Below are 48,363 nucleotides of genomic sequence, written 5' to 3' on the forward strand. Positions count from 1 at the left end.
GCCCCTCACCGGCCCCGGCCCGCCCCACAGCCGGCGCCTTCCCGATCGACCCGGACGACAACGTGGTCGCGATCTTCAGCAGCGCCGTCCGCAAGGGCCGCTGGCGCACGGGCCGCCGTATCCACGCGTACGCGATCTTCGGCAGTGTCGAGATAGACCTCAGCGAGGCGCTCTTCGACCACCAGCAGGTCATGATCAAGGCGTTCTCGGTCTTCGGCAGCGTCGAGATCCGTGTCCCGGAGAACGTGTCGCTGCGCGGCATGGGCGGCGGCGTGCTCGGCAGCTTCGAGGTGGACACGCTCGACTCGGGCGACCCGGAGGCCCCCGTCGTCTACGTCGACGGCTGGGCCGTGCTGGGCAGCGTCGAGGCGCGGCCCCGGCGCGGCAAGGTCGTCGCGGACATCCTCGACCGGGTGCAGCGCAAGGTCGACAAGAGTTTGCGCAAGCATCTGAACCATTGACAGTCGCGAATCCGCCCGGGTCCGGGGCAAACCGGTCCACCGGTGACGCGGCTCGACGGAACCCGGAAACGGGGGCGAAACCAGCGCTTCGGAACTCAGTGCATAGGCGCGCGCACAGCGGGTAGGCCTTGCTGCATCGTCTCTCGCTCGCGAAGCCGTCGTCAGGAGTAGACCGTGCTGCAACCGCCGCATTCGTCCCTGGTAGCTGCCGTTCCGGCCCCGCGGGTGCCAGCGCGAGACAGGGACCAAGAGGCCCCATGGCACACCGAGGCGGTGTGCCGGCGTGACGAGGCGGGCCTGTTCTTCGCCCCCTCCAAGGAGCCGACCGCCGCCCGGCTCTCGCGGGAGGAGGCGGCGAAGCGGGTCTGCGCCCGCTGTCCGGTGATGGTCGAATGCCGCGAGCACGCCCTGCTCCAGCCCGAGCCCTACGGCGTCTGGGGCGGCCTCACCGCCGCCGAACGCCGCGTGGTCCTGGCCCGACGCCGCCGCCGCGACCTGGAGTTGAAGAAGGCGGCCCGCTCGGCGAGCACGATAGCCGCGGCAGGCTGAGCGACACGCACGACGAAAAGGCGCCCCCACCGCACCGGGGGCGCCTTTTCCTCGCGGGGTGAGCTGCCCGAGCCCCACCCCTGCGCGCGCTACTTCCCCTTGTCGAAGTCGATCGCGCTGTACGCCCGCAGCTTGCTCAGGCGGTGCTCGGAATCGATCCTGCGCACCGTCCCCGACCGCGACCGCATCACGATCGAGTCGGTCGTGGCGGTCTCCGCCCGGTACCGCACCCCGCGCAGCAGCTCCCCGTCGGTGATCCCGGTCGCCACGAAGAACACGTTCTCCCCGGTGACCAGGTCCTCCGTCATCAGCACCCGGTCGAGATCATGCCCCGCGTCGATCGCCCTCTGCCGCTCCTCGTCGTCCTTGGGCCACAGCTTGCCCTGGATGGTGCCGCCCAGGCACTTCACTGCGCAGGCCGAGATGATGCCCTCGGGCGTACCGCCGATGCCGAGCAGCAGGTCGACGCCCGTGCCCTCGCGCAGCGCCAGGATGGAGCCGGCCACGTCGCCGTCGGAGATCAGCTTGATGCGCGCGCCGGTGTCCCGGATCTCCTTGATGATGCCCTCGTGCCGCGGCCGGTCCAGGATCACCACCGTCACGTCCTCGGGCGCGGACCGCTTGGCCTTGGCGACCCGGCGGATGTTCACCGACACCGGCGCGTTGATGTCGACGAAGTCGGCCGCCTCGGGCCCGGTGACGAGCTTGTCCATGTAGAAGACGGCGGACGGGTCGAACATGGACCCGCGCTCGGCGGCGGCCAGCACCGCGATCGCATTCGTCATGCCCTTCGCGGTCAGCGTGGTGCCGTCGATCGGGTCGACGGCGATGTCGCACTCGGGGCCCGTCCCGTCGCCCACGCGCTCCCCGTTGAACAGCATCGGGGCTTCGTCCTTCTCGCCCTCGCCGATGACGACGACGCCGTTCATCGAGACGGTGGAGACGAGCGTCCGCATGGCACGCACCGCGGCACCGTCGGCGCCGTTCTTGTCACCCCGCCCGACCCAACGGCCCGCGGCCATCGCCGCTGCCTCGGTGACCCGGACCAGTTCCAGGGCGAGGTTGCGGTCGGGGGCCTCGGAGGGCACATCGAGTTCGGACGGCAAGTGATGATGCTCGGTCATCGGAGCGCACCTTTCTGTACGACGACGGCCGGATGAGGGTGTTGTTGACCGACTCTATCGCCGAGACCGCAAAATGAGCAGGGGCCCCCACGGATGAGCGCGCCGGAGACCTGCGACGATAGGGACGTGGCAGGCACGAACGGCAAGCAGAAGACGGCGCGGGACATGATCCTCTCCATGGGAGTCATCATCCTCGTGGCGGGCGTCATCTACCTCTTCATCCCGCACGACGACAGCCCGCCCGACCTCAAGCGCGTCGACTACCGGGTGGAACTGCTCACGGCACGCCGCGCGGCCTCGTACCCCATCGCCGCGCCCCAGGGCCTGCCCGACGCATGGAAGGCCACCTCCGTCCGCTTCCAGGGCGACGAGTTCGACGCCTGGCACCTCGGCTTCCACGACCCCGACGGGGAGTACGTGGCCGTCGAGCAGTCCACTCAGCGGCGCCCCGTCTTCCTCGACGAGGCGACCCAGGGGGCGCGGGAGACCGGGAAGACCGAGAAGATCGACGGCCGGACCTGGACCCGCTACGAGGGCGGCCGGTACGACGCCCTGGTCCTGGAGGGCACCAAGGGCTCGACGACGGTCGTGACAGGCACCGCGTCGTTCGCGCAGCTGACGAAGATGGCGGACGCGCTGAAGACGGAGTGAGGCTCTCCGTACGCACAGAGCGCACAGGAAGAAGGCCCCCGGCACGGTTGCCGGGGGCCTCTCTCGTGTCCGTCGGTCAGACGGTGGTGACGACCTGGTCGAACTCCAGGCGCGGGGAGCGCGGGTACCAGGCGTCCGGGCCCGGACGGCCGATGTTGACGACCATCAGCGGGGTGTGGTCGTCGTCCAGGAACTCCTTGCGCACGCCCTCGAAGTCGAAGCCGGTCATCGGGCCGGCGGCGAGACCGGCGGCGCGGACGCCGACGATGAAGTACGCGGCCTGGAGGGCGGCGTTCAGCGTGGCGGCGTTCTCGCGGACCGGGCGCTCGGCGAAGAAGAGGTCCTTCACCTGCGGCATGGCCGGGAAGAGGTGCGGCAGCTCCTCGTGGAACTCGTTGTCCGCGGAGAGGATCGCGACCAGCGGGGCGGCCGCCGTCTTGGGCCGGTTGCCCTCGGCCATGTGCCGCACCAGGCGCTCGCGGGCCTCGGGGGAGCGGACCAGGGTGATGCGCAGCGGGGTCTGGTTGAAGGCGGTCGGGCCGTACTTGACCAGGTCGTAGATCGCCTGCACCTGCTCGTCGGTCACCGGCTCGTCGGTGAAGGTGTTGGCGGTGCGGGCCTCGCGGAACAGCAGGTCCTGCGCGGCGGGGTCAAGGGCGAGAGACATGGAGGAACCTTTGGACCTTCTCGAGCGGGTGCGTCTGATGTCTCCGACCGTACCCAAGTGAAGTTCAACGTTCAACCAACTCTGGGGTGTCGTGTCTCACCTCACAGTGAACGGCCCGTGCTACTCCGCGTCCGCCTCGTCCGCGGTCTCCTCCGCCAGCGCCGCGTCCAGCCGCGCCCGTGCCCCGTCCAGCCAGCGCCGGCACACCTTGGCCAGCTCCTCGCCGCGCTCCCAGAGCGCGAGGGACTCCTCCAGCGTCGTACCGCCCGCCTCCAGGCGGCGGACGACCTCGATCAGCTCGTCCCGCGCCTGCTCGTACCCGAGCGCCTCGGTCATGCCCGGTGTCTCATCAACCTCGCTGGTCATCCACCCACCCTATGTGTCCACTCGTACGGAGAACTCACCCTCGGAGACCCGCGCGCGCAGGGCCTCGCCGGCCGCCACCTCGCCGGGGTCGCGGACCGCGTGCCCGTCCGCCTTCTGGAGGACGGCGTACCCGCGCTTCAGGGTCGCGGCGGGGGAGAGGGCCACCACGCGTGCGTGCGTGTGCGCCAGCTCCGAGTCGGCCCGGTCGAGCTGGTGCCGCAGACAGCGCCGGCCCCGGTCGAGCAGGTCCGCCACATGGTCGGCGCGCTCGTCGATCATCCGGTGCGGGTCCTCTATCGACGGCCGCGCCAGCGCGTGGGCCAGCCCGCGCTCCTCCCGCTCCACCAGCGCCGCCACGCACCGGCGCGCCCGGTCCCGCAGCAGCCGCACCCGCTCGTACTCCTCGCCGACGTCCGGCACGACCTTCTTCGCGGCGTCGGTCGGGGTGGAGGCGCGCAGGTCGGCGACGTGATCGAGGAGCGGGTTGTCGGGCTCGTGCCCGATCGCGGACACCACGGGCGTACGGCACTCGGCCACCGTCCGGATCAGCTGCTCGTCGGAGAACGGCAGCAGGTCCTCCACGCTGCCGCCGCCGCGCGCGACGATGATCACGTCGACGTCCTCGATCGCGTCGAGCTCCTTCACGGCCTGCACGACCTGCGGCACGGCGTGCACGCCCTGCACGGCGACGTTGCGCACCTCGAAGCGCACGGCGGGCCAGCGGTGCCGGGCGTTCTCCAGCACGTCCCGCTCCGCCGCCGAGGCCCGTCCGCAGACCAGCCCGACGAGCTGCGGCAGGAAGGGCAGCGGCTTCTTCCGCTCCGGCGCGAACAGGCCCTCGCGCGTGAGGGCCTTCTTCAGCTGCTCCAGGCGCGCGAGCAGTTCACCGACCCCGACGGGCCTTATCTCGGCCGCCCGCAGCGACAGCTGCCCCCGTGGGGCGTACCACTCGGGCTTCGCGAGGACGACGACCCGGGCGCCCTCGCTCACCACGTCCGCGACGGCGTCGAACACCTGCCGGTAGCAGGTGACGCTGACCGAGATGTCGTACGAGGGGTCCCGCAGCGTCAGGAACACCACACCGGCGCCCGGCCGCCGCGACAACTGCGTGATCTGCCCCTCGACCCACACCGCACCGAGCCGGTCGATCCAGCCCCCGATGAGCCGCGACACCTCGCCGACGGGGAGCGGGGATTCCGGAGACGTGTTCACAGCCATGCCGCGAGCGTAGTGGCCACCACCGACAACACACCTCAGCCCTGTCGGTCTCCCCGGGGACTCCACACGGATGCGATCTTCGACGCGCCGGACGCGGCCTTACGATGGGACGCATGTCTGCTTCGCCTGGCCGCCGTGTCCTGCTCGCCGCCCCCCGTGGCTACTGCGCGGGCGTGGACCGCGCCGTGATCGCCGTCGAGAAAGCGCTGGAGCAGTACGGCGCTCCGGTCTACGTCCGGCACGAGATCGTCCACAACAAGTACGTCGTGCAGACCCTGGAGAAGAAGGGCGCGATCTTCGTCGAGCAGACGGAGGAGGTGCCCCCGGGGAACATCGTGATGTTCTCCGCGCACGGCGTGGCCCCCGTCGTCCACGAGGAGGCCGAGCGCGGCCGTCTCGCCACCATCGACGCCACCTGCCCGCTGGTCACCAAGGTCCACAAGGAAGCCGTCCGTTTCGCGGACGAGGACTACGACATCCTCCTGATCGGGCACGAGGGGCACGAGGAGGTCATCGGCACCTCCGGCGAGGCCCCAGACCACATCCAGCTCGTCGACGGGCCGGGCGATGTGCAGAAGGTCGAGGTCCGCGACCCGTCCAAGGTCGTCTGGCTCTCCCAGACCACGCTGTCCGTCGACGAGACCATGGAGACCGTCGACGCCCTGAAGGAGAAGTTCCCGCAGCTCATCTCCCCGCCCAGCGACGACATCTGTTACGCCACGCAGAACCGCCAGCTGGCCGTGAAGCAGATGGGCGCCGAGTCGGACCTGGTGATCGTGGTCGGCTCCCGCAACTCCTCCAACTCCAAGCGGCTCGTGGAGGTCGCCAAGCTCGCGGGAGCGCGCGCGGCCTACCTCGTGGACTTCGCCGACGAGATCGACGAGGCCTGGCTGGAGGGCGTCTCCACGGTCGGCGTCACCTCGGGCGCCTCCGTCCCGGAGGTCCTGGTCGAGCAGGTCCTGGAGTGGCTCTCCCAGCGCGGCTTCGAGGACGTCGAGATCGTCAAGGCGGCCGAGGAGTCCATCACCTTCTCGCTGCCCAAGGAGCTGCGACGCGACCTGCGCGAGGAGGCGACGGCGCTGGTCGCCGAGCGCCGCGGTGCCGGAACCCGTGAGGATTCCGGGGAGTGATCGGGGAGTGATCGGGGAGTCGCCGGGCGGGGTTCGCCATCAGGCCGGTGACTGTCAGTCCCTCGTCGTAACGTAGGGCCATGCAGATCTTCGGCGTGGACATCGGCGGTTCCGGGATCAAGGGTGCCCCGGTGGACCTGGACAAGGGCGACCTGGCGCAGGAGCGTCACAAGGTCCTCACCCCGCAGCCGGCCACGCCCGACGGGGTGGCCGACGGCGTCAAGCAGGTCGTCGACCACTTCGGCTGGACGGGCCCGGTCGGGGTCACGTTCCCGGGCGTGGTCACCGACGGAGCGACGATCCGGACAGCGGCGAACGTCGACGACAGCTGGATCGACACCGACGCGCGCGTGCTGCTCGGCGAGCGGCTGGGCGGACTGCCGGTGACGGTGGTGAACGACGCGGACGCGGCGGGCGTCGCCGAGATGCACTTCGGCGCCGGCCGCGACCGCCGGGGCACGGTGATCGTGCTCACGTTCGGCACGGGCATCGGCAGCGCGGTCTTCGTCGACGGCGTTCTGGTCCCCAACACCGAGCTGGGCCATCTGGAGCTCGACGGGCACGACGCGGAGAAGCGGGCCTCCAGCAAGGCCCGCGAGGACCACGACATGACGTGGGAGCACTGGGCGGTGCACCGCGTGCGCAAGTACCTCGCCCACGTCGAGATGCTGTTCTCGCCGGAGCTGTTCATCATCGGCGGCGGCGTCAGCCGCAAGTCACAGAAGTTCCTGCCGCACATCGAGGGCATCAAGGCGGAGATCGTCCCGGCGCAGCTGCAGAACAACGCGGGGATCGTGGGGGCGGCGATGCGGGCGGCGGGGCACTAGAGCCGGCGCGTCACCCCGGCGGACGCGCCCCGGCCGCCGCCCGCATCGCCGCCCGTCGCCGTTGCATCAGCCGAACACGCCGGACGATCACGATCAGCCCGGCGACGAGCGTTCCGCCGTACAGCCACCCGGCCTGCGTGGCGAGCGCCGTCACCAGCCCCATCAGCTTGCCGCCGGTCCCGACGTCGCCGTCCGCCACCGGCAGCAGTCCCACGGCGAACGCGATCGGCACGACGACGGGTGCGGTCATCAGATCCCCGCGGCGCACCCAGACGGCGGTCAGCACGCACACCGGCAGGTACAGCACCCCGTACGCCGTCAGCGACGCCCCGAACAGCACGGCGCAGAGCCCGCCGAGCAGGAACATCACCAGGGCGCAGAACAACCCGCTGCCCAGCCCGGTCAGCCGGGGGTTCGGCAGCCTCGCCGCGGCGGGTACCGGAGCGGGGGCGGGCCGCCGTAACGCCTGAGGGCGCTGCGGTCCCGCCGGGGGGCGGCGCTGCGGTCCCGGCTGCCGGACCGCTCGCACCGCATCGCCGCCCGCTCCTCGTCCCGCCTGCGGCGGCAGGGACGATCTCGGCCGGTCACGTCGCGGTCCGTACTGGGCAGGTCGCGTCCTGTATTGCTCCACTGCACCAACTTAGGTCGTTCAATATGCCGAATAGGCCTTCAGACACGCCGTGGATCGAGGCTTGGCCAAGCGTTCGATACGCCGCCGGGGCGGTTCCGGGTACGCCGTAGACTGGTGGATCGGCCGGTCTCCCGGCCCCCTGCCCTCTCCACTCACGGGAAGTCGCAACGTGTCGCTCACGATCGGAATCGTCGGTCTGCCGAATGTCGGCAAGTCGACCCTGTTCAACGCCCTGACCAAGAACGACGTGCTGGCGGCCAACTACCCGTTCGCCACGATCGAGCCGAACGTCGGCGTCGTCGGCGTCCCCGACCCGCGGCTCGGCAAGCTGGCCGAGATCTTCAAGTCGGAGCGGATCCTCCCGGCCACGGTCGACTTCGTCGACATCGCGGGCATCGTGCGCGGCGCGTCCGAGGGTGAGGGCCTGGGCAACAAGTTCCTCGCGAACATCCGTGAGTCCGACGCGATCTGCCAGGTCATCCGTGCCTTCAAGGACGAGAACGTCGTGCACGTCGACGGCAAGGTCTCGCCCAAGGACGACATCGAGACGATCAACACCGAGCTGATCCTCGCCGACCTCCAGACCATCGAGAAGGTCCTGCCGCGCCTCCAGAAGGAGTCGCGGATCAAGAAGGACATCCAGCCCAAGGTCAAGGCGGTCGAGGAGGCCAAGGAGATCCTGGAGAAGGGCGACACGCTCTTCGCGCACGGCATCGTCCAGGGCAGCGAGCGAGCGGAGCTCCTGCACGACCTGCACCTGCTCACGACCAAGCCCTTCCTCTACGTCTTCAACGTCGACGAGGACGAGCTGACCGACGACGACTTCAAGAACGAGCAGCGCGCCCTGGTCGCCCCCGCGGAGGCCATCTTCCTCAACGCCAAGCTGGAGGCGGACCTCGCCGAGCTCGAAGATGACGAGGCTCTGGAACTCCTCCAGTCCGTCGGCCAGGAGGAGCCCGGCCTCGCGACCCTGGCCCACGTCGGCTTCCGCACGCTCGGTCTCCAGACCTACCTGACGGCAGGCCCCAAGGAATCCCGCGCCTGGACCATCAAGAAGGGCGCCACGGCCCCCGAGGCCGCCGGCGTCATCCACACCGACTTCCAGAAGGGCTTCATCAAGGCGGAGGTCATCTCCTTCGACGACCTGGTGGAGTCGGGCTCGGTGGCGGAGGCCCGCGCGAAGGGCAAGGCCCGCATGGAGGGCAAGGACTATGTGATGCAGGACGGGGATGTCGTGGAGTTCCGCTTCAACGTGTAGCGGGTGGCTTCGGGGGCGGGCCCCTGTCAGCCCAGGGTCTGGGCGGCGTACAGCATGCCGACGGCCGTGGCGAGGGTGCCGAGGAGGAGGCGCAGGGCCCGGTCGGGCAGGCGGGGCTGGAGGCGGGCGCCGAGGTAGCCGCCGATCAGGCCGCCCGTGCCGCAGGCGAGGCCGAGCCACCAGTCGGGGGCGACCTCTCCGGAACTCATCAGCGACAGCAGCGCGTAGGCCGTGGCACCGACGAGCGACGTGGCGAACGTGGCGGCGAGCGCGGCCGGGGCGACGCGGGCGACGGGCAGACCGCGTCCGACGAGGACCGGGCCGAGCAGGGAACCGCCGCCGATGCCGTAGATGCCGCCGACCGCGCCGACCGCCAGCGCGAGTCCGGTCAGCGTACGCGGGGACAACTCACCTGCGGGCGACGGCCGGTGGCGTGCCGGGGCGAGGGCACGCAGGAACAGCCACAGGCCGAGCGGCAGCAGCAGGGCGGCTGCCAGGAGCCGGAAGACGCCGGGGCCGGGGAGGGCGAAGACCCGGACGGTGGCGCCGAGGACGACGCCGGGCAGGGTGCCCAGCACCAGGCGCCGGGCGAGGTCGCCGCGTAGCGCGCCGTCGTGCCGGTAGCGCCACAGGGCCCCAGGTCCGGCGACGACGTTGTACAGCAGGTTGGTCGGGGTGACCGCCGGGTTGGGCACACTGAAGACGCTCAGCTGGACCGGAAGCAGGAACACCGCGCCGGACACTCCGACGGGGGCGGTCACGGTCGCGATCACCAGCCCGGCGGCCAGCCCTCCCCACACGGTCCCGTCCACTGTCGCCCCGCTTCCCCTGGCCCTTCGAACGTCCGGTCAGTATCAGCGCCCCGGAGGGCTACGGGGATGGTGTGCAACGAGATGTTCATGAGCGGTGTTCCGGGCAGGGCCGGAGTGGCTCGGGACACCGGACCCCCACCCCGCCCTACTCCCGGCCCGTGACCCGTCGGCAGGCCTCCGCGTACGCCCGGACCAGCGGACGTCGCCCGTCCTGGCGGCGCCAGGCCAGGACGTAGCGGCTGGGCGTGACACCGCGCACCGGGCGGGCGGTCACGCCGCCCAGGGTGAGCAGGGGGACGTTGCCCGCGGCCACGAGGCACACGCCGAGACCGGCGGTCAGGGCCTCGTACGTCTCCTCCGTGCTCGCGATCTCGGCGCCGATCCGGGGAGGGCGGCCGTCGCGGGCGTCCAGGGCCAGCCAGAAGTCGCGCAGCGGGCCCGAGCTCTCGGGCAGCGCCAGGAACGGCTCGTCCAGCAGGTCCGTGAAGTCGACCTCGGCGCGGCCGGTGAGAGGGTGGGTGTCCGGGAGGGCGACCATGAGCGGTTCCTCGGCGACGACCGTCCAGTCGTAGCGCTCCTGGCCGGGCAGCGGCAGCCAGACGAAGGCCACGTCGGCGGCGCCGTCGGCGAGGCCCGCGGTCGGGTCCTCCCAGTTGACCTGCCGCAGCCGGATGTGGGTCTCCGGGTGCGCGGCCGTGAAGCGGGAGCGGATCGCGGGCAGCAGGCCGCCGCGGACCGGGCTGGTGCTCATGCCCACGATCAGCGTGCTGCGCTGCGCCGCCCGGGCGGTGTCCAGCGCGGCCGCGCCCTCCTCCCACGCGTCCAGCACCCGGCGCGCGTGCGGCAGCAGTGCCGTACCGGCGTCGGTGAGGGCCACGCCGCGCCGGTCGCGCCGGAACAGTTCGATGCCCAACTGCCGCTCCAGGGCCCGGATCTGCTTGCTCAGCGCGGGCTGCGACACGTACAGGCGCTCGGCGGCGCGGGTGAAGTGCAGTTCCTCGGCCACCGCCACGAAGTAGCGCAGGTCGCGCACATGAACGTCCAGGGTCATAGCCATTGGTTATCACCAAATGTCTTGGACGGGGCAGCGGGCCGGGCGAGAGGGTGGTCGGCGTAACGACACGAGACGGGGAGCTGTCATGAACAAGGTGTGGCTGATCACGGGTGCGAGCAGCGGTTTCGGGCGGGCGATCGCCGAGGCGGCCCTTGCCGCAGGCGACGTGGTGGTCGGCGCGGCCCGGCGCCCCGAGGCGCTCGACGACCTGGTCGCCGCCCACCCCGACCGGGTGGAGGCACTGCGCCTGGACGTCGCCGACACCGGGGCCGCCGAGGCCGCCGTACGGGACGTCGTGGCGCGGCACGGACGGATCGACGTCCTGGTCAACAACGCGGGCCGGACCCATGTCGGTGCCTTCGAGGAGACCACCGAGGAGGAGCTGCGGGCGCTGTTCGAGGTCCACGTCTTCGGCCCGGCCGCCCTCACCCGGGCCGTGCTGCCTTACATGCGCGAGCGGCGGTCGGGCGCGGTCGTGCAGATGAGCAGCATGGGCGGGCAGCTGTCCTTCGCCGGCTTCTCGGCGTACAGCGCCACGAAGTTCGCCCTGGAGGGCATGTCCGAGGGACTCGCGGACGAGGTCGCCGAGTTCGGCATCAGGGTGCTGATCGTCGAGCCGGGCGCCTTCCGCACGGGCCTGTTCGGGACCGGGCGGGCCGGCGCCAGCGCGGACACCGGGGTGTACGGCAAGGTGAGCGAGACGCGCGGCCTCGTCTCCGGTGGCGACGGCACCCAGCCCGGCGACCCGGCCAAGGCCGCCGCCCTCATCCTGGCCGCGCTCGACGCCGGCTCCACACCGCTGCGCCTGCCCCTCGGCGACGACGGCGTCAGCGCGGTCCTCGGCCATCTCGACCAGGTGCGCGACGAGGTCCTGGCATGGGAGAAGCGCTCCCGGGCCACGGGGTTCGACGACTGACCGTCGCGGATGTCCCGCCGATGAGTTTCCCGTGGTCGTGCGGTCTACCCCACGACGAAGGGAGCGCACCATGCGCCAGATCATCGTTTGCACGTTCCTGACGCTGGACGGCGTCATGCAGGCGCCGGGCGGTCCGGACGAGGACGCCGAGAGCGGCTTCGAGTACGGCGGCTGGCAGAAGCCGGTGACCGACGACGAGGTCGGCGCGGCCATCGCCGGTTGGTACGAGCACTCCGACACGATGCTGCTCGGCCGCAAGACGTACGAGATCTTCGCGTCGTACTGGCCGACCGCCGATCCCGGCAACCCGTTCACCGGCCGGATGAACAGCATGCGCAAGTACGTGGCGTCCCGGACCCTGACGTCCGTCGAGTGGCAGAACTCCACGCTGCTGGAGGGCGACGTCGTCGATGCCGTACGCGAGCTGAAGGCGTCCGGCGACGGCAACGTCAACGTCGTCGGCAGCGGCGACCTCGCCCAGACGCTCATGCGGCACGGCCTCGTCGACGAGTACCGGCTGACCATCCACCCGGTGATCATCGGCACCGGCAAGCGGCTGTTCGCCGACGGGGCGATCCCCACCGCGCTGGAGCCGGTCAGCGTCTCGACGACGAAGGGCGGCACCGTCGTCGGCGTCTACCGGCCCAGCGGCAAGCCCAGTTACGACAGCTACTAGACGGTCTCGTTTTTGCTAGGCGTCCTCGTCCTCCGGGAAGGGCTTCGGGTCGGTGACCCAGCCCGCCGCGAGGACGAGGCCCGTCTCGCGGTGGACGGCGAGAAACCCGAAGGGGCGATCGAAGACGGCGTCGGCCCGCGTCGTCTCGTACCGCGGTTCGGGCCGGTCCTCCCACCCCAGCCACATCGCCTCCATCAGGGTCACGGCAGCGGCCCGGAATCCCTCCGCGCCGAACGTCGCCGTGGCCGACTGCCGGCCGGACGCCAGTGCGAGCGGTGCGGCGCTGATGCCCGGGAAGTGGCCCGGGGCGCCGTCGGCTGCCGCGGCCAGACCGAACGACTCCGCGTCGCGCAGCAGGTCGTGACGGGCGGTCAGAGTGAACTCGACGGTGCTGAGCGTCAGGGCCGGTGGTTCGGGACGCAGGGCGGGGACCTTCCGCAGCCGAAGCCCTGGGCCGGCCTGACCGTAGGGCAGGCGGCTCCCCGGAACGGCCGGCAGCGCACCCGAGACGACGCCGACACCCGCTTCGACGACCTGTGCGGGCGTCAACGCCTCGTCTCCCAGGAGAAGAAGGACATCGATGCCGTTCGTGCCGCGCACCGTGGCCACCGTCACCGCGCCGCCCGGAGGCCGCGCGACCGCCACGGCGTCCAGCCCGGCCAGGGTACGGGTGAGCCCGGCCCGGTCATGGCCGCGCCACGGCATCAGGTCCCCCTTGAACGGCACCTCCCAGTCCGTCCGCAGCACCAGCGCACTCGCCGGCACCAGGGCCGTGCCCGGCCGCAGCGCCGCCGGCATGTGCTCGATCACCCCGCCGGTCCGCCGCGCGGCCCACGCGTCCAGGGCCCGCCGGTCCGCCGCCGGATCGCCCGTCAGCACGCCGTGCGCCTCCAAGGGCAGCCCCGCCGCCCACTCCTCCCGCAGTTCCACGGTCCGCTCGGTCCACAACCCCAGCGCGGATTCCAGACCGTCCACCTCGGCCAGCACCCCGAGCAACTCCCGCCCCGCCGCGCCCGCCCGGTCCGCCGGCAGCCCGAGTGCCTCCGTCAGCTCCTCACGCGCCCGGCCCGTCGCCCCGGCCGCGAGGAAGGCCAGCAGCGGCCAGACCCCGGCCGCCGAGAACACCGTGCCCGCGCGGATCCCCGACGCCCAGCGTGCGGTCAGGCGGTTCACGGCCCGTGCCGATGTCTCGATCGTCTGCATTCCGCCCCCGTCGCCCCGCCGCTTACCATGCGCCCAGCCGTACGTCCGTTGCACGGCCGCTCTCCACCGCCTCAGCCAGGAGCACCGTACCCGTGTCGACACCCCCGCCTTACGGGAGCCAGCAGCCCCGGGACCCGTACGGCCCGCCGCCTGCGAACTGGCCGCAGCAACCCCAGGGCTACGGCCCTTATGGCCCCACCGGCCGTCCCTATGGAGCCCCGGTCTCCGTCAACGCGCTCGCCGTCGCCGCGCTCGTGCTCGGCGTGCTCTGCTTCCTGCCCGCCGCGGGGCTCGTGCTGGGGCTGATCGCGCTGCGGCAGATCAGACGGAACGGCCAGAGCGGCCGGGGTCTGGCGGTCGCCGGGGCCGTGCTGTCGTGCGTCGGGATCGCGCTGTGGGCGGTGACGCTGTCCACGGGTGTGCTGTCGGACGCCTGGGAGGGGTTCAAGGACGGCGCGCAGGGCAACGAGAGCCTCTCGCTGGAGAAGGGCGATTGCTTCGATGCGCCCGGCGGTCTGGAGGGCGACACGTACGACGTCGACCGGGTGTCCTGCGCGGGCAGGCACGACGGCGAGGTGTTCGCGGTCGTGACCCTGCCGGGCGGCGCCTTCCCGGGCGACACCGAGATCACCGACATCGCCGACGAGAGGTGTTACGCGCTCCAGGACCAGTACGCCATGGACTCCTGGGCGATGCCGGCCGACGTCGACGTGTACTACCTCATGCCGTCCCGGGACAGCTGGCGGTACGGCGACCGCGCGATCAGCTGCGTCTTCGGCAACAGCGACGCCAAGGCCAAGCTGACCGGCTCCCTGCGCGGCGACCCCACCACGCTCGACACCGACCAGGTCGTCTTCCTGTCGGCCGCCAACGCCGTCGACGCCGCGCTGTACGAGGAGCCCGGGGACACCCCCGAGGACGACCTCGCCGGCCACCGGGCCTGGGCCGCCCAGGTGCACGACGTGCTCGGCGAGCAGATCGAGGCGCTGCGCGGCCACTCCTGGACGACCAAAGCCCGCCGGCCCGTCGCCGGCCTGGTGAAGGACCTGGAGGACGCCCGGGAGGAGTGGGCGGGGGCGAGCGAGGCGGACGACCCGGACTCGTACTCCGCGCACCACGACAAGGCCTACGCGTACGTCGACGGCCCGGCGACCGTCACCGCCCGCAAGGCCCTCGGGCTCGCTACGGCGCCGCCCTCCCCGGGCGAGACCGAGGGCGGGGACTCCGACGCCCAGGTGTGACGGCGGCTATAGCGGGGAGAAAGTGCCTGCGTAAAGCCCCCGGGGCCACCATGTCATCACATCGAGTGATTCTCTGGCCTTTGCTTGCACCGCACAACCTACGGTTGCCACGCTGTTGCTGTCTGTACAACCTGATGGGAGCGGCCAGTGACATTCGGTGAGCAGCCGGCGTACCTGCGCGTCGCGGGTGATCTCCGCCAGAAGATCGTCGACGGTCAGCTCCCTCCGCACACCCGCCTCCCGTCGCAGGCCAGAATCCGCCAGGAGTACGGCGTCTCGGACACCGTCGCCCTGGAGGCCCGCAAGGTGCTCATGGCGGAAGGCCTCGTCGAGGGCCGCTCCGGCTCGGGGACGTATGTGCGCGAGCGGCCCGTGCCCCGGCGCATCGCCCGCTCGGGATACCGCCCGACCGGCGGGGCCACGCCGTTCCGCCAGGAGCAGGCCGACGGCGAGGGGCGCGGCACCTGGGAGTCCAGCAGCGAGCAGTCCGAGGCCAGTGTCGCGGTCGCCGAGCGGCTGGGCATCGAGCCGGGCGAGCGCGTGATGTGCACGAAGTACCTCTTCCGTGAGGGCGGCGAGGCGATGATGCTCTCCACCTCCTGGGAGCCGCTCGCCCTCACGGGCCGTACGCCGGTGATGCTGCCGGAGGAGGGGCCGCTCGGCGGCATGGGCGTCGTCGAGCGCATGCGCGCGATCGACGTGATCGTGGACAACGTCACCGAGGAAGTGGGCGCCCGCCCCGGTCTCGCCGAGGAACTGCTCGTCCTCGGGGGCGTCCCCGGCCATGTGGTCCTCGTCGTCCAGCGCACGTTCTACGCCTCGGGCCGCCCGGTCGAGACGGCCGACGTGGTCATCCCGGCCGATCGGTACCGGGTCGCCTACCACCTTCCGGTCAAGTAGCGAACGCTCACTTCAGTCCCGCGGCGCGCCCCCCGCGCGCCCCGCTCACACGATCACGGCGACAGCCATCCCGGGCCGGGGTGGCCCGTACCCCTGAGCCGTCCGTCGTTCTCCCAGGTCGGCGGCGGCGTATGCGGTATGCCTCCGGCCGGGTGCGTCGAGGTGCGCGGACGGCGCGTTCGTCGTCGTGCGCCCCCTGTGTTCTGGCCGGTTGCGTACCTCTTTGTGAAAAGCCGTATTCGCTGCGTGAAGGTTAGGCGTAGGCTCGGGCATATGCGCATTGCGGTTTCCTTATCGGGTGGGGCACGGCACAGGCCGCGGGTGGGAAGTGGAGGGGCGCGATGAACGACAGCACGATCACTCTTCCCTGGCTCGTGATACGCGAGGACGACAACGGCAACCGCTACCGGGTCGGCCGGTACGCCACCCGGGCCGAGGCCCAGAAGATCGCGGACAGCCTCGACGGCCGCGGCCACAAACAGCTGTACTGGGTCGAGCGGCTCGGCCAGAACGGGTCGGGCGGGACGCACGACTGACCTGAGCCCCCCCTCGGATCAGAGGGACCGGATCGCGGTCGTAGGCTCCCCGCATGAGTGAGCGGATCGTCGTCGTGGGTGCCGCGCTGATCGACGACGGGCGGCTGCTGGCCGCCCGGCGCAGCGCGCCCGTCGAGTTGGCCGGGCGCTGGGAGCTGCCCGGCGGCAAGGTCGAGCCGGGGGAGGCGGCCGACGCGGCGCTCGTGCGGGAACTGCGCGAGGAACTCGGCGTCGACGCCGAGGCCGGCGGGCGCGTCCCGGGGGAGTGGCCGCTGAAGTCGCCGTACGTGCTGCAGGTGTGGACCGCGCGGCTGCGGCCCGGCTCCGCCGCCCCCGAGCCCCTCGAGGACCACGACGCGCTGCGCTGGCTCGGCCCCGACGAGATCTGGGACGTGGACTGGCTCGACCAGGACGTGCCCGCGGTACGCCGGACACTCGCGCACCTGGGGCCGCTCGGCGGCGGCCGCACCCGGGCGGGAGAGGCCGGAGAAGTGCCCGGCGGGTGAGGCAAACCCGGGGCGTGCGAGGGCGGGAGGCGGTCGTGCCCGCGCCCCGTACGCCGTTCGTGCCACAGCGCGCTGCCCCACGCGGTACTCCGCCTCGAATATCGGGTATGTGCCCATTAATCCTATGAAACAGGACATGGGCGGACCCGCTGCCGGGGAAGTGATCGGCGTGATCGACACGGAAGGTGACCGCGCCGAGTGGACGTTTCCCGCCGAGCCGGGCGCCGTGCGCACCGCGCGACAGGCCGTCCGTGGCCGACTCCGCGGCTGGGGCCTCGACAGCCTCGCGGACCTGACGGCGTTGTTGGTCAGCGAGTTGGTCACCAACGCCCTGCGGCACGCCACGGGCCCCATCGGCGTCCGTCTGGTCCGCCCCTCCGAACTCAACGCCGTCCTGCTGGTGGAGGTCTCCGACCCGCTCCCGGACCCGCCCCGCGAGCGCACCGCGAGGCCGGAGGACGAGAGCGGCCGCGGGCTCCAACTCGTGGCCTCCTCCTGCCGCCGCTGGGGCACCCGGCCGGGCGGCGTGGGCAAGACCGTGTGGTTCGAACTCGCCGTTCCGGAGTGAAAAATCGGTGTACGTCCGCCCTGCCGCTGTCGAGCGAATGGTTCAGGCCAGTGGCGGTTGCCGACGGACGGGATTCGACGACGTGTCCCCTGGTTAGAAGACTGGAAGTGTTCTCACGGTCCGGACCGAAAACCATCGGGACCGTGCTGTGATCGTGAACACCGTGTTGTGCGGCACCGTAGTGCTGGATACTGCGGGCAGCCGCCCCCGGTGACCGGTGCCGGACGCGGTGAGCTGGAGGGGACGGTTCGCGTGAGCGAGATACCAGCGAAGGCCACGGAGTCCGAGGACCCGTCGGCGGGCGCGAGGGCGATGGCCGCGGACGGCCTGGCTTCCGCGGTGGGAGGTGCGCTCGCGGCCGACGGGGTGCAGCCCGGGGACGCCATGTGGCAGAGCAGTCCCCCGGGATCCATCTACGACTACATCAAGGTCGCGTCCTTCTCCATCGGCCCGGACGGGCTGGTCGACCAGTGGAGCCTGCGCGCCGAGCACCTGTTCGGCATCCCCGCCGAACGCGCCGTCGGCATGGACCCCATCGAGACGTTCATCGACCCGCGCCTGCGCGAGCGGGGCATGCGCAAGATGGCGGAGATCCTCGACGGCCGCGAGTGGACCGGCGTGGTGCCGTTCCGCATGCCGAAGGGCGCCGAGGGGGAGTGCGGGAACGAGGGGCTCGCCGAGGTGTACGTCATGCCGACGCGCACCGAGGAGGGCGAGAAGGCTGCCGTCTGCATCGTCGTCGACGTCCGCACGCTGCGCAGCATCGAGACCGACCTCGCCGCCTCGCAGGCCATTTTCGGTCAATCCCCCTTCGGTTTCCTGCTGATCGACGCCGACCTGCGGGTCCGCCGCGCCAACCACCAGTTCGCATCCGTCTTCGGCGGCGAGCCCGACGACCACCGCGGCAAGGGCGTCCACGACTACCTCCAGCGCGGCGAGGCCGAGCGGGTCGCCGCCACGCTGCGCCGCGTGCTGGAAACCGGCAACTCCATCACGGACATGCACGTCACGGGCTTCGTGCCGGGCTCCGACGAGCGCCGCCACTGGTCCGTCAACCTCTATCGCGTGCACAGCGGTTCGGGCCGGCCGATCGGCATCGCCTGGCTCGGCACGGACATCACCTCGCGCCGCGCCGCCGCCCGCGAGGCCGCCGCCGCCCGCCGCAACCTCGCCCTGCTGAACGAGGCCGGCGCCCGCATCGGCAACTCCCTCGACCTGGAGACCACGGCCCGTCAGCTCCTCGACGTCGTCGTGCCCGGCTTCTGCGACCTGGCCACCGTCGACCTCTACCAGGGCCTGCTGGTCGGCGACGAGACCCCGCCCGGGCTCGCCGACGGCAGCGCCGAACTGCGCCGGGTGGCCTTCGCCAGCGCCGTCTCCGACGCGCCCTTCGCCGGCACCGGCGTGCCCGTCGCGGTCGGCGCCGTCCACCACTACCCGTTCAACTCGCCCTGCGCGGACGCCCTGCGCACGGCCCGCCCGCAGACCGTCCCCGGCGAGGACGGCGGCCTGGTGCAGTCCACGCTCGCCGTGCCGATGGTCGCCCACGACACCGTCGTCGGGCTCGTGCAGTTCGCCCGTACCAAGGGCAGCGAGCCGTTCGGCGACCGCGACCGGGACCTGGCCGTCGAACTCGCCGCCCGCGCCGCCGTCTGCATCGACAACGCCCGCCTCTACCGGCGCGAGCACGAACGCGCGTTGATACTGCAACGGTCCCTGCTCCCGCCCGGCGACCCGGAGGCCTCCGGCCTCGACATCGCCTGCCGCTATCTGCCCGGCAACGCCAACACCGGCCGGCCCAGCGAGGTCGGCGGCGACTGGTTCGACGTCATCGAACTCCCCGGGCACCGCACCGCGCTCGTCGTCGGTGACGTCATGGGCCGTGGCCTGCGCGCCGCCGTCGCCATGGGCGAACTCCGCACGGCCGTGCGCACCCTGGCGCAGCTCGACCTGGAACCGGCCGAGGTGCTCTCCCAGTTGGACGAGATCGCCCGCGGCCTCGGCGCCCCGGGCGGAGTGCAGCAGGCGACCCGGGCGGCCCGCCGCCCCCGGGAGGCGGACCTGTCGGAGGTGTACCTCGCCACCTGCGTCTACGCCGTCTACGACTCCGTCACCCGGCGCTGCACCTTCGCCAACGCGGGCCATCTGCCGCCCGTCCTGGTCGAACCGGGCGAGTCGGCCCTGATGCTCGACGTGCCGCCGGGCCTGCCGCTCGGTGTCGGCGGCGAGCCCTTCGAGGAGGTCGAGGTCGAACTGCCCGAGGGCGCCCTGCTCGCGCTCTACACGGATGGACTGGTCGAAAGCCGCGACCACCCCCTCGACGAGGGGCTCCAGGCCTTCGTCAGCACCCTCTCCGACCCCACCCAGCCCCTGGAGGACGTGTGCGACCACGTCCTCAACACCCTCGACACGCATCACGGCGAGGACGACATCGCGTTGCTGATGGCACGTGTACAGGGCCTGCCCACGGAGTCCGTCGGCGACTGGACGCTGCCGCGTGAGCCGCGCAGCGTGGGCCGGGCCCGCGAGTACGCGCGCGCCCAGCTGCTCAGCTGGGACATGGAACCCCTGGTCGACACCACGGAGCTCCTGGTCAGCGAACTCGTCACCAACGCCCTGCGCTACGGCGAGGGCGAGATCCGGCTGCGGCTGCTGCTGGACCGCACCCTGGTCTGCGAGGTCTGGGACTCCGGCCTGGTCCAGCCCCGCCGCCGCCGGGCCCGTGACACGGACGAGGGCGGCCGGGGCCTCCAGCTGGTCGGCCTCCTCAGCGCCGCGTGGGGCTCCCGCCGCACGCCCCGGGGCAAGACGGTGTGGTTCGAGCTGCCCCTGCCGGGCGGCGACACGAGTCTGACGGACCCGGCGGAGGCACTGCTGAGCCTGTTCTGATCGCAACCGAACACCGGTACGGGTCGTCCTCACCGGCAACACCAACCGCATCACCGGGAGAGACGGCATGGAACGCGTGGAGGAGACGATCCCGGACGAAGCCGAAGCCGAAGCCGAGGCCGAAGCCGAGGCCGAGGCCGAAAACGAGGCCGAGGTCGCACGCCCGCGCCGCCGCTGGGTCAGACGCGCGGCGCTCGCCCTGCTCCTGGCCCTGTTCCTGCCCCTCCTGACCGCCGAAACAGCCCTCTACCTCAACCACCAGGGCGACCCCGCACAGGGCACCCACACCAGAAACCGCGACGCCCTCTGGCTCGGCCACGCCTGGGTCGACGGTCGCAAGAAGGACGCCGACGTCACCGCCCTGGCCCGCCGCCTGCAAGGCACCGGCATCCGCGACCTGTACGTCCACTCGGGCCCGCTGGAGCACGACGGCACGCTGCCGAAGTCGGCCTATCCGAAAGCCCGCTGGTTCATCGACGCCGTACACCGGAAACTCCCCGGCGTCCGCGTCCAGGCCTTCCTCGGCGACGTCCTCGCGACCGAGAGCCCCGACGGCATGCGCCTGGAGAACAAGGACACGCGCGCCGCCGTCCTCCGGTCCGCCCGCCAGATCCTGGACACGGGCTACCAAGGCATCCATCTCGATCTGGAGCCCCTCCACTCCGGCGACCGGAACTACCTCACCCTCCTCGACGCCCTGCACCGCGAGACCCGCTCGCGGGACGTCCCGCTCTCCGTCGCCGCCCACCAGATCGACCCGCTCCCCGCCCTCCACTCCGTCTTCGGGACGTTCACCGGCCACCCCAAGTGGTGGTCGCAGGAGTTCTTCGGCCAGGTCGCCCGCCGCGTCGACCAGATCGCCGTGATGTCGTACGACACGATGCAGCCCCTGGAGAGCACCTACGGCGGCTACGTCGCCCAGCAGACCTCCCTCGCCCTGGAGGTCACCCCGCCCTCGACCGACCTGCTGATGGGCCTGCCCTTCTTCCACGAGAACCGCTTCGGCCACTGGAACCACGCCGAAACCGTGCCCGCCGCCGTCCGGGGCGTCCGCCTCGGGCTGTCCCGCACGGACGCCGACCGGGCCCGCTTCGGCGTCGCGCTGTACATCGACTTCGCCGCGACCGAGGCGGACTGGCGTGCGTACGAGGAAGGCTGGGTGCGGTGACCACGAGCCGACGGCACCTCACCCGCACCGGCCTCGCCCCCCTGACCCGGGCCGCCCTGGGCCCCGGACGCACCCTCACCGGCGTGGAACGCCTGCGCGGCGGCACCAAGAAGGGCGTCTACCGCCTCGTCCTCGACGACGACTCCACGGCCATCGCCTACGTCTGGTCGGCCGACGAGGACTACTGGGACCAGCCGGAGCCCGACCCCCGGGACGTCTTCTCCCACGGCACCGGCCTAGGGGGTGTCCGCACAGCCCCGCACAGCCCCCACGGCGCCCGGCACGCGCCCTCGCCGCACCGGACACCGCGGGAACCGCACGGGGCTTTGCGGACACCCCCTAGCCTGTTCACGGCGGCCCACGACCGCCTGGCCGCCTCCGGCGTGCGCACCCCACACCTGCTGTACGCGGACGCCACGCACACCCGCCTCCCGGCCGACGCGGCCGTCGTGGAGGACCTGCCCGGCGGCAGCCTGGAGGACGCTCTCGCCAACCCGCGCGAGGCACCCCGGCTCATGGACCGGACGGCGGAGCTCCTCGCCACCCTGCACGCCCACACCGGCCCCCGCTTCGGGAAGGTCGCCGTCGTCGACAACGGCGGTTCCTCCCACGGCGTCTCCTGCGAGCAGCGCATCACCGACGGCGCCCTGCGCTGCCTCGCGGAAGCGGCCCGGCGCGAGCCCCGTGCCGCCGCCGCACACCGGGAACTGGAGGACCTGCTCCACGCCCTGGCCGCCGAGGTCCGCCCCCGCGACCGCCAGACCCTCATCCACGGCGAACTCGGCCCGGACCACGTCCTGCTCACGTCCGACGGGCAGCCGGCGCTCATCGACATCGAGGGCCTGATGTACTTCGACGTGGAGCACGAGCACGTCTTCCTCGAACTCCGCTTCGGCCCCCACTACGACGCCCTGCGCGCCCCGGGCCTGGACGAGGCGCGCCTGCGGCTCTACCGCCTGTCGATGCACCTCGGCCTGGTCTCGGGCCCGCTGACCCTCATCGAGGGCGACTTCCCGCACCCGGAGCGGATGCGGGACATCGCCGAGCACAACCTCCGGCAGGCGCTCAGCCTGCTGAAGAGCGCCTCCTGATCTTGGAGCCCAGCCACACCAGAGGGTCGTACTTGCGGTCGATAGCCCGTTCCTTCAGGGGGATCAGCGCGTTGTCCGTGATCTTGATGCCCTCCGGGCAGACCTCCGTGCAGCACTTGGTGATGTTGCAGTAGCCCAGGCCGTGCTCGTCCTGGGCGGTGCTCTTGCGGTCCAGGCCCGATTCCGCCGCCGCGTCCAGCGGATGCATGTCCAGCTCCGCCACCCGCATCAGGAAACGGGGCCCCGCGAACGCCTGCTTGTTCTCCTCGTGGTCGCGGACCACATGGCAGGTGTCCTGGCACAGGAAGCACTCGATGCACTTGCGGAACTCCTGCGAGCGGTCCACGTCCTCCTGCATCATCCGGTACTCGCCCGGGCCGAGATCCGCGGGCGGCACGAATGACGGGACCTCCCTGGCCTTGGCGTAGTTGAAGCCGACGTCGGTGACCAGGTCGCGCACGACCGGGAACGCCCGCAGCGGCGTCACCGTGATCGTCTCCTCCCGGTCGAACACCGACATGCGCGTCATGCACATCAGCCGCGGCCGGCCGTTGATCTCGGCGGAGCACGAACCGCACTTGCCCGCCTTGCAGTTCCAGCGCACGGCGAGATCGGGGGTCTGGGTGGCCTGGAGGCGGTGGATGATGTCGAGCACCACCTCGCCGTCGTTCACCTCGACCTCGAAATCCTCCAGGCCGCCGCCCTGCGCATCGCCCCGCCACACCTTGAAGCGGGCCTCGTAGCTGCTCATTCGTACAGCTCCTCTTCGGCCAGGTACTTGACCAGCTCCTCCTTGTCGAAAAGGGCGAGCAGGTCGGCACGGACGGGTTCGGTGGTCTCGCGGGTGAGGGTGATCTGGCCGCGGACCGGGTCCGTGGCCGCCGGCCCGCCCGTCGGGTCGGTCAGCGCGCACAGCAGGTTGATCCGGCGCCACTTGCGGTCCATGCCCGGATGGTCCTCGCGGGTGTGCCCGCCGCGCGACTCGGTGCGCTCCAGCGCGGCCCGCGCCACGCACTCGCTGACCAGGAGCATGTTCCTGAGGTCCAGGGCGAGGTGCCAGCCCGGGTTGAACTGCCGGTGCCCCTCGACCCCGGCCCGGCGGGCCCGTGACCGCAGCTCGCCCAGCTTCTCCAGGGCCTGCTTCATCTCCGGCTCGCGGCGGATGATGCCGACCAGGTCGTTCATCGTCTGCTGGAGTTCCTGGTGCAGGGTGTAGGGGTTCTCCGGCGGGCCGCCCTTCGGCTCCTCGATCTGAGCCTCGGCGGAGAAGGGCCGCAGGGCCTCGGCGGCGGCGGAGTCGATCTGACCGTCGTCCACGACGGGCCGCGCCCCGGCCGGCCCCGCCGCGTACTCGGCCGCGTGCCAGCCCGCCCGGCGCCCGAACACCAGCAGGTCGGACAGCGAGTTGCCGCCGAGCCGGTTGGAGCCGTGCATGCCGCCGGCCACCTCACCGGCCGCGAACAGCCCCGGCACCCCGCGGGCCGCCGCCGTGTCGGACTCGACCGCGACCCCGCCCATCACGTAGTGGCAGGTGGGCCCGACCTCCATCGCCTCCGCCGTGATGTCGACATCCGCCAGCTCCTTGAACTGGTGGTACATCGACGGCAGCCGCCGCTTGATCACCTCGGCGGGCATCCGGGTCGACACGTCGAGGAACACGCCCCCGTGCGGGGAGCCGCGCCCCTCCTTCACCTCGGAGTTGATCGCCCGCGCGACCTCGTCGCGGGGGAGCAGCTCGGGGGGACGCCGGTTGTGGTCCGGGTCGTCGTACCAGCGGTCGGCCTCGTCCTCGGTCTCGGCGTACTTGTCCTTGAAGACGTCGGGGATGTAGTCGAACATGAACCGCTTGCCTTCGGAGTTGCGCAGCACCCCGCCGTCGCCGCGCACCGACTCGGTGACGAGGATGCCCTTCACCGACGGGGGCCAGACCATGCCCGTCGGGTGGAACTGCACGAACTCCATGTTCAGCAGGGGAGCGCCCGCGAGGAGGGCCAGCGCGTGGCCGTCGCCGGTGTACTCCCACGAGTTCGACGTCACCTTGAAGGACTTGCCGATGCCGCCCGTCGCGATCACCACGGCGGGTGCCTCCAGGACGAAGAAGCGGCCCGACTCGCGCTCGTAGGCGAAGACGCCCGAGACACGGTCGTCCTCTTTCAGCACCCGGGTGACCGTGCACTCCTGGAAGACCTTCAGCCGGGACTCGTAGTCGCCGGTCTCCTTGAAGTCCTCCTGCTGGAGCGCGACGATCTTCTGCTGGAGGGTGCGGATCAGCTCCAGGCCCGTGCGGTCGCCGACGTGGGCGAGGCGCGGGTACTCGTGGCCGCCGAAGTTGCGCTGGGAGATCCGGCCGTCCTTGGTGCGGTCGAACAGCGCCCCCCAGGTCTCCAGCTCCCACACCCGCTGCGGCGCCTCCTGCGCGTGCAGCTCGGCCATCCGCCACTGGTTGAGGAACTTGCCGCCGCGCATGGTGTCGCGGAAGTGGACCCGCCAGTTGTCGTTCTCATTGGCGTTGGCCATCGCCGCCGCGATGCCGCCCTCGGCCATCACCGTGTGCGCCTTGCCGAACAGCGACTTGCAGATCACGGCCGTACGGGCGCCCCGCTCGCGGGCCTCGATGGCGGCGCGCAGTCCGGCGCCGCCCGCCCCCACCACGACGACGTCCCACTCCTGCCGGTCGACCACGGACATCAGAACGCACCCCTCATCAGAAGAACCGCGGATCGTCGAAGGCTCCGGACGCGACCAGGTAGACGTAGAAGTCGGCGAGCGCCACGGTCACCAGCGACGCCCAGGCGAGCTGCATGTGCCGGGCGTTGAGCTTCCCCGCCCACTGCCACATCCGGTAGCGCACGGGATGCTTGGAGAAGTGCTTGAGCTTGCCGCCGACGATGTGCCGGCACGAGTGGCAGGAGATCGTGTACGCCCAGATCAGCACGATGTTGACCAGGAACACGAGCGTGCCGAGGCCCATGTGGCCCCACGCGTAGTGCTCGTCGCGGAAGGCGAGCACGGTGTCGTAGGTGAGGATCCCGGCGACGACGATCGCGGCGTAGAAGAAGTACCGGTGGATGTTCTGCAGCACCAGCGGGAAGCGGGTCTCGCCCGTGTACTTCTGGTGCGGCTCGGCCACCGCGCAGGCCGGCGGGGACGCCCAGAAGCCCCGGTAGTAGGCCTTGCGGTAGTAGTAGCAGGTCAGCCGGAAGCCGAGCGGGAAGATCAGGATGATGATCGCGGGGGAGATCCCCCACCAGCTGCCGAAGATCTCCCAGTTCGGGCCGGCCCTCATCGGCTCGCAGCGCTCCGCCAGGCACGGCGAGTAGAACGGCGAGACGTACGGCGCCGCGTAGTAGTCGGCGTCGGCGAAGGCCCGCCACGTCGAGTAGACGATGAAGGCCAGCAGGCCCGCGACCGTGCCGGCCGGGGCCAGCCACCAGCGGTCGGTGCGCAGGTGTGGGGCGGCGATCGCGGCGCGCGTACCCGCCCGTACGCCGCCTCTTCGGGGATGGGGTTCTGTGGCGGGAGGTTCCGTACCAGTGGCCACGTGACGACTCCGGTCGGGTTCGGGGGAGGTGCCGGTCGCTCGACGCCCTCCCGGTCAGGGGGCGCGCCGGTCCCGGGCGCCGAGCCCCTCGTCGTCCGAGTCGACCCACAGCGAGGGGTCGTACGGCGCGTCCGAGATGGTGACGAGGTCGGGGCGCTTCGGTGCGGCCGGTGCGGCGGCGGCGTCGCGCAGCAGGGCGACGCTCTCGCGCAGATGGTTGGCGTCGGCTCGGACGCGGCGCATCTCCAGGCCGCCGGTGCCGAGCTGCTTCTCCACGCGTCCCAGCGAGCGGAACAGCTCGTCGAGACTGCGCTGGACTGACGTCAGTTCGTCGTGAACGGACATGACTTGCCCTCACTTCCCGCGGGTCCTTCAAGGCCCAAGGCGGCAACGCTCATGCGCCTGCGAGTGTTGCGCGTCACACCTTGTGCTGTGAAGGGATGTGCATCGATTGGCCGAGGCGTGTGGGTGCACCCTGCGGTGCGTTGCGCCGCACGGGTGGCTTCCCGCCCGTGACCGTCGTGTCGCCCTGTGTTGCCGAACCCTTTCCTCTTCAGTGGCGGCATACATCAGATGAACTCCAAATACCGCCAAAAGTGATCATAACGCCCGCGGCTTCCCGGAGGTAGCACAGATGTCCCAGCACGGCGTCGGCCCGCGCGCGGTCACGCGCTCGGTCGCCTTCCTCACCGCGGGTGTGCTCGCGGTGCCCGCGCTCACCGGATGCGGCTCCGAGGACCCGGCGGGCAAGCCGCTCGCCGCCCCGGACATCCAGCCCGCGGGCCGCGACCGGATCGCGGACGGCTCCACCCTGCGCTGGGCCGTCGACTCCGTGCCCGACACCCTGAACACCTTCCAGTCGGACGCCGACACCACCACCCTGCGCGTCGCCCAGGCCGCCCTGCCGTCGATGTTCCGGATGAACGCCGACGGCCGTCCCGAGCGCAACCCCGCCTACCTGGAGTCCGCCGAGGTCGTCGAGACCGAGCCCAAGCAGGTCGTCCTGTACAAGCTGAACCAGCAGGCCGTCTGGAGCGACGGCCGGGAGATCGGCGCCGCCGACTTCGCCGCCCAGTGGCGCGCCCTGTCCGGCAAGAACACCGCCTACTGGACCGCCCGCAACGCCGGCTACGACCGCATCCAGAAGATCGAGCGCGGCGACAACGCCCTGGAGGTCAGGGTCACCTTCAGCCGCCCCTACGCCGACTGGCGGTCGCTGTTCTCGCCGCTGTACCCCAAGGACGTCATGGGCACCCCGGACTCCTTCAACGACGGGGCCCGCAAGAAGCTCAAGGTCACCGCCGGTCCCTTCACGGTGAAGAAGGTCGACCGCGAGGACGACGAGATCACCCTCGCCCGCAACCCGCGCTGGTGGGGCCGGCCCGCAAAGCTCTCGGAGATCGTGCTGCGCACCGTGCCGCGCGACAAGCGGACCGCCGAGCTGGCCGCCGGAACCCTCGACGTGGCCGAGATCGACCCCGCCGCGGCCCGCCGCATCACCGTCGCCGCTCGTCCCCAGAGCTCCAGCAGCCCCCTGACGGGCCCCGGCGCCGGTGCCCGCAAGAAGCTGCGCAAGGCATCCGTCAGGTACGCCGGACAGCAGCAGGCCCTGCGCGGCTTCGAGGTGCGCAAGTCCCTGGAGCCGGCCTTCACCCAGCTCGCCCTGAACGGCGCCGAGGGCCCGCTCGCCGACGAGCGCGTCCGCAGGGCCGTCGCCCGTGCCCTGGACCGCAAGGAACTGGCCAAGGCGGTCCTGAAGCCCCTGGGCCTGCCCGCCGTCCCGGTCGGCAGTCACCTGGCCCTGTCCGGCCAGGCCCACTACGCCGACAGCAGCGGTGCCCTCGGCGACCAGGACACCAAGGAGGCCCAGGCCCTGCTCGCGGACGCCGGGTGGGTGCGCGGCGGCCCCCTCAAGGAGCAGAAGAAGAAGCAGAAGGAAGAGAAGAAGGCGGCCGGCGCCGAGGGCGAGAAGACCTCCGGCGAGGACAACAAGGCGCACGGCGGGCAGGACCCCGCCGACCACCTCGCCCACGACGGCAGGCCGTACCAGCACCCGGCCCGGGGCGGCGCCCCCGGCGCGTACGCCCCCGAGGGCACCGCCGCCCCGGCGAACCGCGAGACCGCCCCGCTCGCCAAGGACGGCAAGCCCCTCACGCTCCGCTTCGTGCTCCCCTCCGGGCCCGGCTCCCAGACACTGCGCACGGTCGCCGACCGCATCTCCCGCATGCTGGAGCGCGTCGGCATCGGCACGGACATCTCCAGGGTCTCCGACGAGTCCTACTTCAAGGACCACATCGCGTCCGGCCAGTACGACCTCGCCCTCTACTCCTGGCCGGCCACCGCCTTCCCCGCCACCGACGCCCGACCCGTCTACGCCAAGCCGGTCCCGGCCGCCGACGGCTCCCTGAACGTCGAGCAGAACTACACCCGCGTCGGCACCGACCAGGTCGACCAGCTCTTCGACGAGGCCGTGTCCACCCTCGACGAGGGCAAGTCCCGCTCCCTGATCCGCAAGGCCGACTCCCGCATCTGGGCGGCGGCCGGCTCCATCCCCCTCTTCCAGCGCCCCGAGCTCATCGCGGCCCGCAAGAACCTCGTCAACGCCGGCGCGTTCGGTTTCGGCACGCCGGTCTACGAGGACATGGGCTTCCTGAAGAAGGGCGCCAAGCCGGCCTCGGGTCCGTCGGCGAAGGGCTCGTCCGCCCGGTAGCTCCGGAAACGCTCAAACGCCGGGGCGCCGGTGTGCGGGGGCACGCTTGCGAACAGGGCAGGGCTGGCACTCCCAGCCCGTCCGGCGTTTGAGGACGAGGCCGTTCAGGCCGAAGCGGGGTCTGGGCGGCGGCAGCCCCCAGCAGGCCCGGGCACTGGTGCCGAGTACCTCGAAACCGGACCTGACCTGCACCGACGTATCCCGGCTCACCCCCGCACCCGCGGACCCGTACCATGGGGTGAGGCCGTGGCATGTTGAGCCCGGCAGGGCCCGCGCACCACCGACGTAGCGCAGGGCATTCCTCACCACTCCGGGAGTACGCCTTCTTATGGCCACGCGCCACGACATCCGCAACGTCGCCATCGTCGCCCACGTCGACCACGGCAAGACCACCATCGTCGACGGCATGCTGAAGCAGGCCGGCGCCTTCGCCGCGCACCAGCTCGAAGGCGTCGACGACCGCATGATGGACTCGAACGACCTGGAGCGTGAGAAGGGCATCACGATCCTGGCCAAGAACACGGCGGTGAAGTACCACCCGAAGGACGGGGGGGACGTCATCACCATCAACATCATCGACACCCCCGGTCACGCCGACTTCGGCGGTGAGGTGGAGCGCGGTCTGTCGATGGTGGACGGTGTCGTCCTGCTCGTGGACGCCTCCGAGGGCCCGCTCCCGCAGACCCGCTTCGTGCTGCGCAAGGCGCTCCAGCAGCGGCTGCCCGTCATCCTGTGCATCAACAAGACGGACCGCCCGGACTCCCGGATCGACGAGGTCGTCAACGAGACCTACGACCTCTTCCTCGACCTGGACGCCGACGAGGAGCAGATCGAGTTCCCGATCGTCTACGCCTGCGGCCGCGACGGCATCGCCTCGCTGACCAAGCCGGACAACGGCACGGTCCCGGCCGACTCCACCAGCCTGGAGCCGTTCTTCTCCACCATCCTGGAGCACATCCCGGCCCCGAGCTACGACGAGTCCGCCCCGCTCCAGGCCCACGTCACGAACCTGGACGCCGACAACTTCCTCGGCCGTATCGCGCTGCTCCGCGTCGAGCAGGGCGAGCTGCGCAAGGGCCAGACGGTCGCGTGGATGAAGCGCGACGGGTCCGTCCAGAGCGTGCGGATCTCCGAGCTGATGATGACCGAGGCGCTCACCCGCAAGCCGGCCGAGGTGGCCGGTCCCGGTGACATCTGCGCCGTGGCCGGTATCCCGGACATCATGATCGGTGAGACCCTGGCCGACCCGGAGAACCCGGTCGCGCTGCCGCTGATCACGGTCGACGAGCCCGCGATCTCCATGGTCATCGGCACCAACACCTCCCCGCTGGTCGGCCGTGGCGCCACCGGCAAGGGCGCCGACAACAAGGCGGCCGTCAAGGACCGCAAGGTCACGGCCCGTCAGGTCAAGGACCGCCTCGACCGCGAGCTGATCGGTAACGTCAGCCTCCGGGTGCTGGACACCGAGCGGCCGGACGCCTGGGAGGTGCAGGGCCGTGGTGAGCTGGCGCTGGCCATCCTGGTCGAGACGATGCGCCGTGAGGGCTTCGAGCTGACCATCGGCAAGCCGCAGGTCGTCACCAAGGAGGTCGACGGCAAGGTCTACGAGCCGGTCGAGCGCATGACGATCGACGTCCCCGAGGAGCACATGGGCGCGGTCACGCAGCTCATGGGCGTCCGCAAGGGCCGTATGGACAACATGTCCAACCACGGCTCCGGCTGGGTCCGCATGGAGTTCGTCGTGCCCTCGCGCGGTCTCATCGGCTTCCGGACCGAGTTCCTGACCCAGACCCGTGGCACGGGAATCGGCCACTCCATCCACGAGGGCTTCGAGCCCTGGTTCGGCACGCTCCAGACCCGCAACAACGGCTCCCTGGTCGCCGACCGCGCCGGTGCTGTCACCGCCTTCGCGATGACCAACCTCCAGGAGCGCGGCGTGCTGTTCGTGGAGCCGGGCACCGAGGTGTACGAGGGCATGATCGTCGGCGAGAACTCCCGCGCCGACGACATGGACGTCAACATCACCAAGGAGAAGAAGCTCACCAACATGCGGTCGTCCACGGCCGATGTGACCGAGTCGATCGTCCCGCCGCGCAAGCTGTCGCTGGAGCAGTCCCTGGAGTTCTGCCGCGACGACGAGTGCGTCGAGGTCACCCCGGAGGCCGTGCGCATCCGCAAGGTGAACCTGGACGCCCGCGAGCGCGCCCGCGCCGCGAGCCGCGCCAAGCACGGCTGACGCCTGCCGTTCGACGACACCGGGCACCCCGCCTCGCGGGGTGCCCGGTGTCGTCGGTGCGGTCGTCGGCGCCGTCGTAAAGCGGAGCGAACGCGAAGGAAAAGGGTAGGGAAAACCCTCGATTTGCCCGGGACGGCCGTCCGAAGCGCCCGGTTCCCACTACCCTGCTGCGGAAGTGCCGCGCTCTGCCCGCGCACAGGCCATTGACAACGGCCTTGCGGTGGAGGCCTCTTGAGCGCGCGACACGTGTGCGACAGCCACCGGTGGCAGCCTGCACGGCGGTCCCGGTGGCCGCAAGCGATTTATCTCATTCCCGCGTCCGGAATACGGACGCCCGCCACCGATAGATGTGTAACAAGTCCGTTTCGCAGGGATCTTTCACCAAACCCTTTGTCCGGATTTTGGAAGATGTAGGCGCGAGCTGTGATCGAACCGAGACCTCGAGAGTGTGGTTCGGTCCTGACGTTTGGCAGATAGTTAGGCGCGTAGAGCTCGGATGAACGGGTCACTCGCTGGAGGCGGCGCCGACTCACGAGCGCGGGGGCACCTGACGATTTCCGGCACCGGCGACGGGCGGTGGCGGTGGTCTGTCTGTGCTCCCTTTGCGGTGAACCAATGACTTCATAGGAGGAACCCATGCGCGGTGCCAAGAGCGCCAAGTGGGTCGCGGGGGCGATAGTCGTCGCCCTGGCCGCCACCGCCTGCGGCGGCGGCGACGACAGTGCCGGCGACGACATGAACAAGGGGAAGGCCGACCCGAACGGCATCGTCACTGCGCAGCTGAGCGAGCCCCAGAACCCGCTCCAGCCGGCCAACGCCAAGGAGAGCCAGGGCAGCCGTGTCCTGCGCACGATCTTCGCCGGCCTGGTCGACTACGAGCCCGGCACCGGCAAGCTCGAGTACGTCAACGCCGAGTCGGTCACGCCGAACGACGACTCGTCCGAGTGGACCGTCAAGCTCAAGCCGGGCTGGAAGTTCCACGACGGCACCCCGGTCACCGCCAAGTCCTATGTGGATTCCTGGAACTGGTCGGCCAACATCAAGAACAACCAGACCAACTCCAGCTGGTTCTCCGACATCGTCGGCTTCGAGGACGTGCACCCGGAGAAGGGTGACCCGAAGAGCGACAAGATGTCGGGCCTGAAGGTCGTCGACGACAACACCTTCACCGTCAAGCTGACGCAGCCGGTGTCGTACTTCGCGTACAAGCTGGGCTACGACGTGTGGGCGCCGCTGCCCGAGGCCTTCTTCAAGGACCCGAAGGCGTTCGGCGAGAAGCCGATCGGCAACGGCCCGTACAAGTTCGTCTCCTGGGAGCACAACAAGCTCATCAAGGTCCGCAAGTTCGCGGACTACAAGGGCCCGAACGTCGCCAAGAACGGCGGCATCGACTTCAAGAACTACACGACCGCCGACGCCGCCTACTCGGACCTGCGCTCCGACAACGTGGACTGGATCGAGCAGGTCCCGACCACCGCGCTGGCCAGCTACAAGACGGACCTCGGCGACCGCGCGATCGACCAGCCGTACTCGGCCGTCCAGTCGATCGTCCCGGCGTTCTACACCAAGCAGTTCAAGGACATCGACCCCAAGGTCATCCAGGGTCTGTCCATGGCGATCGACCGCCCGACCATCACCAAGACCGTCCTCCAGGGCACGCGCACCCCGGCCGACTCCTACGTCGCCCCGGGTGTCCTCGGCTACAAGAAGGGCGCGCTCGGCGACATCGTCAAGTTCGACCCGGCGCAGGCCAAGAAGCTCATCCAGGAGGGTGGCGGCGTCCCGGGCAACAAGATCCAGATCCAGTACAACGCCGACCAGGACCACAAGCCCTGGGTCGACGCGGTCTGCAACTCGATCCGCAAGTCCACCGGCGTGGAGTGCACCGGCGACCCGAAGCCGACCTTCCAGGCCGACCTCGACGCCCGTGACGCCCACGAGGTCAAGTCCATGTACCGCGGTGGCTGGGTGCTCGACTACCCGGTCAACTCGAACTTCATGCGCGACCTGTACGGCTCCAAGGCGGCCGGTAACACCAGCGGCTACGCCAACAAGGAGTTCGACAAGCTGAGCTCCGATGCGGACAAGGCCAGCTCGATCGACGAGACCGTGAAGCTGTACCAGCAGGCGGAGCAGCTCCTCGCCAAGGACATGCCGGCCATTCCGCTCTGGTTCTACAAGGTCAACAGCGGTCAGTCCAAGAACATCCTGGGCAAGATCGAGTACGGCCAGGACGGTGACCCGATCTTCGACACCATCCAGGTCAAGCAGAAGTAACCAGACGACCGCAGGCCGGTGCCGCCCCTCCCGAAAAGGGGAGCGGCGGCACCGGCCCGTAGGCACAGGCCTCCACCTCACCCCCTCACCTGCGGTAGATGAGTGCGCAGGCCTCGCCGACCCCTCACGGCATGGAGGCGCAAGATGGGGCGCTACGCCGCCAGGCGACTGCTCCAGATGATCCCGATCTTCATCGGGACAACTCTGTTGATCTTCTTGATGGTCCACATCCTGCCGGGCGACCCGGTCCGGGCCATCTACGGGGACAAGGCTCCCGATCCCGCACAGATCGCGCAGATCAAGCGCGAGTACGGCTTCGACAAGCCCGTCCTCGAGCAGTACTTCCACTACATGCTGAATCTCCTCAAGGGAGACTTCGGCAGCAACCTCGCGGGGCGCCCGGTCGCCGACCTGATGGCCGACGCCTTCCCGGTGACCCTGCGCCTGACGCTGCTGGCCATCACCATCGAGATCATCATCGGTGTGGGCCTCGGCGCGTGGGCCGGTCTGCGGGCCGGCAAGGCCGCCGACACCGGCGTGCTGGTCTTCACCCTGACGGTGATCTCCATCCCCGTGTTCGTGCTGGGCTTCATCGCCCGGTTCATCTTCGCCGACGAACTCGGCTGGCTGCCGCCCAACGTCCAGGACTCCACGGACTACTCGCAGCTGTTCCTGCCGGCATTCGTCCTCGCCATGCTGTCCATGGCGTACGTGGCCCGGCTGACCAGGACGACGTTCGCCGAGAACCTGCGGGCCGACTACATGCGCACCGCGCTCGCCAAGGGCCTGCCCCGGCGCCGCATCATCGGTGTGCACCTGCTGCGCAATTCGCTGATCCCGGTCGTCACCTTCGTCGGCACCGACGTCGGCGGCTTCATCGGTGGCGCGGTCATCACCGAGGGCATCTTCAACATCCAGGGTGTCGGCAACCTCCTCTACAGGGCGATCCAGACGAGCGAGGGCTCGACGGTCACGGGTGTGGTGACGGTGCTCGTCCTCGTCATCCTCCTGATCAACCTGCTCATCGACCTGCTGTACGCGGTCCTGGACCCGAGGATCCGGTATGCCTGACGTGACCAAGGCCCAGACGACCGACGCCGCGACCGTGGACGCCGTGGCCCCGCCGGCCGCCGACACGGCCGGCAAGCAGAGCCCGCCGAAGACCGAGAAGCCCCGCTCCCTGTGGGGTGACGCCTGGTACGACCTGCGGCACCGGCCCATGTTCTGGATCTCCTCGGTGCTGCTGGTCCTGCTGCTCGTGATCGCCGCGTTCCCCGGCATGTTCACCAGCGTCGACCCGCGCGACGGCGACCTGGTCCACCACTACCTGGGCAAGCCGGAGCTGGGGCACCTCTTCCAGCCGGACTGGTTCGGCTACGACCAGCAGGGTCGCTCCATCTACGCCCGCGTCATCCACGGCACCCGCGCCTCGATCCTCGTCGGCGTGTGCGTCACCGCGGCCGTCACGCTGATCGGCGGTCTGCTCGGCATGCTGGCGGGCTACTTCGGCGGCTGGATCGACTCGGTGATCTCCCGGATCGTCGACATCTTCTTCGGCCTGCCGTTCCTGCTCGGCACGATGGTCGTCCTGAACGCCTTCACCGAGCGCAAGGTGTACGTGGTGATCCTGGCCCTGGCCTTCCTGGGCTGGACCTCGATCGCCCGTGTCACGCGCAGCTCCGTGATCACGGCCAAGCAGGCCGACTACGTGACGGCGGCCCGGGCGCTGGGCGCCGGCACCACGCGGATCCTGTTCCGCCACGTGATGCCGAACGCCGTCGCGCCGACCATCGTCGTGGCCACGATCGCCCTCGGCGGTTACATCTCGGCCGAGGCGACGCTGTCGTTCCTCGGCCTCGGCCTCAGCGACCCGACGATCTCGTGGGGCATCGACATCTCCGAGGGCAGCAAGGTGATCCGGGACAACCCGCACACGCTGCTGTTCCCGGCGGGCATGCTCAGCCTCACGGTCTTCGCGTTCATCATGCTCGGCGACGCGGTCCGCGACGCCCTTGACCCGAAGCTGCGCTGAGGAGGGCGTACGTGACCACCATCGACAAGACCAGGAACGTGCCCGAGCCGCGAGGCGCGGCCGAGGGCGATGTTCCCCTGCTCGAAGTGCGCGATCTGCACGTCGAGTTCCACACCCGTGACGGTGTGGCCAAGGCCGTCAACGGCGTCAACTACACCGTGAACTCCGGGGAGACCCTCGCCGTGCTCGGCGAGTCCGGCTCCGGCAAGTCCGTGACCGCGCAGGCGATCATGGGCATCCTCGACATGCCGCCCGGGCGGATCCCGCAGGGCCAGATCCTGTACCGGGGCGAGGACATGCTCACCATGTCGGGCGACGCCCGGCGCAAGATCCGCGGCAGGAAGATCGCCATGATCTTCCAGGACGCGCTGTCCGCGCTGAACCCCGTGCTGTCCGTCGGCTACCAGCTCGGCGAGATGTTCCGCGTCCACCAGGGCCTGAGCAAGAAGGACGCCAAGGCCAAGGCCATCGAGCTGATGGACCGCGTGAAGATCCCGGCCGCGAAGGAGCGCGTCGGCGACTACCCGCACCAGTTCTCCGGCGGTATGCGCCAGCGCATCATGATCGCGATGGCGCTCGCCCTGGAGCCGGACCTGATCATCGCCGACGAGCCCACCACGGCCCTCGACGTGACGGTCCAGGCCCAGGTCATGGACCTGCTCGCGGACCTGCAGCGCGAGTACAACATGGGCCTGATCCTGATCACCCACGACCTCGGCGTCGTCGCCGACGTCGCGGACAAGATCGCCGTGATGTACGCGGGCCGGATCGTGGAGACCGCGCCGGTGCACGAGCTGTACAAGCGGCCCGCGCACCCCTACACCAAGGGTCTGCTCGAGTCGATCCCGCGCCTGGACCAGAAGGGCCAGGACCTGTACGCGATCAAGGGGCTGCCGCCCAACCTGACGCGTATCCCGTCCGGTTGCGCCTTCAACCCGCGCTGCCCGCAGGCGCAGGACATCTGCCGTACGGACGTCCCGCCGCTGCACCCGGTCACCGAGCGGGACGGCGGCGAGCTGGTCGGCCGCGGCAGCGCGTGCCACTTCTGGAAGGAGACGATCCATGGCTGAGCTGGACGAGAAGGACGAGTCCATGGACGCCACCCCCAACGTCACCGAGGTGGAGACGGTCGAGGCGGCCACCGACGAGGAGGCCGTCGCGGCGATCGAGGCGCCGGTCGAGCGCGGTGAGCCCATCCTGCAGGTCCGCAATCTGGTCAAGCACTTCCCGCTGACCCAGGGGATCCTGTTCAAGCGTCAGATCGGCGCGGTCAAGGCCGTGGACGGGATCTCCTTCGACCTCTACCAGGGCGAGACGCTCGGCATCGTGGGCGAGTCCGGCTGTGGCAAGTCCACGGTCGCCAAGCTGCTGATGATGCTGGAGAAGGCGACCGCGGGCGAGATCTTCTACAAGGGCCAGGACATCACCAAGCTGTCCGGGCGTGCGCTGAAGGCGGTCCGCCGGAACATCCAGATGGTGTTCCAGGACCCGTACACCTCGCTCAACCCCCGTATGACGGTGGGTGACATCATCGGGGAGACCTTCGAGATCCACCCCGAGGTGGCGCCGAAGGGCGACCGGCGGCGCAAGGTCCAGGACCTCCTGGACGTCGTCGGCCTCAACCCCGAGTACATCAACCGCTACCCGCACCAGTTCTCGGGCGGTCAGCGCCAGCGCATCGGCATCGCCCGCGGCCTGGCCCTGAACCCCGAGATCATCATCTGCGACGAGCCGGTCTCCGCGCTGGACGTGTCCGTCCAGGCACAGGTCATCAACCTGATGGAGAAGCTGCAGGACGAGTTCAACCTGTCCTACCTCTTCATCGCGCACGACCTGTCGATCGTCCGGCACATCTCGGACCGGGTGGGTGTGATGTACCTGGGCAAGATGGCCGAGATCGGTTCGGACACGGAGATCTACGACCACCCGACCCACCCCTACACGCAGGCACTGCTCTCCGCGGTGCCGGTCCCCGACCCGGAGTCCCGCGAGGGCCGCGAACGCATCATCCTCACCGGCGACGTCCCGTCCCCGGCCAACCCGCCCTCGGGCTGCCGCTTCCGCACCCGCTGCTGGAAGGCCCAGGACAAGTGCGCCCAGGAGATCCCGCTCCTCGCGGTCCCCGAGCGCTTCAAGGGCGAGGACACCCCGGCGGCCCACGAGTCGGCCTGCCACTTCGCGGAGGAGAAGGACGTGGTCCACGCGGCCTGACGGCCCGGTACGGCATCCGTCCCGGTTCCCGGCCCTTCTCGACGAAGGTGCCGGGAACCGGTGTGTTCGAGGATCTGGATTGCTGCATCACATCGAACTCTGGGTTCCCGACCTTCCCCGGGCGGCCCGCGCATGGGGCTGGCTCCTCGGCCGGCTCGGCTACGACCCGTATCAGGAGTGGGAGCGCGGCCGCAGTTGGCGGCTCGGTCCGACGTACCTCGTCGTCGAGCAGTCACCGGCGATGAGTGCCGCCGAGCACGACCGCAGGAGGCCAGGCCTCAACCACCTGGCGTTCCATGCCGGGACGCCGGCCGATGTCGACGCGCTGGCGCGGGACGCTCCGGCGCACGGCTGGGAGCCCCTCTTCGCCGACCGCTACCCGCACGCCGGAGGCTCTGGGCACTACGCCGCCTACCTCACCGACACGGACGGGTTCGAGGTCGAGCTGGTCGCTGCACAAGCGCCCGCAAACCCCCGCGAACTGCGTTAACACGCAGGCAACTTCGCCGACCCGGTTCCGATATACGGACGCGTCAGGCTGGACAGCGTACGGCCGTGCGGGTGCCGTAAACGGGCCGGGGCGCGCCATGTCGCCCCGGCCCGTTGCAGTTCTTTGCGCCTAAACCGGCGCCGCTTTCGCGGACCTGGTTGCTGCTTCGCCGTGGTTCCTCAATTGATGGTTGCGGTGCTCTTCGGGATGTCTGTGGCTCAGCCCAGTCCCAAGGTGCGGCGCAGGAAGTCGACCTGGAGCAGGAGCAGGTTCTCCGCGACCTGTTCCTGGGGGGTGATGTGGGTGACCCCGGACAGGGGCAGCACCTCGTGCGGGCGGCCGGCGGCCAGGAGGGCCGAGGAGAGGCGCAGGGCGTGGGCGACGACCACGTTGTCGTCGGCGAGGCCGTGCACGATCATCAGGGGGCGGTGCGGCTCGGCGGGGGAGGACAGGCCGTCCGCCGTGACGAGGGAGCTCCGCGCGTACGCGTCCGGCTGTTCGGCCGGGTCCCCCAGATAGCGCTCCGTGTAGTGCGTGTCGTACAGGCGCCAGTCCGTCACCGGCGCGCCCGCGATCCCCGCGTGGAAGACGTCCGGCCGGCGCAGCACCGCGAGGCCCGCCAGCCAGCCGCCGAAGGACCAGCCGCGGATCGCCACCCGGGACAGGTCCAGCGGATACCTCTTCGCGAGGTCCTCCAGCGCCTCCACCTGGTCGTCCAGGGACAGCGTGAAGTCGTGGTGGACGCCCTTCTCCCAGGCGGGGGAGCGGCCCGGGGTGCCCCGGCCGTCCGCAACGACCACCGCGAATCCCTGGTCCGCGAACCACTGCGAGGTGAGGTGCGGGTTGTGGGCCGCGAGGACCCGCTGCCCGTGCGGCCCGCCGTACGGGTCCATGAGCACCGGCAGGGGGGTGTCACCGGCGTAGTCCCGAGGCATAAGCACGGCGCACGGGATGCGGCGTGCGCCCCCCTCGGTGAGCGTCACGCGGGGGGACATACCAGGATCTTCGGCGTACGAGGGGACAACAACCGTCGGTTTCCCGTCGCGCAGGACCTGCACCCGCACACCTGGCCGATCCAGCGTCGCCGAGACCAGAACCGTCACGCCCCCGGCCCGCACCGCCGAGTGCACGCCCGGCTCCCGCGACACCCGCTCCACGCCCAGCTCGTTCACCCGGTACACATGCACCTGGCCCGTCTCGGCCTCGGCGGCCTCCTCGCCCGCCGACGCCGAGAGCAGCACGTCGTCGTCGGAGACGTCCAGCACGGCCCGCACGTGCAGCTGCGCCCCCGTGAGCGGCCGGTCCCCGACCGCCAGCAGCCTCGCACCGCCCTCGTCTGCGATCCGTACCAGCTGCCCGGCCGGACTCCAGCACGGCACCCCGGGGAAAAGATCAAGCCAAATCCGATCTTCGTCGGCGTGCACCATCCGGGTCGCGCCCGACTCCGGATCCACCGCGAGGATCAGCTGGCTGCGCTGGTCGCGCGCCTGGACGAGCAGCAGCGGCGCCCCCGCCGCTGACCAGTGCACACGCGTCAGATACGGATACCGCGCCCGGTCCCAGGCGACCTCCGTGCGCACCCCGTCCAGACCGATCACGAACAGCCGTACGTCCGCGTTGCCGGTGCCCGCCGCCGGATACGCCACCCGCTGCGGCGCGCGTTCCGGATGCGCCGGGTCGGAGATCCACCACCGGTCCACCGGCGTGTCGTCCGCGCGCGCCACGAGCAGCCGGTCCGACTCCGGCGCCCACCAGAAACCGCGCGACCGCCCCATCTCCTCGGCCGCGATGAACTCGGCCAGTCCATATGAGACATTTTCCGACTCCGGCTCGGCGAGCGCCCGGTCGCCGTCCCCCTCCGCGCCCACGACGCGCAGCGCACCCTGCGCGACGTAGGCGACATACCGCCCGTCGGGCGACGGACGCGGGTCGATCACCGGCCCGGGCGTGGGCAGTTCACGCGCCGTCCCGGCCCGCAGCTCGGCCGCGAAAAGCCGCCCTGACAAGGCGAAAGAGGCCAACTCGACGGCCGTGTCGGTGGCGTACCCGACGATGCCGGCGCCGCCCTCCCGGCTGCGCTCACGCCGGGCGCGCTCCTCGGGCGAGAGGTCCTCCGAGGCGCCGCCCAGCAGGGCGCGCGGGTCGGCGGCCACGCGCTCCCCGCCGTCCTCCGTGTCGAGGACCCACAGCGAGTTCGCCCGGTCCGTACCGGAACCGGAGCGCAGGAACACGACACGTGAACCGTCGGGCGCCACAGTGAACGAACGCGGCGCGCCGAGCGTGAAGCGCTGGGTGCGGGCGTGCCGTCGGGGGAAGGAGTCAGGCTCGGTCGTCATGCCCTGACCATATTGGCCATGCGCCCCCTTGTGCGGCCGTGCGCCGAGCGATGCGCACGGACGGATAGTTATGATCAATGCCGCATAGTGGGTATGAACCTGCTGGCTGTTGTACGGATTTGATGCCCCCATAGTCCGACCCCCCGCGCCCTCGTGGATCTTTGGAGGTGAGCCGCCGTGGCACTCTCGATTTCGGCGGTGGTGCTGCTGGCGATCATCGTCTTCCTGTTGATCAAGAAGTCGGGTCTGAAGGCCGGGCATGCGATCGTCTGCATGCTGCTCGGCTTCTATCTCGCCTCCTCGACCGTCGCTCCCACGATCAACGAGCTGACGACCAACATCGCGGGCATGATCGGCAGCATCAAGTTCTGACCACGGGACCTCGTAGGCTGGGGTCCATGACGGAACTGCCCGACCGGCGTCTGCTGCTGGTGCACGCGCACCCGGACGACGAGTCGATCAACAACGGCGCGACCATGGCCAGGTACGCGGCCGAGGGTGCCCACGTCACCCTGGTCACGTGCACCCTCGGCGAACGCGGCGAGGTCATCCCGCCCGAGCTCGCGCACCTGAGCGGTCCCGCCCTGGGCCAGCACCGCCGCCTCGAGCTCACCGCCGCCATGGCCGAGCTCGGCGTCCGGGACTTCCGCCTGCTCGGCGGCGCCGGACGCTACAGCGACTCCGGAATGATGGGCCTGCCCGACAACGACGACCCCGGCTGCTTCTGGCAGGCCGACATCGACGAGGCCGCCGCCCACCTCGTCGAGGTGATCCGCGAGGTACGCCCCCAGGTCCTCGTCACCTACGACGACAACGGCGGCTACGGCCACCCCGACCACATCCAGGCCCACCGCGTCGCCATGCGGGCCGTCGAGCTGTCCGCCGAGTCCGGCCGGCCGATCCCGAAGGTCTACTGGAACCGGGCCCCCCGGTCCGTTGTGGAGCAGTCCTTCGCCCGGCTCCGGGAGGACCTGCCCGGCCTCCCCTTCACCAAGGCGGCCGACGTCGACGACGTACCGGGCGTCGTGGCCGACGAGCGGATCACCACCGCGGTCGACGGCACCGCGCACGCCGCCGCCAAGGCCGCCGCGATGCACGCCCACGCCACCCAGATCAGCGTGTCCGGGCCGTACTTCGTGCTGTCCAACGAACTGGCCCAGCCCATCCTCGCGACCGAGTACTACGAGCTGGTGCGAGGCGAGCCGGGCCCCGGCGAGCGGGAGACGGACCTGTTCGCCGGTGTCGAGGAGGCCTCATGAGCGACCGGACTCCGATGCTCGCCCAGCCGATGCGGCCGCCCTCCGCCGGACGGGCCGCCGCCTACGTGGGGTTCTGTCTGCTGGGGGCCGTGATCGGCGCGGCCGGGGCACTGGTGCAGCCCGCGTGGTTCCCGGGCGGGCTGCTGCTCGCCCTCGCCGGTGAGGCCGGGCTCGTCCTCGGTGCCGCGCGGGTCACCCGCGGGCGGGCCGGGAGCGTCGCGGCCGCCGCCGGCTGGATACTCTCCGTCGTCCTGCTCACCGCCAGCCGCCCGGAGGGCGACTTCCTCTTCGCGGCGGGCGGCGGCTCCTATCTCTTCCTGCTCGGCGGCATCGCTGTGGCTGTGATCTGCGCCACCCTCGCCCCGGGGCGGCAACCGGACGGGGACCCCGTCCGACTTGGGAAGTGACGTACCACTTCGCCAGGACGCACCCGTGGGGGTCCGGTGTGAGTTTCCCCAGCGGTCCTGGGATACGGGTGAGAAGTGGCCAGTATGGTGGTGCGCGCCGCCGAGCTGCCCGCGTGAGGTTGTGTCGGGCGGCGGAGCCAACCGGGAGAACCTGCCTTGAGTCGTGAAACTGACACTCCGTCCTCCGGGCCCAACGGGCGCGGCGGAGCCGCCTACCCGTCGGGTACGCCGCCGTACGGGACCCCGACGGTCTCCGACGGCGGTACGGAAGCGGGCCGTTCGGCCACGCGGCCGGAGGAACGCAAGACCGAGACCACGCTGACGACCCGCATCCGGATCAACATCCCCGGGTCACGGCCCATTCCGCCGGTGGTGGTGCGCAAGCCCGTCGCGGACGCGGAGGGCTCCGGCGACACCACGAGCGGTTCCAGCGCGGGAACGGGCAGCGAAGCGACGTCTCCGGGCGCCGCCACGTCCAGGGGCACCGGCACGGTCGAGCCCTCCGCCGAGCCCGGCCAGTCGGGTCAGTCGGGCCAGTCCGGCGACGACAAGCCGACCAGTGACTGGTTCGCGCCCCGCAAGTCCGGCTCGGGCAAGCCCGGTCAGGGCGGCGGCTCCACCAACGGGGCCGGACTGCCGGGCGGTTCGGGCCCGGCGGCGGGTGGTCCCGCTGACACCCGGTCGGGCGGCCCCGCCGCGGGTGCGTCCGGCGCGAGTGGTTCCGGTGCCGGGCGGCCCGGAGGCGTGGTCGGTTCCATGAGCAGGCCGGGCGGCTCCCGGCCCGGCGGCACGAACGGTGCGGGGCTTCCCGGCGGGGCGACCGGCGGCCCCGTCGCGCCCGGGCACGGCGGCGGCACGGGTTCCTTCGACGTCACCGAGGCACTGGCGGCGGGCCCGCTCGGCAACGGTTCACGTCCGGCCCCGGGCGGTGACGGCGGCGAGACGCGCCGCGACGACCTGCCGTACTTCTCGGAGAACGACCGCCTCGGCCAGGGCGGCCAGAACGGCTACGGCGGCGAGGGCGCTCCCCACGGCTACGGCGACGCGGGCGGCCCCGGCCCGCAGGGCCCGGCCGGCCCGACGGGCGGTCCGGTCACCGGCGACGGCCCGATGGCCCCACCGGCCGGCGGCCCTGGCGGCTTCAACGAGCAGGGTGGCTTCGAACAGGGCGGCCCCGGCGGGCCTGGCGCTTTCGACGAGCCCGGCCGCTCCGGCGGCCCCGGCGGCTTCAGCGAGCCCGGTCGCTCGGGCGGCCCCGGCGGTTTCAACGAGCAGGGCGGCCCCGGTGGTCCCGGCGCCTTCAATGAGCCCGGCAGGCCCGGTGGTCCCGGCGCCCCGGGCGGCTTCGACGAGCCCGGCCGCCCTGGGACGCCCGGCGGCGGCCCCGGCGCCCCAGGCGCCTTCACCGACCCCGGCCGTCCGGGCGGCCCCGGCGCACCTGCCGGCCCCGGAGCCATAGGCGGCCCCGTCGGCACGGGCGGACCCGGAGGACCCGCCGGTACGGCCAAGCCCGGCCGCCCTGGCGCCCCCGGAGGCCCTGGCGCCCCCGGAGGTCCTGGTGGCCCCGGCGGCGCCCCCGGCACCGCCGCTCCCACCGGTCATGGCGCCGCGGGCCACGGCCCCGGCGGCGGGATGAGCGACGACACCGCCATCCTCACCCCGCAGAAGCCGGCCCCCGAGCCGCCGGACGGCCAGGGCTACGGCCCCCGGCACGACAACGTCTCCGGGCACACCGTCACCAGCGGTATCCCGGTCGTACCGCCCGGCGCGGCCTCGTCGTTCGGTCCGGGCGCGCCCGGTGACGGCCCGGTGCCCCACACGGCCCCGAAGCTGCCCGAGCCGGTCTCCCCGCCCCCGGCGAGCTCCTCGAAGGCGCCGAAGAGGAAGGGGCGCAACAAGCTCGTGCTGCTCGCCGCCGGCCTGGTGGTCGTGGCCGGTGGCGTGTACGGCGCCGGACTGCTGATGAACCGCACCGACGTGCCCAAGGGCACCACCGTGCTCGGCGTGGACATCGGCGGCACCACCCGCGACGGCGCGGTCAAGAAGCTCGGCGACGCCTTCGACGACAGTGTGGGCAAGCCGCTGAAGCTGTCGGTGGACGGCAAGACGGTGTCCCTCGACCCGGACAAGGCGGGTCTCCAGTTCGACATGGACGCCACGGCCGACGCGGCGGCGAAGAGCGACTACAACCCGGTCTCCGTGATCGGCTCGCTCTTCGGCAACCACCGTGTCGTCACGCCCGTCATGCCCGTCGACGAGGAGAAGCTGCACGCCTCCCTGGAGGGCGTGGCGGGCGGCTCCGGCGCGTCGACCGACGGCACGATCAAGTTCGAGGGCGGCAAGGCCGTCCCCGTGTACGGCAAGACGGGCAAGGGCATCGACGTCGCCAAGTCGACCGCCGCGGTCGAGGAGGCGTACCGCACCCAGGTGGAGACCGGCACCCCCGGCACGGTGAACCTGCCGACCACCACCCGGCAGCCGACGGTCTCGAACGCCGAGGTGGACCGGGTGCTGAAGGACTTCGCGCAGCCCGCGATGTCGGCCAAGGCCATCGTGCAGACCGACGCGGCGCACAGCATTCCGTTCGGCGCGCTGTCGCTGCCGAAGATCCTCAGCTTCAAGGCCGTCGACGGCAAGCTCGTGGACACGTACAACCTCAAGGCCCTCCAGGAGGCGTACGGCACCACGTTCGACGGCGTGAAGATCGAGGGCGCGAGCGGCAAGCGCGACGTCACGCCGCAGGACGTCGTCACCGCGCTGCGCAAGGCCCTGCGCGGCAAGACGCCGGCGGAACGCACCGCGGTCATCGACACCACCCCGAACTGACCGCCGGCCGCCCGGCCGCACGAAGCCCCTGCCCACACCGGACAGGGGCTTTCGTCGCTGTCACCCGAGCGGCATGACATCTGTCACGCGCCACTCCGGACGCCCGACACTGCCCCCGCCCCGACCCCCGAAGCCACGATGTCCGTATGACAACGACAGCTTCGGTGGTCGCGTTCGACCAGGTGAGCAAGGCATACGACGCCGTCCGGGCGGTGGACGGACTGACCCTGGCCCTGCGCCCAGGGGAGACCGTGGCGCTGCTGGGCCCCAACGGCGCCGGCAAGTCCACCACCCTCGACCTGCTCCTCGGCCTCAAGAAGCCCGACAGCGGCACGGTCCGCCTCTTCGGCACCAGCCCCCGGGACGCCATCGTCGCCGGGCGCGTGGGCGCCATGCTGCAGAGCGGCGGGCTGATGGACGAGGTCACCGTCGCCGAACTCGTACGGCTCGCCTGCGATCTGCACCCGAAGCCGTACCGGCCCTCCGAGGTCCTGTCCCGCGCGGGCATCGAGCAGATCGCCGACCGCAAGGTCAACAAGCTCTCCGGCGGCCAGGCCCAGCGCGTCCGCTTCGCCCTCGCCACCGCCGGCGACAGCGACCTGATCGTCCTGGACGAGCCCACCACCGGCATGGACGTCACCACCCGCCAGGCCTTCTGGGCCACCATGCGCGAGCAGGCCGACCAGGGCCGGACCGTCCTCTTCGCCACCCACTACCTCGAAGAGGCCGATGCCGTCGCCGACCGGGTCCTCGTCCTGCACCGGGGCCGGCTCCTCGCCGACGGCACGGCCGCCGAGATCAAGGCCAAGGCGGGCGCCCGCCGCATCTCCTTCGACCTCGCGGACACCGTCGACGAGGCCGCCCTGCGCGGCCTGCCCTTCCTGACCTCCCTGACGGTCTCCGGCCCGACCGTCCGCATCCAGTCCACGGACGCCGACGCCACCGTCCACGCCCTGTACGGCCTCGGCGTCTACCCCCGCAACCTCGAAGTCGCCGGGCTCGGCCTGGAGCAGGCCTTCGTCGCCATCACGACCGCCGAGGAGGCGAAGTCGAAGTGAACAGCCTGATCAAGCTGGAACTCACCCGCGCCCTGCGCAACCGCAAGTTCCTGTTCTTCTCCGTGATCTACCCGTCGGTCCTGTTCCTGATCATCGCGGGCAACGCCGACAGCACCACGAAGGTCCCCGGCAGCGCCCTGACCCTCCCGACCTACATGATGGTCTCCATGGCCTCCTTCGGCGCCCTCACCGCCGTCCTCATGGGCAACAGCGAACGCATCGCCAAGGAGCGCGAGGGCGGCTGGGTACGGCAGCTGCGCCTGACGACGCTGCCGGGCCGCGGCTACGTCCTCGCCAAGACCGCGAGCGCCGCCGTCGTCAGCCTGCCGTCCATCGTCATCGTCTTCGCCGTCGCGGCGGCCGTGAAGGACGTACGCCTGGACGCCTGGCAGTGGCTCGCCCTCACCGGCGCGATCTGGGCCGGCAGCCTCGTCTTCGCCGCGCTCGGCGTCGCCCTCGGCTACCTCGCCAGCGGCGACGCGGTCCGCCCGATCACCATGATCACCTACTTCGGCCTGTCGATGCTCGGCGGCCTGTGGATGCCGACGACGACCTTCCCGGGCTGGCTCCAGGACATCGCCGAGTGGCTCCCCACGCACGCGTACGCTGCCCTGGGGCAGGCCATCGAGCAGAGCCGCGCCCCGCACGTCCAGGACCTCGCAGTCCTCGTCGTGTCGTTCGTCCTGTTCGCGGGCGGCGCGGCCTGGCTGTACCGGAAGGACACCTTGAAGGCGTGAGCGGCGTCGGGTTCGGCATCGGGCAGCGCCCGGTGAACCGCAGGCAGCGGATGGTGAAATCGCTGTGGACCGGCATCTGGCTGGTCTACCTGAGCGCACCCGTCACCGACCTGCTGCACGGCGGCCACAGCACGGGCGTCCGCGTCCTCGGCTGGATCGGCCTGGCCGCCTTCGTCACCTGGTACATGCTGCTGGTCTTCCGCACCGGCCGGGGCGAGCGCAACGGCCTGGTCCTCGGCTCGCTCGCGGTTCTCGCCGCCCAGTCCGCGCTCCTCGCCCTCAGCCTGGGCCGCGAGTGGCTGGTGCTGTTCGTGTACGTCTCGATCGCGTCCGGGGCGGCCCTGCCCCTGCGCATGGCCCGCTGGACCATCCCGGCCGCGTGCGCGCTGCTGACCGCCGTCGCGCTCGCGGTGCCGGGCGGCCGGTCCTACCTGGCGAGCCTGCTGATCCCGGCCCTGCTCGGCGGCTTCGCGATGACCGGCGTACGCGAACTCGTCCGCACCACCATCGCGCTGCGCGAGGCTCGCGCCACCGTCGCCCAGCTCGCCGCCAACGAGGAGCGCCTGCGCCTCGCCAGGGACCTGCACGACCTGCTCGGCCACTCCCTCTCCCTGATCACGCTCAAGAGCGAGCTGGCCGGCCGCATGCTGCCCGACCAGCCCGGCAAGGCGGCCCAGCAGGTCGCCGACATCGAGCAGGTCAGCCGCCAGGCCCTGGTCGACGTACGCGAGGCCGTCACCGGCTACCGCCGCCCCCGTCTCAGCGCCGAACTCGCCGGTGCCCGGGTCGCCCTGACCGCGGCCGGTGTCACCGCCGACCTGCCCGGCGAACCGGACCTCACCGGTGTCCCCGAGGAGAGCGAGTCCGCCCTCGCCTGGGCGCTGCGCGAGGCCGTCACCAACGTCGTACGGCACAGCGGCGCCCGCCGCTGCGCGGTCGAGCTGCTGCACCGCCAGACCCTCGACGGCCCGGTGCTCGAACTCGCCGTCGAGGACGACGGATCGGGCGGCCCGGGCGACGGCCACGGCAACGGCCTCACGGGCCTCACCGAACGCCTCACCAAGGCGGGCGGCACCCTGGAGGCGAGCCCGCTCAAGCATGGCTTCCGCCTGGTCGCCCGCGTGCCCTCGGCCGGACCGGCGGACGTAGGATCCCCGGCATGAGCCGCACGATCAAGGTCCTGCTCGCCGAGGACCAGTCGATGGTCCGCGAGGCCCTGGCCGCCCTGCTCGGCCTGGAGGAGGACATCGAGGTCGTCGCCCAGGTGGCCCGCGGCGACGAGGTCCTGGGCGCGGCCCGCGAACACGCCGTCGACGTGGCCCTCCTGGACATAGAGATGCCCGGCGCCACGGGCATCGAGGCCGCGGCCCGCCTCCACGCCGACCTCCCGCACATCAAGCTGGTGATCCTCACCACCTTCGGCCGCCCCGGCTACCTCCGCAGCGCCATGGAGTCCGGCGCCGACGCCTTCCTGGTCAAGGACGCCCCCGCAGCCCAACTGGCCGAGGCGATCCGCAAGGTCCTCACCGGCGAACGCGTCATCGACCCCACCCTCGCGGCAGCGGCCCTGGCGGAAGGCGCCAACCCCCTCACGGAGCGGGAACGAGAAGTCCTCCGAGCAGCGGCAGACGGCTCCACCAACGCGGAACTGTCCAAAACCCTGCACCTCTCCCAGGGCACGGTCCGCAACTACCTCTCCACGGCCATCCAGAAACTGGCAGTGAGAAACCGAGCGGAGGCGGTCCGAGCAGCCCGTGAAAAAGGCTGGTTGTAAACCGACTCTTTCAGGGGCGCGGGGAAC

45 protein-coding genes are annotated in these 48,363 nt (G+C 71.1%); 32 read left to right on the plus strand and 13 right to left on the minus strand.

From position 1 onward, the window contains the following. Window positions 1–461: LiaF domain-containing protein (locus tag CCL05_RS17770; protein ID WP_107400477.1), on the plus strand; the 461-nt coding region annotated here is incomplete at its 5' end. Window positions 462–635: 174 nt separating this feature from the next. After that, window positions 636–1,010: a WhiB family transcriptional regulator gene (locus CCL05_RS17775; protein ID WP_086561482.1), complete on the plus strand. Its 375-nt coding sequence runs from the start codon at window positions 636–638 to the stop codon at window positions 1,008–1,010. Between the two features lie 89 nt (window positions 1,011–1,099). On the opposite strand, the gene glpX is transcribed toward CCL05_RS17775, so the two are convergent. Continuing rightward, a complete protein-coding gene (gene glpX / locus CCL05_RS17780; RefSeq protein WP_020275873.1) occupies window positions 1,100–2,134 on the minus strand; it encodes a class II fructose-bisphosphatase in 1,035 nt (344 codons plus the stop codon). Window positions 2,135–2,260: 126 nt separating this feature from the next. On the opposite strand from glpX, the gene CCL05_RS17785 reads away from it, so the two are divergent. Next, entirely contained in the window at window positions 2,261–2,785 is a 525-nt protein-coding gene (locus CCL05_RS17785) for a DUF4245 domain-containing protein (RefSeq protein ID WP_086561483.1), read from the plus strand. 76 nt (window positions 2,786–2,861) lie between these two features. Here the strand turns inward: CCL05_RS17785 and CCL05_RS17790 are convergent, their stop codons facing one another. The 3 genes from CCL05_RS17790 to xseA form a co-directional block, all read right to left on the minus strand. Then, window positions 2,862–3,452, minus strand: coding sequence for a malonic semialdehyde reductase (locus CCL05_RS17790; RefSeq protein WP_086561484.1), 591 nt, complete (start codon window positions 3,450–3,452; stop codon window positions 2,862–2,864). A gap of 120 nt (window positions 3,453–3,572) precedes the next feature. Further along, a complete protein-coding gene (locus CCL05_RS17795) occupies window positions 3,573–3,818 on the minus strand; it encodes an exodeoxyribonuclease VII small subunit (protein WP_020275876.1) in 246 nt (81 codons plus the stop codon). Between the two features lie 9 nt (window positions 3,819–3,827). Beyond that, window positions 3,828–5,036: an exodeoxyribonuclease VII large subunit gene (xseA, locus tag CCL05_RS17800; protein ID WP_086561485.1), complete on the minus strand. Its 1,209-nt coding sequence runs from the start codon at window positions 5,034–5,036 to the stop codon at window positions 3,828–3,830. 104 nt (window positions 5,037–5,140) lie between these two features. Between xseA and CCL05_RS17805 the strand changes: the two genes are divergently transcribed. Further along, window positions 5,141–6,166 carry a 4-hydroxy-3-methylbut-2-enyl diphosphate reductase gene (locus CCL05_RS17805; protein WP_086561486.1) on the plus strand — a complete coding sequence of 342 codons (1,026 nt, stop codon included), beginning with the start codon at window positions 5,141–5,143 and terminating at the stop codon, window positions 6,164–6,166. A gap of 80 nt (window positions 6,167–6,246) precedes the next feature. Next, window positions 6,247–6,993, plus strand: a complete 747-nt coding sequence (ppgK, locus tag CCL05_RS17810; RefSeq protein ID WP_086561487.1) for a polyphosphate--glucose phosphotransferase — start codon at window positions 6,247–6,249, stop codon at window positions 6,991–6,993. 10 nt (window positions 6,994–7,003) lie between these two features. Here the strand turns inward: ppgK and CCL05_RS17815 are convergent, their stop codons facing one another. Then, window positions 7,004–7,624 carry a DUF6542 domain-containing protein gene (locus CCL05_RS17815; protein ID WP_086561488.1) on the minus strand — a complete coding sequence of 207 codons (621 nt, stop codon included), beginning with the start codon at window positions 7,622–7,624 and terminating at the stop codon, window positions 7,004–7,006. Between the two features lie 169 nt (window positions 7,625–7,793). On the opposite strand from CCL05_RS17815, the gene ychF reads away from it, so the two are divergent. Next, window positions 7,794–8,882 (plus strand): redox-regulated ATPase YchF, encoded by a 1,089-nt coding sequence (gene ychF, locus CCL05_RS17820; RefSeq protein ID WP_086561489.1) that lies wholly within the window; start codon window positions 7,794–7,796, stop codon window positions 8,880–8,882. A 26-nt stretch (window positions 8,883–8,908) separates the two neighbouring features. On the opposite strand, the gene CCL05_RS17825 is transcribed toward ychF, so the two are convergent. Next, complete coding sequence (locus tag CCL05_RS17825) at window positions 8,909–9,694, minus strand: sulfite exporter TauE/SafE family protein (protein WP_086561490.1); 786 nt, start codon at window positions 9,692–9,694, stop codon at window positions 8,909–8,911. A 145-nt stretch (window positions 9,695–9,839) separates the two neighbouring features. Next, complete coding sequence (locus tag CCL05_RS17830; RefSeq protein ID WP_208641557.1) at window positions 9,840–10,745, minus strand: LysR family transcriptional regulator; 906 nt, start codon at window positions 10,743–10,745, stop codon at window positions 9,840–9,842. Between the two features lie 88 nt (window positions 10,746–10,833). Here CCL05_RS17830 and CCL05_RS17835 point away from each other — a divergent pair, with 88 nt between their 5' ends. Continuing rightward, window positions 10,834–11,664, plus strand: a complete 831-nt coding sequence (locus tag CCL05_RS17835) for an oxidoreductase (RefSeq protein WP_086561492.1) — start codon at window positions 10,834–10,836, stop codon at window positions 11,662–11,664. 70 nt (window positions 11,665–11,734) lie between these two features. Beyond that, the gene (locus CCL05_RS17840) at window positions 11,735–12,340 is read left to right on the plus strand and encodes a dihydrofolate reductase family protein (RefSeq protein ID WP_167409577.1); all 606 of its coding nucleotides are present in this window, start codon (window positions 11,735–11,737) and stop codon (window positions 12,338–12,340) included. A gap of 15 nt (window positions 12,341–12,355) precedes the next feature. Here CCL05_RS17840 and CCL05_RS17845 read toward each other — a convergent pair whose 3' ends face one another. Beyond that, window positions 12,356–13,543 (minus strand): serpin family protein, encoded by a 1,188-nt coding sequence (locus tag CCL05_RS17845; RefSeq protein WP_086561493.1) that lies wholly within the window; start codon window positions 13,541–13,543, stop codon window positions 12,356–12,358. Window positions 13,544–13,635: 92 nt separating this feature from the next. On the opposite strand from CCL05_RS17845, the gene CCL05_RS17850 reads away from it, so the two are divergent. The 8 genes from CCL05_RS17850 (at window position 13,636) to CCL05_RS17885 (ending at window position 22,442) form a co-directional block, all read left to right on the plus strand. Further along, a complete protein-coding gene (locus CCL05_RS17850) occupies window positions 13,636–14,784 on the plus strand; it encodes a DUF4190 domain-containing protein (protein WP_086561494.1) in 1,149 nt (382 codons plus the stop codon). Between the two features lie 147 nt (window positions 14,785–14,931). Further along, entirely contained in the window at window positions 14,932–15,684 is a 753-nt protein-coding gene (locus tag CCL05_RS17855; protein ID WP_086561495.1) for a GntR family transcriptional regulator, read from the plus strand. Window positions 15,685–16,025: 341 nt separating this feature from the next. Next, a complete protein-coding gene (locus tag CCL05_RS17860; protein ID WP_086561496.1) occupies window positions 16,026–16,220 on the plus strand; it encodes an SPOR domain-containing protein in 195 nt (64 codons plus the stop codon). Window positions 16,221–16,273: 53 nt separating this feature from the next. Beyond that, window positions 16,274–16,726: a (deoxy)nucleoside triphosphate pyrophosphohydrolase gene (locus tag CCL05_RS17865; RefSeq protein ID WP_086561497.1), complete on the plus strand. Its 453-nt coding sequence runs from the start codon at window positions 16,274–16,276 to the stop codon at window positions 16,724–16,726. 136 nt (window positions 16,727–16,862) lie between these two features. Next, entirely contained in the window at window positions 16,863–17,294 is a 432-nt protein-coding gene (locus CCL05_RS17870; protein WP_086561498.1) for an ATP-binding protein, read from the plus strand. Between the two features lie 252 nt (window positions 17,295–17,546). Continuing rightward, window positions 17,547–20,183 carry a SpoIIE family protein phosphatase gene (locus CCL05_RS17875; protein WP_086561499.1) on the plus strand — a complete coding sequence of 879 codons (2,637 nt, stop codon included), beginning with the start codon at window positions 17,547–17,549 and terminating at the stop codon, window positions 20,181–20,183. A gap of 67 nt (window positions 20,184–20,250) precedes the next feature. Continuing rightward, window positions 20,251–21,351, plus strand: coding sequence for a glycoside hydrolase family 18 protein (locus tag CCL05_RS17880; RefSeq protein WP_086561500.1), 1,101 nt, complete (start codon window positions 20,251–20,253; stop codon window positions 21,349–21,351). Continuing rightward, on the plus strand, window positions 21,348–22,442 hold the full coding sequence (locus tag CCL05_RS17885) for a phosphotransferase family protein (RefSeq protein WP_086561501.1): 1,095 nt from the start codon (window positions 21,348–21,350) through the stop codon (window positions 22,440–22,442). The genes CCL05_RS17880 and CCL05_RS17885 overlap by 4 nt, the downstream gene beginning before the upstream one ends. Here the strand turns inward: CCL05_RS17885 and CCL05_RS17890 are convergent. The 4 genes from CCL05_RS17890 to CCL05_RS17905 are packed head-to-tail and all read right to left on the minus strand — an operon-like array spanning window position 22,417 to window position 26,328. Next, window positions 22,417–23,193 carry a succinate dehydrogenase/fumarate reductase iron-sulfur subunit gene (locus CCL05_RS17890; protein ID WP_086561502.1) on the minus strand — a complete coding sequence of 259 codons (777 nt, stop codon included), beginning with the start codon at window positions 23,191–23,193 and terminating at the stop codon, window positions 22,417–22,419. The genes CCL05_RS17885 and CCL05_RS17890 overlap by 26 nt on opposite strands. Continuing rightward, window positions 23,190–25,130, minus strand: coding sequence for a fumarate reductase/succinate dehydrogenase flavoprotein subunit (locus CCL05_RS17895; RefSeq protein ID WP_086561503.1), 1,941 nt, complete (start codon window positions 25,128–25,130; stop codon window positions 23,190–23,192). Before CCL05_RS17895 ends, CCL05_RS17890 begins: the two co-directional genes overlap by 4 nt. 16 nt (window positions 25,131–25,146) lie before the next feature. Then, the gene (locus CCL05_RS17900; RefSeq protein ID WP_086561504.1) at window positions 25,147–25,983 is read right to left on the minus strand and encodes a hypothetical protein; all 837 of its coding nucleotides are present in this window, start codon (window positions 25,981–25,983) and stop codon (window positions 25,147–25,149) included. Window positions 25,984–26,037: 54 nt separating this feature from the next. After that, complete coding sequence (locus CCL05_RS17905; RefSeq protein ID WP_086561505.1) at window positions 26,038–26,328, minus strand: hypothetical protein; 291 nt, start codon at window positions 26,326–26,328, stop codon at window positions 26,038–26,040. Window positions 26,329–26,617: 289 nt separating this feature from the next. On the opposite strand from CCL05_RS17905, the gene CCL05_RS17910 reads away from it, so the two are divergent. The 8 genes from CCL05_RS17910 (at window position 26,618) to CCL05_RS17945 (ending at window position 37,939) form a co-directional block, all read left to right on the plus strand. Further along, window positions 26,618–28,693: an ABC transporter family substrate-binding protein gene (locus CCL05_RS17910; RefSeq protein ID WP_086561506.1), complete on the plus strand. Its 2,076-nt coding sequence runs from the start codon at window positions 26,618–26,620 to the stop codon at window positions 28,691–28,693. A 328-nt stretch (window positions 28,694–29,021) separates the two neighbouring features. Next, the gene (typA, locus tag CCL05_RS17915) at window positions 29,022–30,929 is read left to right on the plus strand and encodes a translational GTPase TypA (RefSeq protein WP_086561507.1); all 1,908 of its coding nucleotides are present in this window, start codon (window positions 29,022–29,024) and stop codon (window positions 30,927–30,929) included. Window positions 30,930–31,565: 636 nt separating this feature from the next. Further along, window positions 31,566–33,206 carry a peptide ABC transporter substrate-binding protein gene (locus CCL05_RS17920; protein WP_086561508.1) on the plus strand — a complete coding sequence of 547 codons (1,641 nt, stop codon included), beginning with the start codon at window positions 31,566–31,568 and terminating at the stop codon, window positions 33,204–33,206. 144 nt (window positions 33,207–33,350) lie between these two features. Then, window positions 33,351–34,277 (plus strand): ABC transporter permease, encoded by a 927-nt coding sequence (locus CCL05_RS17925; RefSeq protein WP_086561509.1) that lies wholly within the window; start codon window positions 33,351–33,353, stop codon window positions 34,275–34,277. Continuing rightward, on the plus strand, window positions 34,270–35,238 hold the full coding sequence (locus CCL05_RS17930) for an ABC transporter permease (protein WP_086561510.1): 969 nt from the start codon (window positions 34,270–34,272) through the stop codon (window positions 35,236–35,238). Before CCL05_RS17925 ends, CCL05_RS17930 begins: the two co-directional genes overlap by 8 nt. An 11-nt stretch (window positions 35,239–35,249) precedes the next feature. Continuing rightward, entirely contained in the window at window positions 35,250–36,308 is a 1,059-nt protein-coding gene (locus tag CCL05_RS17935; RefSeq protein ID WP_086561511.1) for an ABC transporter ATP-binding protein, read from the plus strand. After that, window positions 36,301–37,449, plus strand: a complete 1,149-nt coding sequence (locus CCL05_RS17940; RefSeq protein WP_086561512.1) for an ABC transporter ATP-binding protein — start codon at window positions 36,301–36,303, stop codon at window positions 37,447–37,449. Before CCL05_RS17935 ends, CCL05_RS17940 begins: the two co-directional genes overlap by 8 nt. Window positions 37,450–37,528: 79 nt before the next feature. Continuing rightward, window positions 37,529–37,939 (plus strand): VOC family protein, encoded by a 411-nt coding sequence (locus tag CCL05_RS17945; RefSeq protein WP_086561513.1) that lies wholly within the window; start codon window positions 37,529–37,531, stop codon window positions 37,937–37,939. Between the two features lie 218 nt (window positions 37,940–38,157). Here CCL05_RS17945 and CCL05_RS17950 read toward each other — a convergent pair whose 3' ends face one another. Further along, window positions 38,158–40,275, minus strand: a complete 2,118-nt coding sequence (locus CCL05_RS17950; RefSeq protein ID WP_086561514.1) for a S9 family peptidase — start codon at window positions 40,273–40,275, stop codon at window positions 38,158–38,160. Between the two features lie 177 nt (window positions 40,276–40,452). On the opposite strand from CCL05_RS17950, the gene CCL05_RS17955 reads away from it, so the two are divergent. From CCL05_RS17955 to CCL05_RS17990, 8 genes are all read left to right on the plus strand, one after another. Beyond that, window positions 40,453–40,647, plus strand: a complete 195-nt coding sequence (locus CCL05_RS17955; protein ID WP_030842840.1) for a hypothetical protein — start codon at window positions 40,453–40,455, stop codon at window positions 40,645–40,647. A 26-nt stretch (window positions 40,648–40,673) separates the two neighbouring features. Then, window positions 40,674–41,534: an N-acetyl-1-D-myo-inositol-2-amino-2-deoxy-alpha-D-glucopyranoside deacetylase gene (gene mshB / locus CCL05_RS17960; protein ID WP_086561515.1), complete on the plus strand. Its 861-nt coding sequence runs from the start codon at window positions 40,674–40,676 to the stop codon at window positions 41,532–41,534. After that, window positions 41,531–41,941: a DUF6113 family protein gene (locus CCL05_RS17965; RefSeq protein ID WP_086561516.1), complete on the plus strand. Its 411-nt coding sequence runs from the start codon at window positions 41,531–41,533 to the stop codon at window positions 41,939–41,941. Before mshB ends, CCL05_RS17965 begins: the two co-directional genes overlap by 4 nt. Before the next feature lie 156 nt (window positions 41,942–42,097). Continuing rightward, window positions 42,098–44,767 (plus strand): hypothetical protein, encoded by a 2,670-nt coding sequence (locus tag CCL05_RS46240; RefSeq protein WP_244204312.1) that lies wholly within the window; start codon window positions 42,098–42,100, stop codon window positions 44,765–44,767. A gap of 146 nt (window positions 44,768–44,913) precedes the next feature. Then, window positions 44,914–45,825, plus strand: a complete 912-nt coding sequence (locus CCL05_RS17975) for an ABC transporter ATP-binding protein (RefSeq protein ID WP_086561517.1) — start codon at window positions 44,914–44,916, stop codon at window positions 45,823–45,825. After that, the gene (locus CCL05_RS17980) at window positions 45,822–46,562 is read left to right on the plus strand and encodes an ABC transporter permease (protein ID WP_086561518.1); all 741 of its coding nucleotides are present in this window, start codon (window positions 45,822–45,824) and stop codon (window positions 46,560–46,562) included. Before CCL05_RS17975 ends, CCL05_RS17980 begins: the two co-directional genes overlap by 4 nt. After that, on the plus strand, window positions 46,559–47,725 hold the full coding sequence (locus CCL05_RS17985; protein WP_086561519.1) for a sensor histidine kinase: 1,167 nt from the start codon (window positions 46,559–46,561) through the stop codon (window positions 47,723–47,725). The genes CCL05_RS17980 and CCL05_RS17985 overlap by 4 nt, the downstream gene beginning before the upstream one ends. Then, on the plus strand, window positions 47,722–48,336 hold the full coding sequence (locus tag CCL05_RS17990; protein ID WP_086561520.1) for a response regulator transcription factor: 615 nt from the start codon (window positions 47,722–47,724) through the stop codon (window positions 48,334–48,336). Before CCL05_RS17985 ends, CCL05_RS17990 begins: the two co-directional genes overlap by 4 nt. Window positions 48,337–48,363: the final 27 nt, after the last annotated feature.

This window comes from Streptomyces africanus, from assembly GCF_002150735.1.
Taxonomy (GTDB): Bacteria; Actinomycetota; Actinomycetes; order Streptomycetales; family Streptomycetaceae; genus Streptomyces; species Streptomyces africanus.

Coding starts and splice junctions, on each gene's coding strand:
- CCL05_RS17910 (WP_086561506.1), top strand. CDS start 26,618: ATGTCCCAGCACGGCGTCGGCCCGCGCGCGGTCACGCGCTCGGTCGCC.
- CCL05_RS17870 (WP_086561498.1), top strand. CDS start 16,863: ATGGGCGGACCCGCTGCCGGGGAAGTGATCGGCGTGATCGACACGGAA.
- CCL05_RS17790 (WP_086561484.1), bottom strand. CDS start 3,452: ATGTCTCTCGCCCTTGACCCCGCCGCGCAGGACCTGCTGTTCCGCGAG.
- xseA (WP_086561485.1), bottom strand. CDS start 5,036: ATGGCTGTGAACACGTCTCCGGAATCCCCGCTCCCCGTCGGCGAGGTG.
- glpX (WP_020275873.1), bottom strand. CDS start 2,134: ATGACCGAGCATCATCACTTGCCGTCCGAACTCGATGTGCCCTCCGAG.
- ppgK (WP_086561487.1), top strand. CDS start 6,247: ATGCAGATCTTCGGCGTGGACATCGGCGGTTCCGGGATCAAGGGTGCC.
- CCL05_RS17845 (WP_086561493.1), bottom strand. CDS start 13,543: ATGCAGACGATCGAGACATCGGCACGGGCCGTGAACCGCCTGACCGCA.
- CCL05_RS17890 (WP_086561502.1), bottom strand. CDS start 23,193: ATGAGCAGCTACGAGGCCCGCTTCAAGGTGTGGCGGGGCGATGCGCAG.
- CCL05_RS17865 (WP_086561497.1), top strand. CDS start 16,274: ATGAGTGAGCGGATCGTCGTCGTGGGTGCCGCGCTGATCGACGACGGG.
- CCL05_RS17835 (WP_086561492.1), top strand. CDS start 10,834: ATGAACAAGGTGTGGCTGATCACGGGTGCGAGCAGCGGTTTCGGGCGG.
- typA (WP_086561507.1), top strand. CDS start 29,022: ATGGCCACGCGCCACGACATCCGCAACGTCGCCATCGTCGCCCACGTC.
- CCL05_RS17895 (WP_086561503.1), bottom strand. CDS start 25,130: ATGTCCGTGGTCGACCGGCAGGAGTGGGACGTCGTCGTGGTGGGGGCG.
- CCL05_RS17990 (WP_086561520.1), top strand. CDS start 47,722: ATGAGCCGCACGATCAAGGTCCTGCTCGCCGAGGACCAGTCGATGGTC.
- CCL05_RS17925 (WP_086561509.1), top strand. CDS start 33,351: ATGGGGCGCTACGCCGCCAGGCGACTGCTCCAGATGATCCCGATCTTC.
- CCL05_RS17805 (WP_086561486.1), top strand. CDS start 5,141: ATGGGACGCATGTCTGCTTCGCCTGGCCGCCGTGTCCTGCTCGCCGCC.
- CCL05_RS17860 (WP_086561496.1), top strand. CDS start 16,026: ATGAACGACAGCACGATCACTCTTCCCTGGCTCGTGATACGCGAGGAC.
- CCL05_RS17840 (WP_167409577.1), top strand. CDS start 11,735: ATGCGCCAGATCATCGTTTGCACGTTCCTGACGCTGGACGGCGTCATG.
- CCL05_RS17975 (WP_086561517.1), top strand. CDS start 44,914: ATGACAACGACAGCTTCGGTGGTCGCGTTCGACCAGGTGAGCAAGGCA.
- CCL05_RS17830 (WP_208641557.1), bottom strand. CDS start 10,745: ATGACCCTGGACGTTCATGTGCGCGACCTGCGCTACTTCGTGGCGGTG.
- CCL05_RS17930 (WP_086561510.1), top strand. CDS start 34,270: ATGCCTGACGTGACCAAGGCCCAGACGACCGACGCCGCGACCGTGGAC.
- CCL05_RS17940 (WP_086561512.1), top strand. CDS start 36,301: ATGGCTGAGCTGGACGAGAAGGACGAGTCCATGGACGCCACCCCCAAC.
- CCL05_RS17905 (WP_086561505.1), bottom strand. CDS start 26,328: ATGTCCGTTCACGACGAACTGACGTCAGTCCAGCGCAGTCTCGACGAG.
- CCL05_RS17965 (WP_086561516.1), top strand. CDS start 41,531: ATGAGCGACCGGACTCCGATGCTCGCCCAGCCGATGCGGCCGCCCTCC.
- CCL05_RS17920 (WP_086561508.1), top strand. CDS start 31,566: ATGCGCGGTGCCAAGAGCGCCAAGTGGGTCGCGGGGGCGATAGTCGTC.
- CCL05_RS17950 (WP_086561514.1), bottom strand. CDS start 40,275: ATGACGACCGAGCCTGACTCCTTCCCCCGACGGCACGCCCGCACCCAG.
- mshB (WP_086561515.1), top strand. CDS start 40,674: ATGACGGAACTGCCCGACCGGCGTCTGCTGCTGGTGCACGCGCACCCG.
- CCL05_RS17880 (WP_086561500.1), top strand. CDS start 20,251: ATGGAACGCGTGGAGGAGACGATCCCGGACGAAGCCGAAGCCGAAGCC.
- CCL05_RS17795 (WP_020275876.1), bottom strand. CDS start 3,818: ATGACCAGCGAGGTTGATGAGACACCGGGCATGACCGAGGCGCTCGGG.